Source organism: Paracoccus salsus (genome assembly GCF_021556615.1).
GTDB lineage: Bacteria > Pseudomonadota > Alphaproteobacteria > Rhodobacterales > Rhodobacteraceae > Paracoccus > Paracoccus salsus.
In genome coordinates, this window is the sequence record NZ_JAKGGD010000003.1 from 1 (window position 1) to 56605 (window position 56605).

55 protein-coding genes, 1 tRNA gene and 1 pseudogene (1 of these 57 cut by a window edge) are annotated in these 56605 nt (G+C 66.8%); 37 read left to right on the forward strand and 20 right to left on the reverse strand.

Annotated elements, in window-relative coordinates; all coding sequences use genetic code 11:
• Nucleotides 1-448: 448 nt before the first annotated feature.
• The 3 genes and pseudogenes from L1965_RS06490 to L1965_RS06500 form a co-directional block, all read left to right on the forward strand.
• Nucleotides 449-598, forward strand: a pseudogene (locus L1965_RS06490) (IS1380 family transposase); the annotation flags it as partial.
• Nucleotides 599-946: 348 nt separating this feature from the next.
• Nucleotides 947-1162: a hypothetical protein gene (locus tag L1965_RS06495; protein WP_235755623.1), complete on the forward strand. Its 216-nt coding sequence runs from the start codon at nucleotides 947-949 to the stop codon at nucleotides 1160-1162.
• Nucleotides 1159-2043: a hypothetical protein gene (locus L1965_RS06500; protein ID WP_235755624.1), complete on the forward strand. Its 885-nt coding sequence runs from the start codon at nucleotides 1159-1161 to the stop codon at nucleotides 2041-2043. Before L1965_RS06495 ends, L1965_RS06500 begins: the two co-directional genes overlap by 4 nt.
• A gap of 274 nt (nucleotides 2044-2317) precedes the next feature.
• On the opposite strand, the gene L1965_RS06505 is transcribed toward L1965_RS06500, so the two are convergent.
• Nucleotides 2318-2402: transfer RNA gene (locus L1965_RS06505), tRNA-Leu, on the reverse strand.
• A gap of 406 nt (nucleotides 2403-2808) precedes the next feature.
• Between L1965_RS06505 and L1965_RS06510 the strand changes: the two genes are divergently transcribed.
• The 9 genes from L1965_RS06510 (at nucleotide 2809) to queG (ending at nucleotide 15108) form a co-directional block, all read left to right on the forward strand.
• The gene (locus L1965_RS06510; protein WP_235755625.1) at nucleotides 2809-3795 is read left to right on the forward strand and encodes a complex I NDUFA9 subunit family protein; all 987 of its coding nucleotides are present in this window, start codon (nucleotides 2809-2811) and stop codon (nucleotides 3793-3795) included.
• Complete coding sequence (locus L1965_RS06515; protein ID WP_235756117.1) at nucleotides 3792-4598, forward strand: undecaprenyl-diphosphate phosphatase; 807 nt, start codon at nucleotides 3792-3794, stop codon at nucleotides 4596-4598. The genes L1965_RS06510 and L1965_RS06515 overlap by 4 nt, the downstream gene beginning before the upstream one ends.
• A 152-nt stretch (nucleotides 4599-4750) precedes the next feature.
• Complete coding sequence (locus tag L1965_RS06520; RefSeq protein WP_235755626.1) at nucleotides 4751-6235, forward strand: NAD(P)-dependent oxidoreductase; 1485 nt, start codon at nucleotides 4751-4753, stop codon at nucleotides 6233-6235.
• A gap of 64 nt (nucleotides 6236-6299) precedes the next feature.
• Nucleotides 6300-7061, forward strand: coding sequence for a hypothetical protein (locus tag L1965_RS06525; RefSeq protein WP_235755627.1), 762 nt, complete (start codon nucleotides 6300-6302; stop codon nucleotides 7059-7061).
• A gap of 94 nt (nucleotides 7062-7155) precedes the next feature.
• Nucleotides 7156-11703, forward strand: a complete 4548-nt coding sequence (gene gltB, locus L1965_RS06530; RefSeq protein ID WP_235755628.1) for a glutamate synthase large subunit — start codon at nucleotides 7156-7158, stop codon at nucleotides 11701-11703.
• 230 nt (nucleotides 11704-11933) lie between these two features.
• Nucleotides 11934-12452 carry a DUF1269 domain-containing protein gene (locus tag L1965_RS06535; protein WP_235755629.1) on the forward strand — a complete coding sequence of 173 codons (519 nt, stop codon included), beginning with the start codon at nucleotides 11934-11936 and terminating at the stop codon, nucleotides 12450-12452.
• 72 nt (nucleotides 12453-12524) lie between these two features.
• A complete protein-coding gene (gene mtgA, locus L1965_RS06540; RefSeq protein WP_277882945.1) occupies nucleotides 12525-13250 on the forward strand; it encodes a monofunctional biosynthetic peptidoglycan transglycosylase in 726 nt (241 codons plus the stop codon).
• Nucleotides 13251-13328: 78 nt separating this feature from the next.
• Nucleotides 13329-14015: an FtsZ-binding protein FzlA gene (fzlA, locus tag L1965_RS06545; RefSeq protein ID WP_235755630.1), complete on the forward strand. Its 687-nt coding sequence runs from the start codon at nucleotides 13329-13331 to the stop codon at nucleotides 14013-14015.
• Between the two features lie 64 nt (nucleotides 14016-14079).
• The gene (gene queG, locus L1965_RS06550; protein ID WP_235755631.1) at nucleotides 14080-15108 is read left to right on the forward strand and encodes a tRNA epoxyqueuosine(34) reductase QueG; all 1029 of its coding nucleotides are present in this window, start codon (nucleotides 14080-14082) and stop codon (nucleotides 15106-15108) included.
• Here queG and L1965_RS06555 read toward each other — a convergent pair.
• On the reverse strand, nucleotides 15105-18542 hold the full coding sequence (locus L1965_RS06555) for a M10 family metallopeptidase C-terminal domain-containing protein (protein ID WP_235755632.1): 3438 nt from the start codon (nucleotides 18540-18542) through the stop codon (nucleotides 15105-15107). The two genes, queG and L1965_RS06555, sit on opposite strands and share 4 nt — an antisense overlap.
• A 103-nt stretch (nucleotides 18543-18645) precedes the next feature.
• Nucleotides 18646-19425 carry a uroporphyrinogen-III C-methyltransferase gene (gene cobA / locus L1965_RS06560; protein WP_235755633.1) on the reverse strand — a complete coding sequence of 260 codons (780 nt, stop codon included), beginning with the start codon at nucleotides 19423-19425 and terminating at the stop codon, nucleotides 18646-18648.
• A 155-nt stretch (nucleotides 19426-19580) separates the two neighbouring features.
• Between cobA and L1965_RS06565 the strand changes: the two genes are divergently transcribed.
• Genes L1965_RS06565 through L1965_RS06575 form a run of 3 tightly spaced genes read left to right on the forward strand, consistent with a single transcriptional unit; the run spans nucleotide 19581 to nucleotide 22026 of the window.
• Nucleotides 19581-20963, forward strand: a complete 1383-nt coding sequence (locus L1965_RS06565; protein WP_235755634.1) for a cryptochrome/photolyase family protein — start codon at nucleotides 19581-19583, stop codon at nucleotides 20961-20963.
• Nucleotides 20963-21361, forward strand: a complete 399-nt coding sequence (locus tag L1965_RS06570; protein ID WP_235756119.1) for a DUF2177 family protein — start codon at nucleotides 20963-20965, stop codon at nucleotides 21359-21361. The genes L1965_RS06565 and L1965_RS06570 overlap by 1 nt, the downstream gene beginning before the upstream one ends.
• Nucleotides 21361-22026, forward strand: coding sequence for an SDR family NAD(P)-dependent oxidoreductase (locus L1965_RS06575; RefSeq protein ID WP_235755635.1), 666 nt, complete (start codon nucleotides 21361-21363; stop codon nucleotides 22024-22026). Before L1965_RS06570 ends, L1965_RS06575 begins: the two co-directional genes overlap by 1 nt.
• Before the next feature lie 7 nt (nucleotides 22027-22033).
• Here L1965_RS06575 and L1965_RS06580 read toward each other — a convergent pair whose 3' ends face one another.
• The 7 genes from L1965_RS06580 to L1965_RS06610 are packed head-to-tail and all read right to left on the reverse strand — an operon-like array spanning nucleotide 22034 to nucleotide 28553.
• Entirely contained in the window at nucleotides 22034-22585 is a 552-nt protein-coding gene (locus L1965_RS06580) for a glutathione peroxidase (protein ID WP_235755636.1), read from the reverse strand.
• 14 nt (nucleotides 22586-22599) lie between these two features.
• Entirely contained in the window at nucleotides 22600-23307 is a 708-nt protein-coding gene (locus L1965_RS06585) for a TspO-related membrane protein (protein ID WP_235755637.1), read from the reverse strand.
• Entirely contained in the window at nucleotides 23304-24047 is a 744-nt protein-coding gene (locus L1965_RS06590; protein ID WP_235755638.1) for an SDR family NAD(P)-dependent oxidoreductase, read from the reverse strand. Before L1965_RS06590 ends, L1965_RS06585 begins: the two co-directional genes overlap by 4 nt.
• Nucleotides 24044-25318 (reverse strand): MFS transporter, encoded by a 1275-nt coding sequence (locus L1965_RS06595; RefSeq protein ID WP_235755639.1) that lies wholly within the window; start codon nucleotides 25316-25318, stop codon nucleotides 24044-24046. Before L1965_RS06595 ends, L1965_RS06590 begins: the two co-directional genes overlap by 4 nt.
• Nucleotides 25287-26444 carry an SAM-dependent methyltransferase gene (locus L1965_RS06600; RefSeq protein ID WP_235755640.1) on the reverse strand — a complete coding sequence of 386 codons (1158 nt, stop codon included), beginning with the start codon at nucleotides 26442-26444 and terminating at the stop codon, nucleotides 25287-25289. Before L1965_RS06600 ends, L1965_RS06595 begins: the two co-directional genes overlap by 32 nt.
• 4 nt (nucleotides 26445-26448) lie before the next feature.
• Nucleotides 26449-27243 (reverse strand): DUF1365 domain-containing protein, encoded by a 795-nt coding sequence (locus tag L1965_RS06605; RefSeq protein WP_235755641.1) that lies wholly within the window; start codon nucleotides 27241-27243, stop codon nucleotides 26449-26451.
• Nucleotides 27240-28553, reverse strand: a complete 1314-nt coding sequence (locus L1965_RS06610; RefSeq protein ID WP_235755642.1) for an NAD(P)/FAD-dependent oxidoreductase — start codon at nucleotides 28551-28553, stop codon at nucleotides 27240-27242. The genes L1965_RS06605 and L1965_RS06610 overlap by 4 nt, the downstream gene beginning before the upstream one ends.
• A 236-nt stretch (nucleotides 28554-28789) precedes the next feature.
• Between L1965_RS06610 and L1965_RS06615 the strand changes: the two genes are divergently transcribed.
• Nucleotides 28790-29821 carry a LacI family DNA-binding transcriptional regulator gene (locus tag L1965_RS06615; RefSeq protein ID WP_235755643.1) on the forward strand — a complete coding sequence of 344 codons (1032 nt, stop codon included), beginning with the start codon at nucleotides 28790-28792 and terminating at the stop codon, nucleotides 29819-29821.
• On the opposite strand, the gene mobA is transcribed toward L1965_RS06615, so the two are convergent.
• Nucleotides 29818-30429, reverse strand: a complete 612-nt coding sequence (mobA, locus tag L1965_RS06620) for a molybdenum cofactor guanylyltransferase MobA (RefSeq protein WP_235755644.1) — start codon at nucleotides 30427-30429, stop codon at nucleotides 29818-29820. The two genes, L1965_RS06615 and mobA, sit on opposite strands and share 4 nt — an antisense overlap.
• Nucleotides 30430-30860: 431 nt before the next feature.
• Here mobA and L1965_RS06625 point away from each other — a divergent pair, with 431 nt between their 5' ends.
• From L1965_RS06625 to L1965_RS06640, 4 genes are read left to right on the forward strand one after another with little or no spacing between them, the layout of a single operon-like run.
• Complete coding sequence (locus L1965_RS06625; protein WP_235755645.1) at nucleotides 30861-31547, forward strand: MotA/TolQ/ExbB proton channel family protein; 687 nt, start codon at nucleotides 30861-30863, stop codon at nucleotides 31545-31547.
• The gene (locus tag L1965_RS06630; protein ID WP_235755646.1) at nucleotides 31544-31939 is read left to right on the forward strand and encodes an ExbD/TolR family protein; all 396 of its coding nucleotides are present in this window, start codon (nucleotides 31544-31546) and stop codon (nucleotides 31937-31939) included. Before L1965_RS06625 ends, L1965_RS06630 begins: the two co-directional genes overlap by 4 nt.
• Before the next feature lie 3 nt (nucleotides 31940-31942).
• The gene (locus L1965_RS06635; protein ID WP_235755647.1) at nucleotides 31943-32323 is read left to right on the forward strand and encodes a biopolymer transporter ExbD; all 381 of its coding nucleotides are present in this window, start codon (nucleotides 31943-31945) and stop codon (nucleotides 32321-32323) included.
• 3 nt (nucleotides 32324-32326) lie between these two features.
• A complete protein-coding gene (locus L1965_RS06640; protein ID WP_235755648.1) occupies nucleotides 32327-33217 on the forward strand; it encodes a hypothetical protein in 891 nt (296 codons plus the stop codon).
• 7 nt (nucleotides 33218-33224) lie between these two features.
• Here the strand turns inward: L1965_RS06640 and L1965_RS06645 are convergent, their stop codons facing one another.
• The 6 genes from L1965_RS06645 to L1965_RS06670 form a co-directional block, all read right to left on the reverse strand.
• A complete protein-coding gene (locus tag L1965_RS06645) occupies nucleotides 33225-34223 on the reverse strand; it encodes an ABC transporter ATP-binding protein (RefSeq protein WP_235755649.1) in 999 nt (332 codons plus the stop codon).
• Nucleotides 34224-34234: 11 nt separating this feature from the next.
• The gene (locus L1965_RS06650) at nucleotides 34235-35257 is read right to left on the reverse strand and encodes a Gfo/Idh/MocA family protein (RefSeq protein WP_235755650.1); all 1023 of its coding nucleotides are present in this window, start codon (nucleotides 35255-35257) and stop codon (nucleotides 34235-34237) included.
• On the reverse strand, nucleotides 35254-36093 hold the full coding sequence (locus L1965_RS06655) for a carbohydrate ABC transporter permease (protein ID WP_235755651.1): 840 nt from the start codon (nucleotides 36091-36093) through the stop codon (nucleotides 35254-35256). The genes L1965_RS06650 and L1965_RS06655 overlap by 4 nt, the downstream gene beginning before the upstream one ends.
• A gap of 9 nt (nucleotides 36094-36102) precedes the next feature.
• Nucleotides 36103-37020: a carbohydrate ABC transporter permease gene (locus tag L1965_RS06660; protein WP_235755652.1), complete on the reverse strand. Its 918-nt coding sequence runs from the start codon at nucleotides 37018-37020 to the stop codon at nucleotides 36103-36105.
• A 102-nt stretch (nucleotides 37021-37122) separates the two neighbouring features.
• A complete protein-coding gene (locus tag L1965_RS06665) occupies nucleotides 37123-38382 on the reverse strand; it encodes an ABC transporter substrate-binding protein (protein WP_235755653.1) in 1260 nt (419 codons plus the stop codon).
• A 55-nt stretch (nucleotides 38383-38437) separates the two neighbouring features.
• Nucleotides 38438-39319, reverse strand: a complete 882-nt coding sequence (locus L1965_RS06670) for an N-acetylmuramic acid 6-phosphate etherase (protein WP_235755654.1) — start codon at nucleotides 39317-39319, stop codon at nucleotides 38438-38440.
• Nucleotides 39320-39495: 176 nt separating this feature from the next.
• Between L1965_RS06670 and L1965_RS06675 the strand changes: the two genes are divergently transcribed.
• From L1965_RS06675 to L1965_RS06750, 16 genes are all read left to right on the forward strand, one after another.
• A complete protein-coding gene (locus L1965_RS06675) occupies nucleotides 39496-40335 on the forward strand; it encodes a glucosamine kinase nucleotide-binding domain-containing protein (protein WP_235755655.1) in 840 nt (279 codons plus the stop codon).
• Nucleotides 40332-41102, forward strand: a complete 771-nt coding sequence (locus L1965_RS06680) for a GntR family transcriptional regulator (RefSeq protein ID WP_235755656.1) — start codon at nucleotides 40332-40334, stop codon at nucleotides 41100-41102. The genes L1965_RS06675 and L1965_RS06680 overlap by 4 nt, the downstream gene beginning before the upstream one ends.
• Entirely contained in the window at nucleotides 41099-42124 is a 1026-nt protein-coding gene (locus tag L1965_RS06685) for an SIS domain-containing protein (RefSeq protein WP_235755657.1), read from the forward strand. Before L1965_RS06680 ends, L1965_RS06685 begins: the two co-directional genes overlap by 4 nt.
• Entirely contained in the window at nucleotides 42124-43266 is a 1143-nt protein-coding gene (gene nagA / locus L1965_RS06690; protein WP_235755658.1) for an N-acetylglucosamine-6-phosphate deacetylase, read from the forward strand. The genes L1965_RS06685 and nagA overlap by 1 nt, the downstream gene beginning before the upstream one ends.
• A 62-nt stretch (nucleotides 43267-43328) precedes the next feature.
• A complete protein-coding gene (locus L1965_RS06695) occupies nucleotides 43329-44555 on the forward strand; it encodes a glutathionylspermidine synthase family protein (protein WP_235755659.1) in 1227 nt (408 codons plus the stop codon).
• A 20-nt stretch (nucleotides 44556-44575) separates the two neighbouring features.
• Nucleotides 44576-45160, forward strand: coding sequence for a DUF1190 domain-containing protein (locus tag L1965_RS06700; RefSeq protein ID WP_235755660.1), 585 nt, complete (start codon nucleotides 44576-44578; stop codon nucleotides 45158-45160).
• Between the two features lie 11 nt (nucleotides 45161-45171).
• Nucleotides 45172-46089, forward strand: coding sequence for a LysR family transcriptional regulator (locus tag L1965_RS06705; RefSeq protein WP_235755661.1), 918 nt, complete (start codon nucleotides 45172-45174; stop codon nucleotides 46087-46089).
• Nucleotides 46090-46180: 91 nt separating this feature from the next.
• Nucleotides 46181-47014, forward strand: a complete 834-nt coding sequence (locus tag L1965_RS06710) for a putative hydro-lyase (RefSeq protein ID WP_338421471.1) — start codon at nucleotides 46181-46183, stop codon at nucleotides 47012-47014.
• A 22-nt stretch (nucleotides 47015-47036) separates the two neighbouring features.
• On the forward strand, nucleotides 47037-48071 hold the full coding sequence (locus tag L1965_RS06715; RefSeq protein WP_235755662.1) for a TRAP transporter substrate-binding protein: 1035 nt from the start codon (nucleotides 47037-47039) through the stop codon (nucleotides 48069-48071).
• A 20-nt stretch (nucleotides 48072-48091) separates the two neighbouring features.
• Nucleotides 48092-48637, forward strand: a complete 546-nt coding sequence (locus tag L1965_RS06720; RefSeq protein WP_235755663.1) for a TRAP transporter small permease subunit — start codon at nucleotides 48092-48094, stop codon at nucleotides 48635-48637.
• On the forward strand, nucleotides 48634-49917 hold the full coding sequence (locus L1965_RS06725; protein ID WP_235755664.1) for a TRAP transporter large permease: 1284 nt from the start codon (nucleotides 48634-48636) through the stop codon (nucleotides 49915-49917). Before L1965_RS06720 ends, L1965_RS06725 begins: the two co-directional genes overlap by 4 nt.
• Before the next feature lie 11 nt (nucleotides 49918-49928).
• Nucleotides 49929-50597, forward strand: coding sequence for a DUF2848 domain-containing protein (locus tag L1965_RS06730; RefSeq protein WP_338421472.1), 669 nt, complete (start codon nucleotides 49929-49931; stop codon nucleotides 50595-50597).
• Nucleotides 50594-51340, forward strand: coding sequence for a 5-oxoprolinase subunit B family protein (locus L1965_RS06735; protein ID WP_235755666.1), 747 nt, complete (start codon nucleotides 50594-50596; stop codon nucleotides 51338-51340). The genes L1965_RS06730 and L1965_RS06735 overlap by 4 nt, the downstream gene beginning before the upstream one ends.
• A complete protein-coding gene (locus L1965_RS06740; RefSeq protein ID WP_235755667.1) occupies nucleotides 51337-52350 on the forward strand; it encodes a 5-oxoprolinase subunit C family protein in 1014 nt (337 codons plus the stop codon). Before L1965_RS06735 ends, L1965_RS06740 begins: the two co-directional genes overlap by 4 nt.
• Nucleotides 52347-53108 (forward strand): LamB/YcsF family protein, encoded by a 762-nt coding sequence (locus L1965_RS06745; protein WP_235755668.1) that lies wholly within the window; start codon nucleotides 52347-52349, stop codon nucleotides 53106-53108. The genes L1965_RS06740 and L1965_RS06745 overlap by 4 nt, the downstream gene beginning before the upstream one ends.
• 188 nt (nucleotides 53109-53296) lie before the next feature.
• Nucleotides 53297-53656, forward strand: a complete 360-nt coding sequence (locus L1965_RS06750; RefSeq protein ID WP_235755669.1) for a hypothetical protein — start codon at nucleotides 53297-53299, stop codon at nucleotides 53654-53656.
• A gap of 77 nt (nucleotides 53657-53733) precedes the next feature.
• Here the strand turns inward: L1965_RS06750 and L1965_RS06755 are convergent, their stop codons facing one another.
• The 3 genes from L1965_RS06755 to smpB all read right to left on the reverse strand — a co-directional run bounded on the left by L1965_RS06755 (nucleotide 53734) and on the right by smpB (nucleotide 56327).
• Nucleotides 53734-54915: an amino acid aminotransferase gene (locus tag L1965_RS06755; protein ID WP_235755670.1), complete on the reverse strand. Its 1182-nt coding sequence runs from the start codon at nucleotides 54913-54915 to the stop codon at nucleotides 53734-53736.
• A gap of 1 nt (nucleotide 54916) precedes the next feature.
• On the reverse strand, nucleotides 54917-55771 hold the full coding sequence (sseA, locus tag L1965_RS06760) for a 3-mercaptopyruvate sulfurtransferase (protein WP_235755671.1): 855 nt from the start codon (nucleotides 55769-55771) through the stop codon (nucleotides 54917-54919).
• Between the two features lie 82 nt (nucleotides 55772-55853).
• Nucleotides 55854-56327, reverse strand: coding sequence for an SsrA-binding protein SmpB (smpB, locus tag L1965_RS06765; RefSeq protein WP_235755672.1), 474 nt, complete (start codon nucleotides 56325-56327; stop codon nucleotides 55854-55856).
• Nucleotides 56328-56471: 144 nt separating this feature from the next.
• Here smpB and L1965_RS06770 point away from each other — a divergent pair, with 144 nt between their 5' ends.
• A protein-coding gene (locus L1965_RS06770) for an ion channel (protein WP_235755673.1) crosses the window boundary here: on the forward strand, nucleotides 56472-56605 show its 5' portion. 304 nt of this gene lie beyond the right edge of the window; only the first 134 of its 438 coding nucleotides appear in the window; its start codon is at nucleotides 56472-56474; the stop codon falls past the right edge of the window.

The window sequence follows — 56605 nt, forward strand, 5'->3', positions numbered from 1 at the left end:
CGACAAGGAGGAGATCGACCCCATTCTCAGCATAACTACGAAAGCCGCCTGATCATGACCTCAGGCCATCTGGAAATTTACACCACCTTGACGGACGTGACCCGCTGTTCCGCATCAGTCGCCGAGATTCCACGGCAAGGCCGCGGCGAACCATCGTAACTGTAAGCAGGGTTCTGGCGTCGGCCCGGTGCCTGATCGGCAACTGCCCTTTCACAGCCGACGATAATGGCGCCCAAGATAGGCACCAACGCCATGTTTTTGCTTGTTTGTTTATGTCAATCTGTGCCCCTATTCACCTTTGAAACTGGGCGCAACCTGTCCTGACTTGTCTTGCCCTGTTCATCCCCATCCCCTGAGCTAAGGGGGATATTTGGGTGGATACAGAATGCGGGCAAAAAACAGGCTTTCAGCGCAGTTCGTGAAATCTGCGGCGGTGGGCACCATCCCGCAACTCAAGCTGATCAAGATCGGCGCCCGCGTCGTCCGCCACGCCCGCGCCATTGCCTTTCAGTTCGACGAGGTGGCCGTCACCGGCGCGATGGTGCGCGCCATCCTCGCGGCCATCCGCCGCCGGCCAGCGCCACCGCTATGTGCATGACCGCGATTCGAATTCAAACTGAGCGAAAGCCGCAGGACAGGTCCGTCCGCCGAGCTGAAAAACGTCGCCGCCGAGCCTGGGCGATGCGGGTTCGCGGCCCGATCCGCCAAGCGCCGGCCGTCTGCGCGACCACAGACACCGCTCAGGGCCAAGAACACTTGTTCGACTGGCAAAATCAGCCGATCTTGACGCCAGACGGCAAGCCACTTGGGGAATGCCGGTCAAGACCAATCGCGATGCGAAGACGGGGCAGGACGGGTTCGATTTCGGCACCGGGCAAGCATCTCTGCCCGCAAGAAACCCTTCGCGCTGGACCTCTTTGGCTTTCGCGATCTGCCCGAGGATACGGTGGAGCAGATCGGCGCCAAGGCCGCGCGGTTCAAGGAATTGCGCAAGCGGCAGGCTTTTGTCCGGGCAACGGCGGCGGCGAACCGTTCTGTCGCGGCCTTCCTGCTGCCCAAGGTGGGTGGCGCACCGGCGGGGCATCCGCCTTATATGCAATATTGGACCGGACTAATGCCGTGGTCGATAAATTCAAACTGCACTGAGGCTGAGAACAAATGAAAATCACAGCGGTTGCAGGCGCAATTCTTATCGGGCTTCTGACCCTCGGGGGCATCGCCTTTTGGTATCTGGTGCCGGTCCAGCTGGAGTTTGTTGAAGACCCCGCAGCAACGGCGATCTCGGGAGGGGCAGCGACCGAAACACCGACATCCGAAAGCCGGGTGGAAATGGAAGGGATCATGACAGAGGACGAGTGGCCGGGCTTCGAGCTTCGCTGGGCAAACGCGCCCGAAGAGGTTGTCGCCATTGCCCGCACCATCGCCGAAGGCGGTGTGCCGGATGCAGGCACTCTGGAGCCCCTCGGTGCCGAGGCGCTATCAATGGGCTATCCGGTCCCTGAACTGGATTTCACCCGAAATGACAGGCCTGTCGCCTATCTTGCCACCCTGCTGCAAGAGGCCGCCTTAGCCTACAATGTCACAGCGGCGCAGGCCCTGCTGGATGCCGGTGCAGATCCCTGGCTTGACCTGCCGGGCGCGAAGGGCGTCAGGATCGGGCGCCTTATTGAGCGTATGGCCTCTTCCAGCGGGTCCGCTCCGATGACTGAGATGCTCTTTCGCATAGCCCGTTCCGGGCATCTGCCACAAGGACCGGACTCGGCGGTTGATGCCGTGTTCTCAGGGCTTTCCAGCGTGGCCGAAAAATTTGCCAGCGGCACCGGCCCTGACGCGCGCCACACGGCCTGGCGTCTTGACCAAGTCTTTCAGGTGCTTGGCACGGCGCTTGGCCGCGAAGAGCAGGCCAATGACATTCGCGCGCAGTTGAATGCCTTTGACGACGCGGCTGACGGCGGTTGGTTTCTTGCCGCAGACGAAATTCACTCACGCTACGATGCTCCGCTGTCAGCTCCGGACAAGGGCACCGAGATTTGGGGGCCGTAAGCCTTACAGGTACAACGGTTGTTCAGGGTGACGGGGCAGTGTCGCCCTGCTTTTGATACAAGGTCAACGCCAAGCGGCAAGCTGTGGGACTTGGCACCCGTTCGCCCGAAGACCGCCCGCAAATGGCGTGAAACCACGCTGGGCTGCGGGCAAGTGTGCAAACCTATCACGCGGCATAAGGTGGATATTTTTGCTGGGGGGGGGGGGGGGGGGGGGATACTCAAAAGGAGCCCCCACCATTCTTGGAAATATTCAACGCTTGAGCGCGAATTTATGGTGCCCAGGAGAGGACTCGAACCTCCACGCCTTGCGGCACACGGACCTGAACCGTGCGCGTCTACCAATTCCGCCACCTGGGCAGGTGGTATGAGCGGGGTCTCTAAAGCCAGTCGGAATCGCCGTCAATGGGGCGTGGACATATTTTTCCCGGCTCGGGTCACATTCTTCGAGCGCGGCGGCAGGCCCCGTCGATATGGCCCTGAACGGCGGATGCGCCTCCCTGCAGCCCGGGTGTTCATGGTGACGGCCGCCGTGTCGTGGGCGGGCCGGGACGGCGTATCGTGCTGGAGGCGTGCCCGGAACGCGAATGCGCGCGCATCGTCATCGGAACGGGACTCGGCGCGGGCAGCGCGGTGCTGCGCCTGGCCGGGCGGCGAAGGGCGTGATTGACCGCAAGCGGCGACCGCCATGATCCGTGTGCCTTGTCGCGCGGCCCCGGCTTGAGTATTGAGACTTGGGACGCGGCACGAAGGAGGCGAGAAGCCCATGGCGAAACTGGTCACGATCTTTGGCGGGTCAGGCTTTGTCGGCCGGCAGGTAGCCCGGCTGATGGCCAAGCGCGGCTGGCGGGTGCGGGTCGCCGTGCGCCGCCCCGACGAGGCGCTGTTCACCCGCACCTATGGTGCCGTGGGCCAGGTGGTGCCGGTGCTGTGCAACATCCGCGACGAGATGTCGGTGCGCGCTGCCATGTCTGACGCCGATGCGGTCGTGAACTGCGTCAACATCGAACGCCCCGAGGGCAAGAGCACGTTCAAGACCGTCTTCGAGGAAGGCGCCGAAAACATCGCGCGCCTGTCGCACGAGATGGGCGTGGCGCGGATCGTCCACCTCTCGGGGCTGGGCGTCGATCCCGATTCGCCCAGCCGCTATGTCGCCTCGAAGGCGCGTGGCGAGGCCGCGGTGCTGCGCCACCGCCCGGACGCAATGGTGCTGCGCCCGTCCGTGGTGTTTGGAACCGACGACCATTTCTACAACCGCTTCGCCAGCATGGCGCGGCTGGGCCCGGTCATGCCGATTGCGGGCGGCAAGACCCGCATGCAGCCTGTCTTCGTCGATGACGTGGCGCGCGCCGCCGAAATGGGTGTGACCGGAGAGGCCGAGCCGGGCATCTACGAGCTGGGCGGGCCGGACATCCTGACCATGCGTGAAATCGTGGGTCAGGTGCTGAGCGTGACCCATCGTCGCCGGCTGGTGCTGAACATGCCTTTCTGGATGGCGCGCATCGGAGCATCCGTGCTGGATGGCGTTCAACTCGTGACCGCGGGGCTCTTCACCAACACGATTCTGGGTCGCGATCAGCTGGCCTTGCTGCAAAGCGACAACGTGGTCAGCAAGGACGCGAAGGGCTTTGCCGATCTGGGCATCCAGCCGACGGCAGCAGGCGCCGTACTGGAGGACTATCTGTGGCGCTTCCGGCCTTCCGGCCAGTATGACGCCATCAAGAACTCGGCAAAGAACCTGCGAAACCACTGATGGATTCGAATACGATCGTTGTTGTGGTCCTGGGACTTCTCGAGGGCCTGACCGAGTTCATTCCCGTGTCCTCGACCGGTCATGTGTTGTTGGCCGGGCATTTCCTCGGCTTCAATTCGCCGGGTCGCGCCTTCGAGGTGGTGATCCAGTTGGGCGCGGTGCTGGCGATCCTGGGCGTCTACGCGTCGCGGATCTGGCATATTCTGTCCACGGCCCCGCACGATCCGGCCTCGCGCCGCTTCGTGCTGGCGATCCTGCTGGCGTTCCTGCCTGCGGTCGTGGTGGGCGTCATGGCCCATGACATCATCAAGACGGTCCTGTTCGAGACCCCGATGCTGATCGCGGTCATGTTGATTCTGGGCGGAATCGTGCTGCTTTTCGTGGATCGGTGGGCAACTCGCCCGCGCGTGTTCCGGGCCGAGGATTTCCCACTGCCCATGGCCTTCAAGGTCGGCGTCATCCAGTGCCTAGCGATGATCCCCGGCGTGTCTCGCTCGGGTGCGACCATCGTGGGCGCGCTGCTGCTTGGCGCCGACAAGCGATCGGCTGCCGAGTTCTCGTTCTTCCTGTCGATGCCAACCATGCTTGGCGCGTTCGTCTATGACCTCTACAAGAATCGCGATGTTCTGGACGCGGCCGCCATGGGCGACATCGCGATCGGCTTTGCCTGTGCCTTTCTGACAGCCATACTGGTGGTGCGCTGGCTGCTGGGCTACGTCTCTCAGAAGGGATACCGCCTGTTTGCCTGGTGGCGGATCATCGTGGGAAGCCTTGTTTTGCTGGCGCTGACGGCAGGAATGTAACGCATACTGACCTAAATCAGCTTTTTTTTCCGATTTTTCGGCGCCGTCCCTGAAAAAACCGCCATTCAGGTCAGCATTGCTTACTTTTCATTGGCAGCCCCTTGGTTTATTCCCTTTGCGGGAGTTCCTGACAGTCGGAAGGTTGCGCAGCCATGGCCACGCAGAAGATGCTGAAATTCGTTTCGACTCCGCGCGAGATGCCCGAAAAGCGCAGCGCGTCCGAGCGCAGCGACGATTTTCACGAGATCTATCGCGAGTTCGCTGCCCAGAAGGCGGCCGAGCAGGCCGGACGGTGCAGCCAATGCGGCGTGCCCTATTGCCAGAGCCACTGCCCCCTGCACAACAACATCCCCGACTGGCTGCGCCTGACCGCCGAAGGTCGGCTGGAGGAAGCCTATCGCGTCAGTCAGGCCACCAACACCTTCCCGGAAATCTGCGGCAGGATCTGCCCTCAGGACCGTCTTTGCGAAGGCAATTGCGTGATCGAACTTTCGGGACACGGCACCGTCACGATCGGTGCGGTCGAGAAATACATCACCGACACCGCGTGGGAAGAAGGCTGGGTCACGGCCCCTGAACCCCGCCAGGAACGCGCCGAAAGCGTCGGCATCATCGGTGCCGGCCCGGGCGGACTGGCCGCCGCGGACATGCTGCGCCGGCAGGGCTTTCAGGTCACGATCTACGACCGCCACGATCGCGCCGGCGGGCTGATGACCTATGGCATTCCCGGCTTCAAGCTGGAGAAGGACGTCGTCATGCGGCGCAACAAGCTGCTGGAGGACGGCGGCGTCGAGTTCGTGCTGAACTGCAATGTCGGCGAAGACATCAGCTTCGACGCGATCCGGGGCAAGCACGACGCGGTGCTGATCGCCACGGGGGTCTACAAGACCCGCGATCTGGACATCGACAACGCCGACGCCGGCGGGGTGGTGGCTGCGCTCGACTATCTGACGGCGTCGAACAGGATCGACTTCGGAGACGACGTGCCCGACTTCGAGGATGGCGAGCTGAACGCCAGTGGCAAGCGCGTCGTGGTGATCGGCGGCGGCGATACCGCGATGGATTGCGTCCGCACCGCCATCCGGCAAGGTGCGCAATCGGTCAAGTGCCTGTATCGCCGCGACCGTGCCAACATGCCCGGGTCGCAGCGCGAGGTCCAGAACGCCGAGGAAGAAGGCGTTGAATTCGTGTGGCTTTCTGCCCCCGGCGCATTTTCGGGCCATGTCACCGGCATTGCTGCCGAGGCGCAAGAGCGTGACGTTGATGATGTCGGCCAGATCGCCGCGGTCCGGGTGCGGAAGATGCGCCTGGGCACCCCCGATGTCAGCGGCCGCCAGAGCCCCGAACTGATCGAGGGCGCCGACTACGACGAACCGGCCGAACTGGTCATCAAGGCGCTGGGTTTCGAGCCCGAGGATCTGCCCCGTCTGTGGGGCGTGGACGGGCTGGAGGTGACGCGCTGGGGCACCATCAAGGCGAACTTCCAGACACACCGGACCTCGATCCCGGGCGTCTATGCGGTCGGCGACATCGTGCGCGGCGCCAGTCTCGTGGTCTGGGCGATCCGGGACGGTCGTGAAGCCGCCGAGTCGATTGCCGAGTTTCTTGTCGGCGAGGCCCGCGTGGCCGCGGAATGAGGCTGCACACATGATGCACAGGACAGACACAGGGCGTGCACAGCCTGTACACCGGCAACGCACGGTGACTGTTGCGCGCGCCGCCGACCGCGACGCCGGCCGGTCAGCATTGCTGCCGCGTCTGGCGGCGCTGGCCGCCCTTGGCGCGGCGCTGCTGGCCATAACCCCCCTGCCCGGCCGGGCCGCGACCTTCACCCCGCCGCAAGGCTGCACGCTGGAGGTGACGGTGCAGAATCGCGGCTGCTCGGTCAGCCAGTATTACCGTTGTGGCAGCGACCCTGACGGTCACCAGCGCAGCGCGATCTTTGGCCAGGACGGGATGACGCATCTGTCCCGGATCGATGCCGAAACCCGATGGATCGAAAGCGCCGACCCGCAAAGCGGGCTGGAGGACCGGCTGGTCGAGGACTCGCAGGATCACGCCAGCTTCACCACGCTGCTGGAAACCGGCCGGGACGATTTCGATTTCTGGACCGAATCGAATACCGGCGAAAGGCTGCGCCATATCGGACGCGACGAACTGACCGGCGAGACGGTCACCGTGGACGGGGTCGAGCTGGAGCGCACCCGCTTCGAGCTGGTGACCCGGGACGCTGGCGGCGAGGTCCTGATTACCCGCAAGGGCCAGCAATTCGTCAGCCGCGCCATGCGGCGCTTCTACGGCGGGGTCGAGCACCAGTCCGACTGGACCGGCGAGTCCCGCCGCACCGATGACAGCCCGGTGCTGTTCAGCTTCCCGGGCGAGATCGGCTTTGGCGAGACGACACCGCAATTCGACTGCGATCAGCTGATGACCGGCCTGCCCGTTCCGGGGGGCGGGGCGTGATCGCCGCGCATCACGTTGCATCCTGCGCGGGCGACCATCCCGGGGTCATCCGCGCCGAACATGAATCCCACCCGCTTCACGTGGAGGCCGACAGATGACCAAGCTTTCGCCCGACTGGCAGGACCAGGAACAATCCCGCCGCGACTGGATGGCCGAGAACAGCCTGTATCGGCACGATGACGAGCATGCCTCATGCGGGGTCGGCTTCGTCGTCGATCTGGCCGGCAAGCCCAGCCGGCAGGTGGTCCAGAACGGCATCGACGCGCTGAAGGCGATCTGGCATCGCGGCGCGGTGGACGCGGACGGCAAGACCGGCGACGGCGCGGGCATCCATGTTCAGATCCCGGTGCCGTTCTTCTATGACCAGGTGCGCCGCACCGGCCACGAGCCGGACCAGGACAAGCTGATCGCCGTGGGTCAGGTGTTTCTGCCGCGCACCAATTTCGCCCAGCAGGAAACCTGCCGGACGATCGTCGAATCCGAAGTGCTGCGGATGGGCCACTATATCTATGGCTGGCGGCATGTGCCGGTGAACACCGCCGTCCTGGGCGAAAAGGCCAATGCCACCCGCCCCGAGATCGAGCAGATCCTGATCCGCTGCGACAAGGACATCGACCATGTCCAGTTCGAACGCGAACTTTACATCATCCGCCGCCGGATCGAAAAGGCAGCCATCGCCGCGCAGGTCACGCAGCTGTATTTCTGTTCGCTGTCCTGCCGGTCGATCATCTACAAGGGCATGATGCTGGCCGAGCAGGTGGCGGAATTCTATCCCGACCTGAAGGACGAGCGGTTCGAATCCGCCTTCGCGATCTATCACCAGCGCTATTCGACCAACACCTTCCCGCAATGGTGGCTGGCCCAGCCCTTCCGGATGCTGGCCCATAACGGCGAGATCAACACGCTGAAGGGCAACCTCAACTGGCTGCGCAGCCACGAGATCCGCATGGCCTCGAACGCGTTCGGCGACATGGCCGAGGATATCAAGCCGATCGTGCCGGGCGGCAGTTCGGATTCGGCGGCGCTGGACGCGGTCTTCGAGGTGCTGGTGCGCTCGGGCCGTTCGGCGCCGATGACCAAGACGATGCTGGTGCCGGAAAGCTGGTCCAAGGCCACCACCGACATGCCCAAGGCCTGGGCCGACATGTATGCCTATTGCAACGCCGTGATGGAGCCGTGGGACGGTCCCGCCGCCCTGGCCATGACCGACGGGCGCTGGGTCTGCGGCGGCCTTGACCGCAACGGGCTGCGGCCGATGCGCTATGTCGTCACCGGCGACAACCTTCTGATCGCGGGATCCGAGGTCGGCATGGTGCCGATCGACGAATCCGATGTCCGCGAAAAGGGCGCGTTGGGTCCGGGCCAGATGATCGCGGTCGATATGTGGGACGGCAAGCTTTACCACGACACCGAGATCAAGGACCGGCTTGCCGGCAGCCAGCCCTTTGGCGAATGGATCGAGAAGGTCGTCGATCTGAACGACATGATGCGCGAACTGCCCGAGGAGCATCGCTTCGAGGGCGACGATTTGCGCCGCCGCCAGACCGCCGCCGGTTACACGATGGAAGAGTTGGAGCATGTGCTGTCGCCGATGGCCGAGGACGGCAAGGAAGCGCTGGCCTCGATGGGCGACGACACGCCCCCGGCGGTGCTGTCCAACCAGTACCGGCCGCTGAGCCACTTCTTCCGGCAGAATTTCAGCCAGGTGACCAACCCGCCCATCGACAGCCTGCGCGAGACGCGGGTGATGTCGCTGAAGACGCGCTTCGGCAACCTCAAGAACGTGCTGGACGAATCGAGCGTGCAGACCGAGATCCTGCTTCTGGAAAGCCCGTTCATCGCCAATGGCGAATACGCCGAGATGTGCCGGATGTTCGGCGAAGCCGTCACCTTCATCGACTGCACCTTCCCCGCCGGCGCCGATCAGGATGCGCTGGCCGAGGGGCTGGCCCGCATCCGCGCCGAGGCCGAGGACGCCGTGCGCTCGGGCGCGGGTCACCTGGTGCTGACCGACGAACACCAGGGCCCCGACCGGGTGGCGATGCCGATGATCCTGGCGACCAGCGCGGTCCATTCCTGGCTGACGCGCAAGGGCCTGCGGACGTTCTGTTCGGTCAATGTGCGGTCGGCGGAATGCATCGACCCGCATTATTTCGCCGTGCTGATCGGCTGCGGCGCCACCACGGTGAACCCCTACCTGGCGCAGGATTCGATCAATGACCGGATCGGACGCGGCCTGCTGGAAGGCAGCCTGATCGACAACATGCGCCGCTATCGCGACGCCGTCGACGCGGGCCTGCTGAAGATCATGGCCAAGATGGGCATCTCGGTCCTGTCATCCTATCGCGGCGGGCTTAACTTCGAGGCGGTCGGGCTGTCGCGCGCGCTGGTCGCGGAATATTTCCCCGGCATGCACAGCCGGATGAGCGGCATCGGCCTGCACGGGTTGCAGACCAAGATCGTGAACCTGCACCGCAAGGCCTTTGGCGCCGACAATGTCGAGCTGCTGCCGGTCGGCGGCTTCTACAAGCTGCGCCGCTCGGGCGAGAAACATGCCTGGGAAGCCAACACGATGAAGCTGTTGCAGATGGCCTGCGACAAGGCCAGCTATGACATCTGGAAACAGTTCAGCGCCACGATGCGGGCCAATCCGCCGATCCATATCCGCGACCTTCTGGACATCAAGCCGCTTGGAAAGCCGGTGCCGCTGGAAGAGGTCGAAAGCATCACCTCGATCCGAAAGCGGTTCGTGACGCCGGGCATGTCGCTGGGGGCGCTGTCGCCCGAGGCGCATATGACACTGAACATCGCGATGAACCGGATCGGGGCGAAATCCGACAGCGGCGAGGGCGGCGAGGACCCGGCCCACAGCTCGCCCCTGTCCAATGGCGACAACCCCTGCGCCAAGATCAAGCAGGTGGCCAGCGGCCGCTTCGGCGTCACCGCCGAATACCTGAACGCCTGCGAGGAGCTGGAGATCAAGGTGGCCCAGGGCGCCAAGCCCGGCGAGGGCGGGCAGCTGCCCGGGATGAAGGTGACCAAGCTGATCGCGCGGCTGCGCCACTCGACGCCGGGGGTCATGCTGATCAGCCCGCCGCCGCATCACGACATCTACTCGATCGAGGATCTGGCGCAGCTGATCTATGACCTCAAGCAGATCAACCCGCGCGCCAAGATCACCGTCAAGCTGGTGGCGTCCTCGGGCGTGGGCACGATCGCCGCGGGCGTCGCCAAGGCGAAGGCCGACGTGATCCTGATTTCCGGGCACAACGGCGGCACCGGGGCCAGCCCCGCGACCTCGATCAAGTTCGCGGGCCTGCCGTGGGAAATGGGCCTGACCGAGGCGCATCAGGTCCTGGCGATGAACCGGCTGCGCGAACGCGTGACGCTGCGGACCGATGGCGGGCTGCGGACCGGCCGCGACATCGTGATGGCGGCGATGATGGGGGCCGAGGAGTACGGCATCGGCACCGCCGCGCTGATCGCCATGGGCTGCATCATGGTCCGCCAGTGCCAGTCGAACACCTGCCCCGTCGGCGTCTGCACGCAGGACGAGAAGCTGCGCGCGATGTTCACCGGCAGCGCCGACAAGGTGGTGAACCTGATCACCTTCTACGCCCAGGAGGTGCGCGAGATCATGGCCAGCATCGGCGCCCGCAGCCTGGACGAGATCATCGGCCGCGCCGATCTGCTGACCCAGGTCAGCCGGGGCGCCGCGCATCTGGACGATCTGGACCTGAACCCGCTGCTGATCACCGTCGATGGCGCCGAAAAGATCGTCTACGACCGCACCAGGCCTCGCAACGCGGTTCTGGACACGCTGGACGCCGAGATCGTCAAGGACGCCGCCCGGTTCTTCGAGGAAGGCGAGAAGATGCAGTTGTCCTATGCCGTCCGCAACACGCTGCGGACGATCGGGACGCGCACCAGTTCCATGATCGTGCAGAAATTCGGGATGCGGAACAACCTGCAGCCCGATCACCTGACGATCCGGCTGACCGGCAGCGCGGGACAGTCGCTGGGTGCCTTCGCGGCGCCCGGGCTGAAGCTGGAAGTGTCGGGCGACGCCAACGACTATGTGGGCAAGGGCCTGTCGGGCGGCACGATCGTCGTGCGCCCGCCGATGGCCAGCCCGCTGGTCGCCGCCGAGAACACCATCATCGGCAATACCGTGCTCTACGGCGCGACCGAGGGCTATCTGTTCGCCGCCGGACGCGCGGGCGAGCGTTTCGCGGTCCGCAATTCGGGCGCCAAGGTGGTGATCGAGGGCTGCGGCACCAATGGCTGCGAATACATGACCGGCGGGGTCGCCGTCATCCTGGGTCGCATCGGCACCAATTTCGGGGCCGGCATGACCGGCGGGATGGCCTATCTGTATGACCCCGAAGGCGTGGCGCGCGATTATATCAACGCCGAGACGCTGGTGATGTGCCCGGTCACGCAGGACCACTGGGAATCCGAGCTGAAGCAGCTGATCGAGCGGCATCACCGCGAGACCATGTCACGCCGGGCCGAGGACATCATCCAGAACTGGGACCGCGAAAAGGCGCATTTCCTGCAGGTCTGCCCCAAGGAGATGCTGGCCCATCTGCCGCATCCGATCGAGGCGGTCGAGGCGCAAAGCGCGGTGCCCGCCGAATAGGCCGGGCGAAGCGTCCCGCAAACGAAAGAACGCGGTCTTCCGGGCCGCGTTCTGCCGGGCCCCCGCCGGCACGAAAGCGGCCATCCGACCGCTTGACCCCGGGCTGCCGGGCGGGCGTTCACGGCTTGACGCGCGTTGCCAAAGCCGCCAGCCTGCCCGCGAAGTTCCGGAGCCCGACGCGGCTGGACCGGAGGATCGGTGCCCCGCCGATGCAGCCAGGAGATAGCGCCATGTCAGAACTGATCGTCATCGCCTTCAGCGACGAGACCACCGGCTTCGAGATGCGGACCGAGTTGGTGAAGATGCAGAAGGACTATCTGATCGAGATGGAGGACGCGGTGGTCGTCACCCGCGCCTCCGAGGACGACATCCAGTTGCATCAGGCGGTGAACCTGACAGCCGCGGGTGCGGTCGGCGGCGGATTCTGGGGCGCGCTGATCGGACTGGTGTTTCTCAATCCGCTTCTTGGCGCGGCGGTCGGGGCCGGGGCGGGGGCGCTGGCGGGGCGCTTCACCGATATCGGCATCAACGACAACTTCATGCGCGAGGTCGGGCACTCGCTGCAACCGGGCGGCTCGGCCGTGTTCATTCTGGTCCGCAAGATGACCGCCGACAAGGTTCTGGCGCGGCTGGAACACTTCCACCATCGCGGACGGGTCTTGCAGACCTCGCTGTCGACCGAGGATGAAGAAAAACTGCGCGAGGCCCTGTCGGGCGACCATCAGCGGGCGATACCGCCCGCCTCGTAGCGCGGTGCCGGTGCCGCGCGCCGCTTGACGCGGCGCTGTTGCGCGTGACAAAGGCAGGGCATGATCCTGCGCATGCTGTTCCGCCCCCCGGCATCCCAACCACCAAAGCCCGAAACGGGCGCTCGGGCCGGCGCGGCACGCTGGCGGCCCTTGCGCCGCGTGCTGATCTGGGTGCGCTGGTTCGCGCTGCGCGTGCTGTTGCTGATGGCCGTGCTGGTCGGGTTTTATGCCCTGGTCAATCCGCCGACCACCTGGACCATCCTGTCGGAATCGCGCAGCCATGCGATCAGCCCGCGCGAATGGGTCGATATCGGGGATGTCGCGCCGGTGATGCGGCGATCAGTGGTCGCGGCCGAGGATGCCAATTTCTGTCTGCACTGGGGCTTCGACATGACCGAGATCCGCAAGGTGGTGGCGTCGGGGTCAAGCCGCGGCGCCTCGACCATCACCCAGCAGACCGCCAAGAACGTGTTCCTGTGGCAGGGCCGCAGCTGGCCGCGCAAGCTGCTGGAGACGATCTACACGCCGATGATCGAGGCGTTCTGGTCCAAGCAGCGCATCCTCGAGGTCTATCTGAACCTGGCCGAATTCGGTCCCGGCATCTTTGGCGTCGGTGCCGCCTCGCGCGAGTATTTCGGCGTCTCGCCCGCGCAGCTGACGCCGGTTCAGGCCGCGCGGCTGGCCGCCGTGCTGCCGGCACCGAAAAGCCGCAGCCCCCAGCGCGCCTCGGCCCGGTCGCGATCCATTGCCGACGGAGCGGCCACGATTGCGCGGGATGGCCGCGCCAGCTGCCTGTAGCTGCGCGTTCCGGTTGAATCACCGCCTGCGCCGCCTTATCAAGGCGCCGTTGCGCATGAAGGGGGTCTCGAGCAGTCGATGAACAACAATACGCAGACCACGCGACTATATCATTCCATGCTGTCGCCGTTTTGCCGCAAGGTTCGGCTGGTTCTGGCCGAAAAGAAGATCGAGGTCGAACTGGTCGAGGAACGCTACTGGGAAAATCCGCCCGATCTGAAGCGTCGGAACCCGGCCGGAAAGCTGCCGGTGCTGCGCCACCGCGGCAACATGCTGGCCGAGAGCCAGGCGATCGTCGAATATCTGGACGAGACCGTGCCCGAACCGGCGCTGATGCCAAAGGCGCCGCTGGAACGCCATGAGGTGCGGCGCCTGTGCGCGTGGTTCGACGACAAGTTCAACGACGAGGTCACCCAGCCGATCCTGGGCGAGCGGGTGTGGAAGAAGATCATGCGCTCTGGCTATCCCGACAGCCGCGCGGTCAAGGGCGGGCTGCGCGCGATCAAGGAGCATATCGACTATCTCAGCATGCTTCTGGACAGCCGTCGCTGGCTTGCAGGCAACGCGATCTCGCTGGCGGATTTCACCGCTGCCGCGCATTTTTCCTGTCTGGACTACATCTCGGACGTGGACTGGGACCGCTCGGAGGCGCTGCGCGACTGGTATGCAACGATCAAGTCGCGTCCGGCCTTCCGCAGCGTCCTGGCCGATCAGGTGCCGGGGATCCACCCCGCCCCGCATTATGCCGAACTCGACTTCGGATAGGCATGGGGGGCGCCGTCCCCCATCGCCCCAGGCCGGGCCGCAGGCCGACATCCCGGCACAGGCGATGAAACGCGCCCTGGACGCGACGGCGCAAGAGATGGGCTTTGCCCGGATGCGGGTCACGACGCCAGACGCGGTGCCGCAGGTTGCCGGCAGGCTGCAGGGCTTCCTGGACGCCGGCCGGCATGGGCAGATGGGCTGGATGGCCGAACGCAGCCACTGGCGGGGCGATCCGGCGGCACTGTGGCCCGAGGCACGTTCGGTGGTCATGCTGGCCGAGCTTTACACCCCCGACCATGATCCGCTGGCCGTTCTGGACGCACGCGACCGGGCCGCGATCAGCGTCTATGCCCATGGGCGCGACTATCATGACATCGTCAAGAAACGGCTCAAGCGTCTGGGGCGCTGGCTGCTGGAGCAGGCCCCGGGCGAGGCGATCAAGGTCTTCGTGGACACCGCACCGGTCATGGAAAAGCCGCTGGCGCAGGCGGCGGGGCTGGGCTGGCAGGGCAAGCATACCAATCTGCTGTCGCGTGAACTGGGCAGCTGGTTCTTTCTGGGCGCCATCTTCACCACCCTCGCCTTGCCGCCCGACGCCCCCGAGAGCGAACATTGCGGCAGTTGCACGGCCTGTCTGGACATCTGTCCGACCGATGCCTTTCCGGCGCCCTTCCAGCTGGATGCAAGGCGCTGCATCTCGTATCTGACGATCGAGCATGCCGGACCGGTGGACCCCGGCCTGCGGGCGCTGATGGGCAACCGGATCTATGGCTGCGACGACTGCCTGGCGGTCTGTCCCTGGAACAAGTTCGCCCAGGCCGGGTCCGAGATGCGCTATCGCGGGACGGTCGGCGCCCCGCCGCTGGAGGAGCTGGCCCGGCTGGACGATGCCGGCTTTCGGGCGCGGTTTTCGGGCAGCCCGATCAAGCGGATCGGGCGCGACCGGTTTGTCCGCAACGTCCTCTATGCGATCGGCAATTCCGGCGAGGCCCGACTGCGCCCCGTCGCACAGGATCTGGCCGGGGACGCGGACGCCACAGTCGCGGATGCGGCACGATGGGCCGCGCAGCGCCTGGCCGACCCCGCCCGCTAAAGCAGGAAATCGTCGCCGTCCAGCCACAGACGACCGGACAGGCGGATCAGCATCTCGGCGCTACCATCACCGTCGATATCCACGATGACCCGAGTCTCGCCACGAAAGTGATACCAGCGCAGCTGGTGATCGTCGGAAAAGCCGCCACGACCAATATAGGTCAGGTCCAGTGCCGAAAGATCGAGGTGATCCTGGCCCGGCGTGAAGTCGACGATCAGATCGGCCCCACGCCCGGTGCGACTGTCCGCGACCGAATCATAGCGAAACACGTCCGCCCCGCCCCCGCCGCTGAGGCGGTCGGCGCCACCACCGCCGACCAGCGTATCCGAGCCTGGCCCACCCCACAGCCGGTCGGCCCCGCTCTGTCCGAACAGGAGGTCGTTTCCGCTGCCGCCATAGAGCTTGTCATTTCCGCTGCCGCCGAAAAGCGTGTCGCGCCCTGCATTGCCGAAGGCAACATCGTTCCCTCCGCCCAGCTTGGCCAGATCATTGCCACCACCGGCCTCGTGCAGGATATCGCGATGCCGGCCGCCGATGATCGTGTCGTTTCCGGACCCGGTGCGGATCTGGTTGAAACCGCTGCCGGCGAAGATGCGGTTATGGCCGCCATGTCCGTGCAGGATGTCGTCGCCCGATCCGCCCTTCAGCACGTCGTCGCCATGGCCACCCAGAAGGATGTCGCTGCCGCTGCCGCCGATCAGCAGGTCGGCGCCCCTTCCCCCGACCAGGTAGTCGTTGCCGCCGCCCCCGACCAGCGTGTCGTTGCCCCAGCCTCCGTCAAGCCGGTCGTTGCCGCCGCCGCCGCGCAGCAGGTCGTTGCCGCTGTTGCCATAAAGACTGTCGGCACCGCTGCCGCCGTCAAGACGGTCATGGCCACCCCCCCCGACGATGCGGTCGTTACCGGACTCGCCGTATATCCTGTCATTCCCGCCGCCGCCGTAAAGTCGGTCATGGCCCCCGCCGCCAGCGATGAGGTCATTGCCGCTTTGCCCGTAGATCGTGTCGCTGCCCGGTCCGCCTTTCAGCGTATCCCGGCCCCACCCACCCAGCATCCGGTCATTGCCCCAGCCGCCATAGAGGGCGTCCGAACCCCGCCCCGAGATCAGCGTGTCGTTGCCCCCTCCGCCGATCAGGCGATTATGGCCCGACTTGTCCTCGATGTAGTCGTCGCCCGCGTCACCCAGCAGCGTGTCGTTGCCCGACTCGCCATACAGCGTGTCGTCGCCCGTGCCCCCGGATATGCGGTCGGCCCCTCTTCCTCCCCTGAGCAGATCATTGCCGTCGCCCCCGAAGATGAAATCATCGCCGTCCTCGCCGAAGATGATGTCGCTGTCCCATTCGCCATGCAGCGTGTCCGCACCCGAGCCGCCCTGAATGAGGTCGGCGCCCCTGCCGCCATAGATGAGGTCGTTTCCGCCTCCGGCGATCAGCGTGTCGTCGCCATCGCCGCCGAGAAGCCGGTTATGACCCCACAGATCCTCGAGGTAATCGTTGCCCGCCTCACCGGACAGCGTGTCGTTGCCCGCCTCGCCATAGATGCGATCATGGCCGTCCCCGCCGTAAAGCAGGTCGGCGCCGGGCCCGCCATAGATCAGGTCGTCGCCATCCCCGCCATAGATCAGGTCGTCGCCGTCCTCGCCGAAAAGCCAGTCGTTGCCCGCGTCCCCGAACAGCGTGTCGCGATCCGTGCCGCCCAGCATCGAATCGTCGCCATCGCCGCCCCGCAGCAGGTCGGAGCCGGCATCGCCGCGGACGGTGTCATTGCCTGCACCTGCCGAGACCGTGTCATCGCCCGCCCCGGCGACGATGTAGTCGTTGCCTTGCCCGCCGAGAAGCTGATCGGGGCCATCACTGCCGAACAGCCAGCGCCCCATGGTCGAGGGCGCGTCATCGGGGGTGATGGCCTGGGGGTCCAGCTCAGGCAGCAGGTAATGCGCGATGGGGAACATCGCGTTCGAGAAATCCTCGGCCGTCAGCGACCGCCCGTCGCTGGTGCGGATGTCGATGATGGAATTGCCATACGTGATCCGCATGCCGTAGCTTTGCGGCTGGAAACCCAGCTGCCACGTGCTGCGGATCATGCCAAGCATCGACAGGTCCAGGCGATCCACGCCCATTTCGAAGTCATGCAGGATGACCCGTCCGTCGAAGCGGCGGACAACGAAGATGTCGGCGCCCTCTCCGCCGATCATCATGATGTCCTGATTTCCGGAAACGAGGATGTCGTCGCCCGCCCCCCCCTCCAGCCGCGTGGTGCCGTCCTGCGCGACAAGCAGGTCGTTGCCCGCGCCGCCGACGGCGGTGCCGGTCGATGCGGTCCCGGTCACACCCAGATTGCCCGGGTCGAAGACCAGCTGCGTCAGCCCGGTCTCGGTCGCGCTGCTGACAAAGACCGCGATCTTGCGGCCGATCACCTGGGTCTCGATCGCACTGACATCGGCAAGCGTCATGCCGTTGGTGTCGGCGATGGTGGTCAGATGCAGAAGCCGGCCCTCGGGCAGCAGCGTGAACACGCTGATGCCGTCATCGACGCCGCCGACGAACACGAAGCCGCGCCCGTCCACCGTGGCTGTCGAAAGCGCGGTCGCCGACTGGAACCGGGTCGTCAGTTCGTCGATGATGTGATCGGTGGTGGTCAGGCCGCCATTCGCGCCGAGCCTGAAGACCGTCAGCGACGATGACGACGAGCCGGCCATCACCAGAAAGGTCTTGCCATCGACCTTCAGGACCGCGGCGTCGGTCGGAATGTCATAGCCGGTCCCCTGCCCGGCGACATGCATGCTGCCTGCCCCCAGGACGCCATCTTCGCTGATCTGATGGGTCGAAATGAAGTTCCCGCCCGACGACAGCGCGACCAGTATCCGCTGACCGCCGACGGTGACATCAAGGATCTTGTCCAGCCCCGCCCCCTCGATCGGGTTGCTGGCGGGCAGTGGCAGCGCCGAGCGGATCGACAGGCTGCCATCCGACATCACCCGATGGACGGTCAGCGTCAGGTCGTTGCCGAAGCCGGAATAGACGAAGGTGCCGGCACTGGTGGAAAACTGCCCAAGCGCGGTGACCGGGTTCCCGACCTGCATGGCGGGCAGCAGCGTGGCAAAGCCTGACAGCACCCCGTTCGGATCCGTCGCAACCCCCATCGCCTCGGCGCCGCCAAGCTGACCCAGATGCAGATAGGCGCCGTCCGCCAGTTGCAGAACGGTCAGTTCCGGATTTCGCTGGTAGCCGAAGCCGGGCAGGAAAGGCAGGCTGTCGACCATCGTCAGGGGCTGATCGGGGTCGCTGAACGCGAAACTCGCCACGCCGCCATCGATATGGGTGGTGCTGAACAACAGCAGCTGACCGCCGATCCGCGCGATGGCCAGATCGGTTATGTTCGCAAGCCAGCGTGTCTCCGTGGTCCCGTATGTGGCCACGTGGCGATAGCCAAGCATGTCCTGTCCACGCGCAAGATCGTTCAGTCCCTTGAAGTTAAGGGTGTGCGTTTAACAAGCCATGCAGGAGGGGGGGTCGCGCAATGCCGAAATGACCGACATTTTAGGGTCTTTCCGGAAATCCGGCACCGCTTGGCCCGGGCTCGACGGGAAATGCCAGCGGGCCGTAGAGGATCAGCCCCGGCTGGGTCACCTCGGCCGATCGCATCATCTCGGCAAGCCCGTCCACGGTGGTCCTGACCAGGCGCTGATGCGGGTGGCCGACCGCTTCGGCAAACAGCGCGGGTGTATCTCCGGGCAGGCCGTGCTTTCGCAGGCCGGCCGCCATCACGGGAAAGCTGCGCTGGCCCATGAAGACGACGGTGGTGACGGCCGGATCGGCGAGGGCGGCCCAGTTGATGTCCTCGGGCAGATGCCCGGTGACGTCGGCGCCGGTCACGAACTGCACGCGCCGGGCGGTCAGCCGCCGTGTCAGCGGGAGGCCGGCCGCCGCGGCCGCAGCGCTGGCCGATGTCACGCCGGGCACGATCTCGAACGCGATGCCAGCGCCGGTGAGGGCGATCAGCTCTTCTTCGAGCCGCCCGAAAATCCCCGCATCGCCCGATTTCAGGCGCACCACGCGCCGTCCAGCCTGAGCGTGGCCGATCAGCAGCGCGTTGACATGTTCCTGCCTGGCCGAGGGACGGCCCGCGCGCTTGCCCACGGCGATCAGTTCCGCGCCCGGTCCCGCATGGTCCAGCACCGATCCCGAGGCGAGATCGTCGAACAGCACGACATCCGCCTGGGCCAGACGCCGCGCGGCCTTCAGTGTCAGCAATTCGGGGTCGCCCGGACCGGCCGAGACCAGAGAGACAAATCCGGATGGTTGGGCGGGATCGGGCACGGAACAGCGCTTTCAGGTCGGCGACACCGTGTCTGCTATACCACCCCCGTCCTCGCAGACAATGCCGGCGCATGCCACCAGCGCGAAAGCGGTGGCACGGATGAAACTTTCGGCGTTCTCATGCGTGTGTGTCGAGTAGAAGGCTGGAGAGGACAATGGCGGTTATTTGCTGGTTCCGGCGTGTGTTGCGCCTGGACGACCATCCGGCGCTTGTCGCCGCGAGCGGCGCGGGGCCGGTGATCCCGCTGGTGATCCTTGATCCCGCCGAGGCTCGGGCGCATCCCGCCAGCGCACAGCGGCAGGCCATGTCCCTGCCCCGGCTTGAAGCCAGGCTGCGACAGCGCCACAGCCGCCTGATCGTCCGGCGCGGAGATCCGGCCGAGATGCTTGAAGCCATCGCCCGCGAAACCGGCGCGACGGAGATTCACACCACAGAGGGATTTCCCTTCGCAAGCGACCATGGGCTGAAGGCGGCGTGCGAGCGTGGTGGGGCGAGGTTGCAGCTGCATCCCGCGGCCGATCTGGTGCCGCGCGGGTCCGTGCGGACCCAGCAAGACGGCATCTACAAGGTTTTCACGCCGTTCTGGCGCGCGCTGCGCGGTGTCGATATCCTGCGTCCGGTGGACCCGCCCGGCCTGAGCCTTCCCGATGCCTGGCCAGACAGCGATGGCACCGACTGGCCCGAGGCACGTTCGGCGATGAACCGGGGCTGGGACGTGGTCGCGGATCATGTCCAGGCGGGCGAGGACGAGGCCCGGGACAGGCTGGATGCGTTTCTGGCCGGCCCGATCGCGGATTACGCCGACCATCGCGACCAGCCTTGGCGCGAGGCCGGCACTTCGGGGCTGTCCGATGCGCTGGCAGTCGGCGAGATCAGTGCAAGGCGCATCTGGCATGTCGGATTGGCCGCGCGCGAGGACGGCCGCCAGGGCGTCGAGGATTTCCTGCGCGAGGTAGCGTGGCGCGAATTTGCACGCGAGCTGTTGCACGACAGCCCCGACATGGCGGAACGCTGCTGGCGCAAGGAATGGAATGATTTTCCGTGGAGACGGGACAACAGCGACGCCGAAGCCTGGCGACGCGCCCGCACCGGCGTGCCGATGGTCGATGCCGGGCTGCGCGAACTGCTTGTGACCGGCCGGATGCATAACCGCGTCCGCATGGTCGTCGGCAGCTACCTGACGAAACATCTGCTGACCGACTGGCGCGTCGGGCTGGACTGGTTCGCGCGCACGCTGACCGACTGGGACGCGGCATCCAACGCAATGAACTGGCAGTGGGTGGCGGGCTGCGGGCCGGACGCCTCGCCCTATTTCCGGGTCTTCAACCCCGATACGCAAGCCGGGAAGTTCGACGCGAAATCACGCTATCGCGACCACTGGCTGAAACCCGATGCACCCGGCGCACAAGCCTTCGCCAACGCCGCGCCCAGGTCATGGGGCATTGACCTGAACCGCGCGCCGGCCCCCGGCCTATCACTGTCGCAGGGCCGGTCCCGGGCCCTGACCGCCTACGAGGATTTCAAGGAGCAAGCATGATGAAACTGGTCGTACTCTATGTCTCGACACTGGTGATTTTCCTGGCGGTCGATGTGGTCGGCATCAGGACCCTGATCCGCCCGATCTTCGAGCGGCATATCGGCGATCTGCTGGCCGATCCGTTCCGACTGGGACCGGCGGCGGCATTCTATGCCTTCTACATCGTCGGCGTGCTTTACTTCGTTTCGGTGCCGGCGCTGCGCGATGGCGCGCCGGTCCAGGCATTGCTGGCCGGCGCGCTGCTTGGGCTGATGTGCTATGGCACCTATGAATTCACCAGCCTGGCGATCATGCGCGACTGGTCGTGGCAGCAGGTGATCGTGGACACGCTGTGGGGTGGCTTCCTGACCGGGGTATCGGCCTGGGCGGGTGTGACGATCGCGCGGATGGTCGGCTGATGCGGGCCCTGATCCTGGGGACATCCGGCGGGATCGGCGGCGCGATCCGTGACACTCTGCTGGCCCGCGGCGGCGAGGTGATCGGCCTGTCGCGCAGCGGGGACGGGCTGGATTTGACGGATGACGCGACGCTGGCCGGTCACGCCGCCCGGCTTGAAGCGCAGCCGTTCGATCTGATCCTCAATGCGACAGGCGCGCTGGTGATCGACGGCGTCGAGCCCGAGAAATCCCTTGACGCGGTGGACCCGCAGGCCATGGCGCGACAATTCGCGCTGAACGCGACCGGCGTGGCGCTTGCGATCCGGCATTTTGCGCCACTGCTGGCGCGGGACCGGCACGCGGTCTTTGCCTCGCTTTCGGCGCGGGTCGGCTCGATCGGCGACAACCGGCTGGGCGGCTGGGTCGCCTACCGCGCGGCGAAGGCGGCCCAGAACCAGATCATCCGGACGGCAGCCATCGAATGGAAGCGCCGCAACAGGCACAGCATCGTCGTCGCGCTGCATCCGGGCACGGTCGAGACGCCGCTGACCGCGAAATATGCCGCGCGCCATCCGACGATAACGCCCGAGCGCAGCGCCGAGGCGCTGCTGTCGGTGATCGAAGGGCTGACCCCCGAGGATACCGGCAGCTTCTGGGACTGGAAGGGTGAGCGCGTGCCGTGGTGATCGGGGTTCAGGATGCCAGATAGGGCGCGAAGGTTGCGTGGATAGCCTTGCCGTCGGGCTTGGTGAACGACCCCCAGGTGCCGAGGATCCGGCCCTGCGGGTCGAGCAGCACCTTGGAAAAGTTCCATTTCGGGACGAAGCCGGTCTGCTCGCGAACCCAGGCGTAGAAGGGATGCACGTCGCCCTTGGCGACCGACAGGATATCGGTCATCGGCAGCGTGATGCCGTATTCCAGCGTGCAGTATTCCTTGACCTTTTCGGCATCCTCCAACTCCTGGTTGAAGTCGTCCGACGGAACGGCCAGCACCACCAGCCCGGCCGGGCCATACTGCTCATGCATGCTCTGCATGTCGCGCAACTGGCCCGCGAAGCCGCATAGCGAGGCGGTGTTGACGACCAGCACGGGCTTGCCGCGCCACCCGGCGCTGTCGATAACGTCCCCGTCGATCGAGGGAAAGGTAAAGCGCGGCGCAGGCTCGGCGCTGGCGCGGCGGGCACCAAGGCCGGTCAGGGCGGCGGAAACAGAGGTGGCAAGCGTCAGGAACAGTCGGCGATGCATGGCGAGGGCCTTTCTCAGCGTCGAGTTACGGAAAGAATAGCACGGCCATTCAGCAATGCGATTCCCAATGCCGCGATCAGGACGATCAGGGCGTTGAAAGGCACGAGATTGGCCGCGATCACGCCAAGCAACGCCCACATCACCGCTGCGGGATAGGCCCATTCTCGCGGCCGCATCGCCTGCACGGCCAGCGCGGCGGCCGACACGCCCAGCAGGCACAGCACCGCCGCAGCCTGCGCCGACATCAGCTCGTGACCCGCCAGCACGATGCCGATCGAGACCCCCGAAGCGGCCGTCAGCCAGCCCGCGTAAAGCCCGATCGGGCGGACCTGCCAGACCGGATCGCGACGCCCGGCCCGCAGGAACGCGACCAGAGCGAAGGCAAGCATCAGCAGGATCATCACTGTCGCCCAGCCCGGCGCGCGATTGGCGACCGGAATCCAGAAGAATCCGATTCCGAGGCTGGCCAGCAGTGCGGGGCGCATCGGGCGCCAGTCCGGATCATCCGCCCTGCGCCACAGCCCGTAGCCTGCGCCGGCCACCAGCCAGGCATAGATCAGTCCCCATATCGCGAAGGCCCAGCCGGCGGGCTGGACCGGAGGATCGTCCTGCGGGACAGCGAACAGGTCCGGCGGATAGCCTCCGAAGCTGTCGAAAACGATCGGCGATGCGGCGAAGGCCACCGCGGCGATCACGACCGGCAGTGCCAGGTTGCGGATCATGTGTCATCCTCGCGGCTGAGGCGCCGGGTCAGGCGCATGGACAGGGCATAGGGCAGCGCCCGGACCAGCTTGAGACTGCGGGTCAGGCGATGTGGAAAATGGATCTCGAAGCGGCGCCCGGCAAGACCCTTGCGGATCGCGGTCGCGGCCTCTTCGGGCTTGATGAGCGCGGGCATCTTGAAATCGTTCTTTTCGGTCAGCCGGGTCTCCACGAAGCCGGGGCAGATCAGCCGCACATCCAGATCGGCGCGTTCGGCCCGCAGGCTTTCGGCCAGGTTGATGACCCCCGCCTTGGTCGCGGAATAGATCTGGCCCTGCGGCAGGCCGATATAGCCCGCGACCGATCCGCACAGCGCGATCTGGCCACCCGCGCGCAGCACCCGCGGACCGATCTGCGCAATATGGAAACTGCCGGTCAGGTTGACCGTGATGATCTGCGCGGCCTTGTCGGGATCCAGGTCCGCGATCCGGCCGGGATCGTAAAGCGCGGCCAGATGCACGATCCGGTCCACCGGCCCGGTCGCGGCGATGGCGCGGGCGGCTTCCTCGATGCTGGCGCGGTCGGCCACGTCCAGAGGGCGGATCTCTGCCCCGCCGATCCGGGTTGCCAGTTCCTCAAGCGCGGCCATGCGGCGGGCGGACAGGATCAACCGCGCGCCTTCCTGCGCGTATTGCCGGGCCAGTTCGCGGCCGATGCCGTCGCTGGCGCCGATGATCCAGATGCGGGGAGTTTCGGTCACAGGCTTCCCTTCCGGTGCAGATGGACAAGCAGCCCGATCGCCAGCAGGCGCAGGGCCAGCGGCAGGCCGCCGTAAAGCCAACGCAGCGCGTCGAGCGCGGTTTCCGGATTGGGCATCGCCGGGCGAAACCCCGCCTGCGCCAGCAGCGGCAGCGCGACGGCCCCCGCCAGAGCCAGCGCGGCCTTGGTGAGAAAAGCCAGCCCGGCATGGGCACGCGTCGCCGCGCCCGCAGCATTCGCCGCGCCGATCCGTTCGGACAGGATCGCGGGCGGCAGGACCAGGTCGGCCCCGAAGGTCAGACCGGTCAGCACGCAGATGACAAGGAACAGGCCGACCGTGCCGGGCCCCAGCGCCAAGGCGCCGGCAAAGCCCAGCACCGACAGGATCAGCGCGCCGGTCCAGACCCTGACCGCGCCGTGCCGCTCGGCCAGGCGGGTGGCCAGCGCGGCACCCGGCAGGGCGGCCACGAAATAGGTCAGCAGGAATGCCCCCGCCAACGGCTCGGCCCCGATCAGGTCGCGCACCAGCATCAGGATCAGCGCGGCCGGAAACGCCGCCGAAAGCAGAACCAGCGCCGCCACGGCGAAGAACCCGCGAAGCTGGCGCAGGCTCACGGGCAGGCCGGGAACCGCGCGCAGCTCCAGCCGCACCGATTGCTGCCAGCGCAGGAACAGCGGCAACGCCACCGCCAGGCCCAGCAGCAGCACCGCGGACAAGGCCAGCAGAGCGCCCGCCCGGCCGATGCTGGGCGCGAGCGCCGCCGGCAGGGTCACGGCCACGATCAGTCCCGCCAGGCCCATCGCCTCGCGCGTGCCGCTGATCCTGGCCTTGGCGGCAGGATCGCGCCGCCAAAGCCCGCCGAATGTCATCAGGTTCACGGAGATCAGGCTGTGTCCCAGGCTGGCCAGCGTCATCATCGCGGCGAACCAGACCAGGACCGGCAGCGCCGGCGGCAGGAACAGCCCCGTTACCCCTAGCGACAGTGCGATCGCTCCGGCGACCATCATGGCGGGCCGACGCGCGGGCCAGCGGTCACCGGCCCAGCCGACCAGCGGGTCCTGCACCGCATCCAGCAGCCGCAGAATGGCCAGAACCGCGCCCAGAAGACCCAGCGAAACGCCCAGATCGGCGGCGTAGAAATCGGGCGCGTGGATATAGAGCGGCAGTCCGCCCACGGCCAGCGGCGCGGCCAGTGCGCCATAGCTCAGGCAATCCGAGCGCGCCGGTCCGTGCCGGATCTCAGGCGTGGGCAAGGCGATACTGGACGACATCCGTGCGACCGACCTCGAATGATGCCGCGCAGGCGGCAAGATAGAAGCGCCAGACGCGAATGAAGGCGTCATCGAAACCAAGCTGTCTGATCTGGGGCAGCGTGGCGTCGAACCGCTCCAGCCACTCGCGCAGCGTCCGCGCGTAGTCGAGGCGGAACCCGAAGGCATCCTGCACCGCCAGTCCCGCGCGCCGGGCCTCGTGCTCGAACCGCGCGGGCGAGGGCAGCATGCCGCCGGGAAAGATGAAGCTGCGGATCATGTCGCCGCTTTTGCGATAGCGCGCGAAATATCGGTCGGCCACGGTGATCGTCTGCACCATCGCGCGGCCGCGGTCGGCCAGCACATGCGCCAGCTTGCCGAAATAGGCCGGCCAGTAGCGCTCGCCGACCGCCTCGAACATCTCGATCGAGACGACATGGTCGAAGCGGCCGGTTTCGTCACGATAATCCTGCAGCGCGATTTCGGCGTCCGGGCCAAGCCGCTGGCGCGCGTACTCGGCCTGTTCCGTCGACAGCGTCAGACCCTTGGGTGCGAAATCGCCGCGCGAAAGCGCGCGTTCGGCAAAGCCCCCCCAGCCGCAGCCGATTTCCAGCAACCGCCCCGACTGGCCCGACAGGTTGTCGATGATGCGGTCGTATTTGCGGCCCTGCGCCGCCGCCAGATCGTCCCCTGCCCCATAAAGGGCCGAGGAATAGGTCATGCTGGGGTCCAGCCACAGTCGATAGAATTCGTTGCCCAGATCGTAATGCGCCGAGATGTTGCGCCGCGCGCGCGCGCGGGTGTTGCTGTTCATGAAATACAGCGCCCGCGCGGCCAGCGAGTTCAGCCGGCGGCCATAGATATAGCGGTCCAGCACATCCTCGTTCAAAAGCGCCACCCGCAGCAGCGCCTCGAGATCGGGGCTGTCGCACCAGCCGTCGCGATAGGCCTCGGTCAGGCCGATATCGCCCTTGGCCGCAAGCGCCGGAATGACACGCCAGTCATGGATCACCAGCACCGAATCCGGTCCCGGCTGCCGGCCCCCGAAGCCATGCGCCTGGCCCTCGGGCGTCAGGACGGTCAGGGTGCCGTGCTCGACCCCCTCGGCGGTCTTCAGGAACTCGCGGGCAAATCTGCGCTGCAGCATCGGCTTATCCCCCCATGCCGTCATGCCGGTCCGCATGCGAGGTGCGGCGCGGCATTTGCGGCGGCTTGCGCAGGTAACGAACTCCGCGCGCAAAAAGTTTCGCGGCCTGCAAGTGTATCAATCCAATCACTTTCTGCGATTGAAGCGGATGGCGCAAGGCCGCGCGGCGCAGCGAAGCCCGTGTCAACGCTCGCGCCTTTCCGGTCATCGCCGTCCCAAGCCGCCTGCTGCCATCCTCGGCGACCCAGTCGATCCAGGCGCCGAACCGCCCCGGCCCCACGTCAAAGCGAAACAGATAGCGCCCCGAACGCGGCAGAAACGGCGAGACATGGAACAGTTTATCGGCCTCCAGCCGGTCGCTGGCGGTGATCGCGGCCCGGTCTGGCCGGTGGCACAGATACAGATGCCGCTCGCCGAAGGTGTTCGACACCTCGGCCAGCACCGCGCGCAGATCGCCCGACACGTCGCGGCACAGCCAGAAGCTGACCGGATTGAAGCCGAAGCCCACGCTGCGCGGCAGCGTCACCAGCGTGACCTCGCTTGCCTCGCCCAGGCCGACGGGCTTGAGCAATCCGGCGATGAAGTCGCGCAGCGACCGACCGTCACGATGGCCGTAATCACTGCGACGCAAGGACCACAGCGCGGCGCGATCCACGGGCAACACGGCGTCGCCCCGGTCGATCGCGTCCAGCGGCAGCGCGACATAGGTCGCGCGATAGCGGAAATCACGGTTCTTGTCGCCGCGGCGCCCATGCCAGATGCGCGCGTCGATCAGCGCGCCGTCCCACAGATCGGTCATGCGGCAACAGCCTCGTCGGCCCAGGGGTCCTGACCCAGCGGCCATTCGATTCCCATCGTCTGCGCCACCCGCAAGGCCGACAGCACCCCGTCCTCGTGAAACCCGTGTCGTGTCCAGGCCCCGGCATAATACACGCCTCCGCGGCCCTGGATCGAGGGAAGGCGCGACTGGGCACGGATCGAGGCCTCGTCGAACACCGGATGATCCATCATCGCCTGGTCATGGATGTCGTGCGGCTCGATCTCTGGATTGAGGGTCACGATCAGCGGCTGCGGCGTCGTCAGGTTCTGCAGGCGGTTCATCCAGTAGGACAGGCTGATCGGCGCGGCGGGATCCGGCCGGCGCCGATGGGTGATATAGTTCCACGCCGCCCAGGCTGCCTGTCGGCGCGGCATCAGCCTTGTGTCGGAATGCAGCACCATCCGGTTCGGCTGGGTGCGGAACCGCGACAGGATCGCGCGTTCCTCGGCGTCGGGGTGATCCAGCATATGCAGGGCCTGCGGTGCATGGGTCGCGATCACGACCCGATCGAAGCGCTCGGGCCCGTGCGGGCTGACGACCGTGACGCCCGCCGGATCGCGAATCACCTTGAAGACCGGCGCCGCCACCCGCAGATCCCCCCGCAGCCGCGACAGGATCGCCTGCACATAGGCCCGCGATCCGCCGGTGATGGTTTCCCACCGGGGTTGGCCATTGACCGAGAGCAGTCCGTGATTGTCGAAGAACCGAACGAAGCTGGCGGCCGGGAAATCCAGCATCTCGCCCGGCGGAGTCGACCAGATCGCGCCCGAGATCGGCAACAGGAACAGATCACGGAAATCGGCGCCCAGGCGCATCTCGTCCAGCATCTGGCCCAGGCTGTGCCCGGAGGCGGAATATTCGGTCGCCCGGCGAAAGAACCGCAGGATGTCGCGCAGCATCAGCAGATGGCGCGGGTCCATCGCCCGGCGGCGTTGCGCGAACAGGGCCGCGGTGTTGCCGGTGCCGTATTCGTAGCGGCCGGTACCGAAACTGGCCGAAAAGCTCATGTCCGAGGCTTCGGTCGCAACGCCCAGATGTTCCAGCAGCGGCATGAACAACGGATAGGTGCGGCGGTTGCAGACGATGAAGCCGGTATCCACCGCCGTATCGAAGGCCTGCACGGTTCGCGCATGGCCGCCGGGACGCGGCTCGGCCTCGAACAGGGTCACGTGATGATGCGGGTCCAGCAGCCACGCGGCCGCCAGGCCAGCGATGCCGCTGCCGATGACGGCGACGCGGCTGGACGGGGATGCGGGCCTGATCGGACGATGACTGGCGTGAACGGACACGGCTTATACTCCTTCTACCGTGACCATGCACGGGGCGGGCGGGCAAAATGGTGCAGCGGAATCGTCGGCTCCTCTCGAATCTGCCGCGCCTTGGCGGATCAGACCGTTGATCGCGGTTCTGCTGCGCGTTCAACGAGCAACCTGCGGTCCGGCATTGCACGCCGGGGCCGGGTTGGGCAAGCTGTGATGGTTGAAAAGCAGATTGGTGGCCAGCCCATGGCGGGACAAGACGACGCATGAACCTCAAGACATTCGCGCGGCTGGTCGGCATGTCGCAAACCACCGTCAGCCGGGCGATGAACGGCCATCCCGAAGTCAGCGCCCGCACCCGCGACCGGCTGATCGAGGCTGCAAGGCTGCACGGCTACGCGCCGAACGCCCATGCGCGCTCCCTGGCGATCGGACATGCTGCAACGCTTGGCTGCGTGATCCCCCTGTCGGGCAGAAACGAGATCGTCAATCCGATCTACACGGATTTCCTGGCGGGCCTGGGTGAGGAATGCGCGCAGCGCCGCTTCGAGATCAACCTGACGGTCGTGGCCGACGCCGAGCAGGACGACGCCTATCGCGCACTGAAATCCAAGGGCCTGATCGGCGGCGTGGTGGTGCAGTTTCCGCGCCGCGACGATTCCCGCCCGACGCTTTTGAACCAGATCGGCCTGCCCTTCGTCGTCCACGGCCGGGTCACCGGTCATCAGGGCCCGTATTCCTGGGTCGACGTGAACAACCGGCACGCCTTTCACCGGGCGACCTGTTTTCTTCTGCAACTGGGTCATCGCCGGATCGCCCTTCTGAACGGCGATCAGCAACTGGATTTCGCCGCCCGCCGTCGCGACGGCTATCTGAACGCGCTCGCCGAGGCCGGCATCACGCCCCAGCCGGCTCTGATGCTCAGCGACGAGATGACCACCGCCTATGGCTATGCGGGAACGCTGCGGCTGCTGGAACAGGACAATCCGCCGACCGCAATCCTCTGCGCCTCTACCATGATCGCGCAGGGGGTCAATCAGGCGCTGGATGAACGCGGGCTGCGGCTTGGGGCAGACATGTCGGTGATCACCTTCGACGATGACCTGTCCTATTCACGCAACCCCGCTGCGGTGCCGGTCTTCACCGCGATGCGCTCACCGGTGCGGCAGGCTGGCAGGCGCATCGCCGCGATGCTGATTTCCAAGATCGAGAACGCCGACGACAGCGCCATGCACGAGCTGATGGAGGCCGAGCTTGTCGTCGGCCGCTCGACCGCGCCCCCGCGGGACAAGCCCTAAAAGGCGGAGCAAAGGACCTGGGCACGGGCCAGGTCGCCGGGCGTGTTGACGTTGAAGAAGGGATCGACCGGCGCGCCGGGCCAGATGGCGAAGCCTGGGTCATGGAGCCGCGCGAAATCGCGGACACGCCGATGACCCGTCCTCAGCGCGAGGCGCAGATCCTCGCGAAGAGAGGTCGGCCAGCGGCCGAATGTCGGGTGTTGGGTCACATGCCCACCATCGTCCCGCGTGGCGGCAAGCGCCAGGCCAGAGGGTCCGGCATGGGCAGTCAGCTTTCGGGCAAGATCGGCGGGAAAGAACGGCGTGTCGGCCGCGACACTGATGACGGCGGGGGCACCCAACCCGGCGGCCCAGTCCAGGCCGGCCAGGATCCCGGCCAGCGGTCCGGGCTGATCCGGCAGGCTGTCGGAATAGACCGAGAGCCCGAACTGCGCGAAGCGAGCGACATCGCCGTTGGCGCTGAGCGCCAGCGGCGCGCATTGTCTTTCGAGCCGCGCGATGACGCGTTCCAGCAGCACCCGCCCGCCAACCGGCAGAAGCCCCTTGTCGCCGCCGCCCATACGGGACGCGCGGCCGCCGGCAAGGATGATGGCGGGCAGCTCGGTCATGATCGGGACTGTCGCGCGGCGCTGTCCGCGATGCAAGGCACCGGCCCGCCCGGGCGCCCGCGCCGCGGAGCCGGGTCGCACAACCGGCCGCCTCCATTCTTGCCATACGGGGTCGAATTCTCTAGCGGAGGCCTTGATCCCGAACGGTTCGCGGGCCGCCCGAATGACGGCAATCACATCAGGAGATCATCTCATGCAGGACCCGACCGGAAGCTCGCCATGGTTGTTGTCTCGTTCCCTCGCGGACCGGGCCTGCGCGACGATGCTGTTGCCGCCGCCGGCCCGGCAGATTACGCCATGGGAGATGTCTGCACGGCGATCTGCGATTGCCGCGCCGAACCCACGTCATGAGGCCTTGGCATGATGCAAGCAGATAGCGCCGCACCGCCTTGCGTGGCCCGCAACCCCGATCCTGCCAGCGGAGATGACGCGTGACCCAGCCGGCACCCAGCATCGCCGACCTGCCGCTGATCGGTCTGATCGCCGGTGGCGGCTGGACCATGTGGGCGATCGCCGCGCTGTCGGTGGCGACGCTGGCGGTGGTCCTGTGGAAGATCTGGACGCTGTCGCGGCTGGGCGTGTGGGGGGGCAGCCATTCGCGCCGCGCGCTGGCATTGTGGGCCGAGGGGCGCAGGTCCGAGGCGCTGGCCGAGGTCAAGGGCCGCCCCTCGGCGCGTGCGCGCGTCGCTCAGGCCGCGATCGGCACCTCACTGGACCCGGCCATCGACGCCCAGTCCGCGCGCGAGGAAACCGGACGGATCGCGCGGCAGACGCTGTACCGCGCCCGCGAAGGTCTGCGCGCGCTGGAGCTGATCGCGACCATCGCACCGCTTCTGGGTCTTCTGGGCACCGTGCTGGGGATGATATCGGCATTCCAGGTGCTGCAGGATTCGGGTAACCGCGCCGACCCCTCCGCCCTGGCCGGCGGCATCTGGGAGGCGCTGCTGACCACCGCTGCGGGCATGGCGGTGGCGATTCCGGCGGGAATCGCGCTGAGCTGGTTCGAATCGATTGCCGACAGGCTTCAGGCCGATCTGGAGGATCTTGCCACGCGGATCTTCGTCAGGGCCCCGGTCACGAAGGCAGCCCGGCCCCCTCTCCCCGAGGCCGCGGAATGAGCGGCGACAGCTTCGATTTCGGTCCGAGACGCCATCCGCGCCGGATGTCGCTGACGCCGATGATCGACGTGGTCTTCCTGCTGCTGATCTTCTTCATGCTGTCCTCGCGCTTCGGCATGGACGCCACCCTGCCGATCGCGGGGGGCGCTGAAGGCGCTGGCCGCGAATGGCAGGGTGCGCCCCGGCTGATCGACATCACCCCGGATGTCCTGATGCTGAACGGCGTCGCGACCGGCGAAGACGCGCTGATCGCGGCGCTGGGGCCGCTGATGCCATCGGACGATGCCGCCGTCGTGCTGCGCCCGCGCGCGGGCGCCGACTTGCAGCGACTGGTCGACGTGATGGACCGGTTGCGCGCGGGCGGGATCGGCAACCTGATCCTGATCGAGTAGCCCATGCAGATCGACATGCCCCCCCGCAAACCGCGCGGCGAGACGATCATCCCGATGATCAATGTGGTCTTCCTGCTGCTGATCTTCTTTCTGCTGACCGCCCGGATCAGCCCCCCCGCGCCGTTCGACCTGACACCGCCCGACAGCGCATCCGACATCCCCGCGCGGGACCGCGACGTGCTGTATGTTTCGGTGCTGGGCGAACTCGCCTTCGACGATGCGCGCGGCGAGGATGTCTGGCCGCTGATCGCGGCGCGCGAGGCCGCGCAATCCCTCGAGATCCGGGCCGACGCCAGGACCGACGCGGCCCGCATCGCCGGTCTCCTGCGGCGGCTGAGCACCCTCAGCGAGGCCGGGTCGCGACTGATCGTCGGCGGGGGATGATCCATGTCGCGCCGCAGCCTGGAGATCGCCGGTTTCGTCACCATCGCCGCAGCACTGCACGTGTCGGCGGCGGCGATGATGCTGCCCTTCACGCCCGCAGCGGGCCCGCCGCTTGACGAACCGCCCGCCGCGCTGTCCGCCGGTTCGGGTGATCTTGCCGATCTGGTCGAACGGTGGGAAACCCCACCCGAGGCACAAACCGCCACCGCAATCCCCGCGCCCGCGCAGGCCGCCGAGCCGGCGCCCGCCAGGCCCGCGTCCCAGGATCCTCCGACCCTGGCCACGATGCGACCGCCAGACCCGATCGCGCAGGATCCCGGCCCGACGCGGCCGCGCGTGCCCCAGCCTCGGGCCCGGCCGCAGCCCGAATTGCCCGCATTCGCCCCGCCCCGGATCGAGCCGCAGCCTTCGCTGACGCTGGACGCCTCGGCCCGACCCGAGCGCCGGCCTGACCAGCCCGCGCCCCAATCCCGGCGCGCGGGCAGGCGTGACACGCAGGCCCCAAAGCCGCAGGCCGCGCCCCTGGCCGACCAGCCAGAGCCGGTCCGCCAGGGCAGCGGCGATGCAGGACCCTCGGCCCGACGTCCTGCCGGCGGCGGCGGGATCAGCACCGACCAGCGCGCCGGCCTGATGGCGCGTTGGCAGGCTCAGTTGTCGTCGTGTCTGCTGCGCAGCATCGCCCGGACCTCGGGCGCGTCCGGCGCGCGCGGGTCCATCGCCTTCACCATCAGCCGCAACGGCCGGGTGCAGGGCGCGCGCATCGACGGCTCGACCGGCAATCGCCGCGTGGACGGCGAGATCGCGCGCGGCGCGCGGCGCGCACGCTGCCCGGCTGCCCCCGCCGGGCTGACAGAGCCCAGCTACAGCTTCGTCCAGCCTTTCAGCATCCGATGAGCCGGCATCAGCGCATGCGCTGGCCCGCCGCGTCGAAATGGAAGGCCCGGGACTGGTCCGGCGACAGCCAGACCGTGCCATCGACAGGATGATCGTATTCGCCGAACTGGCGCACCGTCAGCATGCCGTGATCCTCGGTCTGGACATAGGTCAGGGTCTCGCCACCCAGTTTTTCCAGATGGCTGACCCGCCCCTCGATCCGGCCCGCGCGGTCCGAGACCTCGATATGCTCGGGGCGCACGCCCACGGTGGCCGACCGCAGCCCTAATGTCCCTGCCTTGAGGAAGTTCATCGCCGGAGAGCCGATGAAGCCGGCGACGAACATGTTGTCAGGATCGTTGTAAAGCGTCATCGGGTGGCCGACCTGCTCGACCCGGCCGGCATGAAGGACCACGATCTTGTCGGCCAGTGTCATCGCCTCGACCTGGTCATGGGTGACATAGATCATCGTCGCGCCCAGTTCGCGATGCAGGCGCGCGATCTCGATCCGCGTCGCCACGCGCAAGGCGGCGTCCAGGTTTGACAGCGGTTCGTCGAACAGGAACAGCTTGGGCGTGCGGACGATGGCGCGACCGATGGCCACGCGCTGGCGCTGACCGCCCGACAGTTCCGAGGGGCGCCGGTCCATCAACGGCTCCAGCGCCAGCATGCCGGCCGCCTTGTCCGCGGCGGCGATGATCTCGGCCCTGGGCTTGCCAAGCTGCTTCAGTGCCAGGCTCATGTTCTGGCGCACGGTCAGATGCGGGTAAAGCGCGTAGGACTGGAAGACCATCGCGATTTCCCGCCGCGCCGGAGCCAGTTCGTTGATGCGCTCGCCGTCGATCGCGACATCGCCCGAGGTCACGTCCTCAAGTCCGGCGATCATCCGCAGCAGCGTGGACTTGCCGCAGCCCGAGGGGCCGACAAAGACGCAGAACTCGCCGTCGTTGACGGTCAGGTCCACGCCCCTGATGACCTCGGTCTTGCCGAATGCCTTGGTGACGCTGGACAGGGTCAGGGCTCCCATCGGGGTCTCCTTCAAAGTTTGACGGCTTTGCCGCTTCGGACGCTTTCATCCGCCGCAAGGCAGACGGCCAGCGAGCGTACGGCGTCGGTCAGGTGTCGGGTCAGGTCCACATTCTCGGCAATGGCGCGCGCCATGAAGCCCTGTTCGGCATCGCAAAGCTGCTGGTGTCCCGGCTCTTGCTGCATGTTCAGGTCCTCGTCGCCCTCGCCCACCCGGTGGACGCGCAGCGTCGCGGTCCTGGTATGCGTGTCGATATCGTCCGACCGCGCCGTGTCGGGCATGCGGATCGAGACCGCGCCGTTGGGCGACACGACATCCTTCACGAAGAACGCCGTATCCGACATCATCGGCCCCCAGCCCGCCTCGTACCAGCCGCAGGACCCGTCGGCGAACAGGACCTGGAAATGGCCGTAATTGTACATGTCGGCCGCGATCTCGTCCGAAAGCCGCAGGCCCATGCCGCGCACCTCGACCGGCGCGGCATCGGTGATCTGGCACATCACATCCACATAATGCACGCCGCAATCGACAATAGGCGATGTGGTCCGCATCAATGCCCTGTGCACCGCCCAGGTCGGGCCGCTGCTTTGCTGGTTCAGATTCAGCCGGAACACATAGGGCCCGCCAAGCGCGCGCGCCTCGGCGATCAGACGCTGCCAGCCGGGGTGATGGCGCAGGATATAGCCCACCACCAGCTTGCGTCCCGTCGCCGTGGCGCAGTCGACCACCCGCCGCGCATCGGCAACCGTCGTTGCCAGCGGCTTTTCGACGAAGACATGTGCCCCGGCCTGCATCGCCGCCACCGCGAAATCCGCATGGCTGTCCGAATAGGTGGCGATGCAGACCAGGTCCGGACGCAGACGCGCCAGCGCCTCGGCATAGTCATGGCTGAGCGGATAGTCCCGCAAGGCCTCGGGCAAGCCGGGCTTGCTGCGATTGACCAGACCGACGATCCGGAAGTCCGGATTGGCGTCATAGGCAAGCGCGTGGCTGATACCCATGGTTCCCAGGCCGACAATCATGACGCGGATCATTTCACCGCCCCCGCAGTGATGCCGCGGATCAGTTGGCGCGAGAAGATCAGATACAGGACCAGCACCGGCACGATCGCCAGACCCAGCGCCGCCAGCACCGCGTTCCAGTTGGTGACGAACTGGCCGATGAAGACCTGCGACCCCAGAGTGATCGTCTTGGTGGCCTCGGACGGCGCCAGGATCAGCGGAAACCACAGGTCGTTCCAGATCGGGATCATGGTGAAGACTGCAACCGTCGCCATCGCCGGACGCACCAGCGGCAGCACCAGCCGGAAGAAGATCGTGTATTCCGACAGCCCGTCGATGCGGCCGGCGCTCTTCAGGTCGTCGGACACGCCGCGCATGAACTCGGACAGGATGAACACCGCCAGCGGCAGGCCCTGCGCCGTATAGACCAGGATCAGTGCGGTCAGTGTGTTGACCAGCCCCGACGCCACCATCAACTGCAGGATCGCCACGGTTCCCAGCCGGATCGGGATCATGATCCCCAGCGCAAGATACAGCGCCATCAGGCTGTTGCCCCGGAACCGGTATTCCGACAGCGCGAATGCCGCCATCGCGCCGAACAGCAGCACCAGGAACAGGCTGCCCACGGTGACGATCATCGAATTCTGGAAATACAGCAGGAAGTCGCCCTGCTTCAGCACGGTCTGATAGCCGACCAGATCAAACGTCTCGGCCGTCGGCAGGGCCAGCGGATCGGCAAAGATCGCGCGGCGCGACTTGAAGCTGTTGACGATGATCACGAAGACCGGAAACAGCGCGATGATCGTATAGGCGATCAGAACGGCATGCGCGGCGATGCTGCGGGCGGGAGAATGACGAGCGGTGCTCATGGTCTCGCCTCAGAACTGATAGCGGCGCAGCCGCGTCTGGATCAGGAACAGGTAGAGGCAGACCCCCACCAGGATGATCCCGAACATGGCGGTGGCGATGGTCGCCCCCATATGCGGATCGCCCAGTTGCAGTTGAAAGCCGAAGAAGGTGCGATAAAGGAACGTTCCCAGGATATCGGTTGCATAATTCGGCCCCGCCAACGCGCCCTGACTGACATAGATCAGGTCGAAGGCGTTGAAGTTTCCCACGAATGTCAGGATCGAGATGATCCCGATCGCGGGCAGGATGAGCGGCAGCTTGATCTTCCAGAACTGCGCCCAGCCGGTCACGCCGTCCAGTTCGGCCGCCTCGATCACCTCGTCGGGGATCGACAGCAGGGCCGCATAGATCAGCATCATCGGAATGCCCACGAACTGCCAGACGGAAATCAGCGCCAGCGTCGTCAGCGCGGTTCCCTCGCGTCCCAGCCATGGCGCGAACAGCGACTTCAGCCCGACCGCATCCAGCATCCCCGGCGCGATACCCCAGATCGGCGACAGGATCAGCTTCCAGACGAAGCCGACGATGACGAAGCTGAGGATCGTGGGAATGAAGATCGCGGTGCGATAGAAGGCCGCCATCCGCAGCCGGGGCGATGACAGCAGCGCCGCCAGCATCACCCCGACCGGATTCTGGACCAGCATGTGGACCGCGAAGAACCAGGCGTTGTTGGCCAGAGCATTCCAGAACGCGCCCGACCAGCGGGGATCGCCGAACAGGGTGGCGAAGTTTCGCAGCCCGACGAAGACGCGCCCGCTTTCGTCAAAGTTGAACAGCGACAGGTTCAGCGTGCCGAAAAGTGGCACGATCATGATTGCGGTATAGACCAGCACCGCTGGCGCCAGAAATACCACGACATGCCAGCGAATCGGCTTCCGCTGCGCCATGACAGCTTCCTTCCTGATTGTGAGATCCGGCCGGGGGGTCCGGGGGGCGGACAGCCCCCCGGCCACCGCCGGGTCGTCAGGCCCGGCAGGCCCGGTGGGCGATCAGTTCTGCTGCGGCTCGTACCACGAGGCCAGGCCTTCCTGCAGGCGCGCCGCCGCATCCTCGGGCGTCTCGGCGCCGGTGATGACATTGGCGCTGGCGTTCCAGGTTTCGTTTTCCAGGTTCGGCGTGCCGCGCGACAGGATCTGGTAGGTGGACCGGATCGTCGGCTCGCAGGTCTCGCGCCAGCTCACGAACTCCCGCGCCAGCGGATCCTGCATCTCGACCGCCGTCGCGTTCAGCGCGAAGAATCCCGGCAGGGCGTTCGCATACAGGCTGGCAAACTCGGGCGAGCCCACCCATTCGAGGAATTTCTTCGCCTCTTCCGGATGCGCGCTGCTGGCATTCAGCCCCAGCGCGATGTCGGTATGATCGCTGATATAGCAGGTATCGCCCTCGGCCGCGACGGGCGGTGCAAAGGCGCCCATCTCGAACGCGCCCTCGATCTGGGGTGTAAACACGCCGATTTCCCAGCTGCCCGCGGGATAGATCGCCGCGCGACCCAGCGTGAACAGGTTCTGGCTGTCGGGATAGGTCTGCGCCTCGAACCCGTCGCCCAGGTAATCCTTCCAGCGCGCCAGTTGCCGGAGCGGTTCCACCCAGCCGTCATCGGTCAGCGTCTGCGACCCCTCGATCAGCGCCTTGCGGCCCTCCTCGCCCTTCCAGTAGGTCGGGCCGATATTCTGATAGCCCATGGTCGCGGCTTCCCACTGGTCCGCGGTGCCCATCGCCATCGGAATATAGCTGGCGTCCTCCTTGATCCTGTCCAGCACCGCGTAGAACTCGTCCACCGTCCTGGGTGGCGTCAGGTCCAGCTCGTCGAAGGCGGTCTTGTTGTAGATGAAGCCATGGATGACCGAGGCCATCGGCACGCAGAAACTGGCCGAACCGTCATCGGTCTGCCATGCCGACTTCGCCACCTCCGAGAAATTCGCCATCGCGGCAAGTCCGGTCAGATCGGCCAGCTTGCCCTTGTTGAACAGCTCCAGCGAGGCATCGAAGGGCCGGCAGGTGATCAGGTCACCCGCAGAGCCGGCGTCCAGCTTGGAATTCAGGACGGCGTTGTATTCGGCCGGCGCGGTCGGGGCGAAGTTCACCTTGATGCCGGGATGGGCTTCCTCGAAGGCGGGGATGATCCTGTCCTGCCAGATCTGCAGGTCGTCATTGCGCCAGCTTTCGATGGTCAGCGTCACATCCTGGGCAGCGGCGGCGCCGCCCAGGACGGTGCTGGCCAGCAGCGCGAGGCGAAGCGTTCGTGTCATGGTCGTCTCCCTGTGTTCGGGCCTTGTCCCGGCCCGCGTTTGCAATCGGTGAATGTCAGTTCATCAGCGGGCTCAGTTGCCCGCCCGTCTCTTGCAGCGCCAGTCGCGCCCGATCCGGATCCATCCCGCGCGCCACCAGGATCGCGGGCTTGACCGCGCCCGTTGTGGCATCCAGCGCGGCCCGCGCCGCGTCGGCGGGAACCCCGGCGACATCGGCCACGATCCTCGCGGCGCGCGCGACCAGCTTGGCATTGTCGGCCACGACATTGACCATATGCCCGTCATGGACATGGCCCAGCCTGATCGCGACCAGCACGGACAGCAGGTTCAGCGCCACCTTCTGGGCGGTCGCCGCAGCCATCCGGGTCGAGCCCGTGATGACCTCGGCGCCCGTCTCGATCAGCACCGCGATATCGGCGGCATGCAGCAGCGCCGATCCCGCGACATTGGCGAATCCCGCGACCGTCACCCCGCGCGCCCGCGCGGCCTCGGCCGCAGCCAGTGCGTAGGGCGTCGTCCCCGACGCCGACAGGACCAGGAGGACATCGCCCGCCGACAGTCGGGCACGATCCAGGTCGCGCCGCGCAAGGTCGGGATCATCCTCGACGCCGCCCATCATGTGCAGCAGCGCATCGGCGCCGCCGGCGAACAGCATCGGCGTGCGCTCGGGCGCAAGGCCGAACGTGCCCGACAGCTCAAGGCAGTCGGCCATCGCCATCAAACCGGAACTGCCGGCCCCGGCATAGCCCATCCGACCGCCCGCCAACAACGCCTGCGCGCCGGATTCAGCGGCACGCTCGATGGCCGGCAGGGCCGGGCGCAGGGCGGACAGCGCCGCGACCTGCGCGTTCATCAGCACCGCAAGCACACGATCCGCCGGCTGCCTGTGCAGACCGGCCGAACCCGGATGCCGTGCCTCTGTTGCGTCGCCAGCCATGTGATTCCCCCCGTTGCTCAGATGATGCCAAAACAATACCAATTGTAAACCCCCTTCGCGATCCCGCCGATAATGCCGCCCATACCCCGATCCATACCCCGATCCATACCCCGATCTTGAAGTTTCCTCTTTCCATTTGGTATTGCTTTGGTATTATTTCTGCGAAGGAGGCCCGCATGGCGTTTTTTCTGGGAATCGATGGCGGGGGCACGGGCTGCCGCGCGGCCGTGGCGGATGCCGGCGGGCATGTTCTGGGCCGCGGCACCGGCGGGCCGGCCAATATCAACACCGATGTCGAACGCGCCGCCGCCAATATCATGACCGCCGTGGAGACGGCCCTGCATGGCACCGGCGTCGATGCCGCAAGCCTTGTCGCGACGCTGGGTCTGGCCGGTGGCACGATGCGCGCGGCCTCGGAAAGACTGGCCGGGATGCTGCCCTTTGCACGGATCCGGATCGTCAATGACGGCATCACCACCGCCCGCGGCGCGCTGGGGTCCCGCGACGGCATCCTGGCCGCGATCGGCACAGGCTCGGTTTTTGCGGTTCAGCGCGGCGACCAGGTGCGGCAGGTCGGCGGGCGCGGTTTCCTGCTGGGCGACGAGGGCAGCGGCGCGGTGCTGGGCCGGACGCTGATGGCCGATGCGATGCGGGCCGAGGACGGCTTTCTGCCGATGACGCCGTTGCTGCGCGAGATCCTTGATGAGCACGGCGGGGTCGAGGGCATCATCGCATTCGGCAATCGCGCCCGACCGGTCGACTTCGCCAATCTCGCCCCGCGCATCCTGTCGTCGCACGACCCGGCGGCCCGCCGCATCTTCGAGGCGGCCGTCGAGCAGATCCGCCAGATCCTGACCACGCTCCAGGCAGGCGACATGCTGCCGGTGGTCTTCGTGGGCGGGCTTGGACGGCACTACGCGTCCCGGCTGAATGGTCCCTGGCCGCTGCACGACGCACTTGGCAGCAGCGTTGACGGCGCCCTGGCGATGGCGCGGCAGATGGCGCCCCTCGCATGAGCGATCTTTTCTCGCCAGCGGCCTTCAGCGATCCCGGCGCCGGCCCGCTTTACGTCCAGCTTCACCGCCGCATCGCCGAGGCGATCGCCACCGGACGACTGAAACCCGGCGACAGCCTGCCACCAGAACGCGAGCTGGCCGCGATGACCGGCTTGTCGCGCGTGACCGTCCGCAAGGGCGTCGAGGCGCTGGTCGCATCGGGACAGCTGGTCCAGAAGCGCGGATCCGGCACATTCGTCGCCCTCAGGGTCGAGCGACTGGAACAGGCGCTTTCGCTGCTGACCTCGTTCACCGAGGACATGGAGCGGCGCGGCCGGCAGGTCGAAAGCCGCTGGATCTCGCGCGCGCTGCACGCGCCTGCCCCCGAGGAGGTGATGGCGCTGGGGCTGGGGGCGAACGACCGGGTGGCCCGGCTGGAGCGGGTTCGCAGCTCCGACGGCGTGCCGCTGGCGATCGAACGCGCGTCGCTGCCCGCCGCGATGCTGCCCGATCCGGAAACGGTCGGCAGCAGCCTCTATGCGGTGCTCGAGGCGCGCGACCTGCGGCCGGTGCGTGCGGTGCAGCGCATCTCGGCGGCCAATCTGGGCCCAAAGGACGCCGATCTTCTGGGCGTGCCGCCCGGCGCGGCGGGCCTGCGGATCGAACGCGTTTCCTATCTGCCGTCCGGGCAGGTGGTCGAATTCACCCGTTCGCTCTATCGCGGCGATGCCTACGATTTCGCGGTAGAGCTGAAACTGGCCCCGAAGGCCGAAAGGACATCACCATGAGCCAAAGCAACATGGCCCGAGAGGTCGCCGAGATCCCCGAGGCCGCGGCGCGCTTTCTGGCCGCCTCGCACGCTGCGGTCGTCGACGCCGCCACCGCCTTGCGCGCCCGCGATCCGGCGCTTGTCGCCACCGTGGCGCGCGGCTCCTCGGACCACGCGGCAACCTATCTGAAATACGCCATAGAATTGCAGGCGGGCATCCCCGTCGCATCGGTTGGCCCGTCGGTCGCCTCGATCTATCACCGGCCGCTGCGGCTGGCGGGCGGGGCCTGTATCGGCATCTCGCAATCGGGCCGCAGCCCGGACATCGTCGACCTGATGCGGGCCGCCAGCGACGGAGGCGCGTTGTCGATCGCGATCACCAATCATGCCGACAGCCCGATGGCGGACGCCTCGGCCCACTGCCTTGCGTTGCAGGCCGGCGAGGAGAAGAGCGTCGCCGCCACCAAGACCTTCGTGAACTCGGTGCTGGCCGGGCTGGCGCTGGTGGCCGAATGGCGCCAGGACGACGACCTGCGCACGGCCGTCGCGGGGCTTCCGGACGCCCTGGCCCAGGCGGTCGGCATGGACTGGTCGCCCCTGTCCTCGCGGCTTGCGCGCGCCGCGTCAGCCTTTGTCCTGGGCCGCGGGCCGGGCTATGCGATTGCCTGCGAATCGGCGCTGAAGCTGAAGGAAACCTCGGGCATCCACGCCGAGGCCTACAGCGCCGCCGAGGTCCTGCACGGTCCGGCGGCCATCGTGCAGGCCAGTTTCCCGGTTCTGGCACTGGGGGTCGAGGATGCCGCCCTGCCGCATGTCGTCGGCACGGCGGAACGGCTGGCGGCGCAGGGCGCCGAGGTGTTCGTGACCGGCGCCGACGCGAAGGGCGCGACCAGGCTGCCATCGGTGCCGGATCTGCACCCGATGGTCGCGCCTCTGGTCCTGATCGCCAGCTTCTACGCCTGCGTCGAGGGCCTGGCACGCCGGCGCGGCTTCGACCCCGACACGCCGCCCTATCTTCGCAAGGTCACGGAGACAGTCTGATGCGGCACATCCTGGCCGGCGCGCGCATTTTCGACGGTGCGCAACTGCTGGACGATCATGTTCTGGTGCTGGAGGACGAGCTGGTCGCGGCAATCCTGCCCGTGTCGCAGGCCGCAGAGCCGACAATGATCGTGGACGGCGTGATCGCGCCCGGCTTTCTCGACCTTCAGGTGAATGGCGGCGGCGGGCTGATGGTCGATGGGCACAGCGATCTGGCGGCGCTGCGGGTGATCTGCGAAACCCATCGGCGCCTTGGCTGTGCCGGCGTGCTGCCGACGCTGATCACCGACACGCCACAGGCCACCGCCCGTGTCATCGCGGCCGGCGTCGAGGCCGCCGGGGCGGCGGTGCCGGGATTTCTCGGCCTGCATCTCGAGGGCCCGCATCTGGACCCGCGCCGCAAGGGCGCGCACGACCCGGCTCTGGTCAGGCCGATGGGCGCGGAAGACCTTGCCCGTCTGTGCGAGGCCGCGCGGGCACTGCCGGTCCTGATGGTGACGCTGGCGCCGGAATCGGCCAGTCCGCAGCAGATCGCGGCCCTGGCGGGCGCCGGTGCCATCGTCAGCCTGGGCCACAGCGATTGCGACTTCGAGACCGCCCGCGCGGCTTACGCGGCCGGCGCACGCTGCGCCACGCATCTGTTCAACGCGATGAGCCAGATGGGACACCGCAGCCCCGGGATGGTCGGCGCGGTCCTGGCGGGGGACGCCTTCGCGGGCCTGATCGCCGACGCGATTCATGTCCATCCGGCGGCGATGAAGGCCGCGCTGGCCGCGCGCCCCCATGGCATCTTCCTGGTCAGCGACTGCATGGCCTTCGCGGGCACCGACCTGACGCAGATGACCCTGAATGGCCGCCCCGTCCTGCGCCGCGACGCCCGGCTGACCCTGCCCGACGGCACGCTGGCCGGTGCCGATCTGCGATTGGACCAGGCCATCGCCACGCTGATCGGGCAGGTCGGGATCGCGCCCGAACGCGCCCTTGCGATGGCGATGTCGGAACCGGCGCGCGCCGTTGGCCTGTCCGACCGTTTCGGCCTGCTTGCCCCGGGACGTGCCGCCGAGCTGATCCTGCTGGATCATGACTTCGCCCTGCGCGGGGTGTGGACGCGCGACGGATGGGCACCGCCCCTGCCCGGCTGACAGCCCGGCCGGTTTCGCGCTTGTGTCTGGCGCAGCCCGCCGATGCAGGCTAGGGATTCGGAATGGACAAGATCAGCCTTCCCGAACGCCCCGACTGGCGCGAAACGGCCAGGGATGCCGGCTTCACCTTCGCCGACATGCATGGCGAACCCTATTGGGATGAAAGCTCGGCCTATCGCTTCAGCCTCCGTCAGGTCGAGGACGACATCGAGGACCCCGCCACCGAACTGCACGCGATGTGCCGCGAGGCGGCGGCGCAGATCGTCGCCAGCCAGCGGCTGATGGAGCGGCTTGGCATCCCGGCCCAGCATCACGATCTGGTGGCCGACAGCTGGCGGCGGAACGAGCCCGAGATCTATGGGCGCTTCGATCTGGCCTATGACGGGCGCGGTCCTGCGAAGCTGCTGGAATACAACGCCGATACCCCGACCTCGCTTTACGAAAGCGCGTCCTTTCAGTGGCAGTGGCTGGAAGACCAGCTTGAACACGGTGTGCTGCCCCGGGGCGCGGACCAGTTCAACGGCATCCACGAGGCGCTGGTCGAGCGGTTCCGCGCGTTGTTCGATCCCGGCACCGATCTGCATTTCAGCGCCACCGCCGGAAATCCCGAGGATTACGCGACCGTCGAGGCGATGGGCTGGGCCGCGCGCGAGGCCGGGATGGGGGCGCATTACAGCGATCTGGACAAGATCGGCGTGACGCCTGACGGTCAGTTCATCGACGCCGAGGATCGCGTCATCGGCACGCTGTTCAAGCTGTATCCGTGGGAGGATCTGCTGAACGACGACTACGCGGCCCGGATTGCCGGATCGGGCTGCATGTTCCTGGAACCCGCATGGAAGGCGCTTCTGTCGAACAAGGGCTTGCTTCCGGTTCTGTGGCAGATGTTCGAAGGACACCCCAATCTGCTGCCTGCCTTCTTTGCCGATGACGTGGCCGACGCGCTGGTCGAGAACGGCCGCCCGGCCCGCGAGGTCGCCGACCGTTTTGCCCGCGCGGCGGACGTCCTGCAAAGCGGCCATGTCGTCAAGCCGATCTTCTCGCGCGAGGGCGCCGGAATCCGTATCGTCGAGGCCGGAACCGAGACCGAAATCTCGGCCAACACCGATTACGACCGCCACCCGCGCATCGTCCAGGCCTATCACCCCTTGCCGGTGTTCGACGGCTTCCGGCCGGTGATCGGGGCATGGATCATCGGACAGGAATGCGCGGGCATGGGCCTGCGCGAGGACCGCGCGCGAATCACCCAGGACCTGTCGCGCTTCAAGCCGCATTTCATCGCGGGCTGACATGCAATAAGAAGGGCACCATGAGAAAACGTTCCAGAACCGTTGCATTGACGATCCTCGGCGCCGCCTCTTTCGCGGTCGCGGGCTGCCGCGAGGAACAGGTGGACGCGCAAGCCTTTCCCGATCTGGCCAGCTGCCAGGCCGCCGCGACCGATGGCGGATTGTTCACGATGGATCAATGCCAGCAGGCTTTCGCCGAGGCCGAGACCCTGCATGTCGAGGCCGCGCCCCGGTATGAAAGCCTGGAGGTCTGCGAAGAACAGCATGGCGCCGGAAATTGCGGCTCCGAGGCCGAGCAGGTCAGCAATGGCGGGTCGGGCAGCATCTTCATGCCGTTGCTTGCCGGCTATCTGATCGGCAGCATGCTGGGCCGCGCCGGCGGCGGCATGGCCGCGTCCCAGCCGATGTATCGCAACGCCTCGGGCGGCTACACCAACGCGGCACGGACCAGTTCCTTCTCGGCCAATAGCGGGCGGGCGACGATGAGCGCGCAGCAGTTCACCCGTCCCGCCGCCACCGCCGGGCGGGCGCCGATGACCCGCGCCACCGCTGCCTCGCGCGGCGGCTTTGGCGGAACCGCCGGATCGCGCAGCTTCGGCGGCTAGGCGATGAATGCTTGACCGGCCGGCAGGTCGGGCGCACCGTCCGGGCCATGTTCGGTTTCCGCGACATCGAGATCATACGGGCCGTCCTGCGTCATGGCGGCTTTCGCGCGGCGTCGGACGCGACCGGGCTGGCGCAGTCGGCAATCTCGCGCCGGGTGCGGCATCTGGAAGACCGCATGAAGATCACCATCTTCGAACGCGACGGGCGCGGCGTGCGCCTGACCGCGACCGGCCGCCGCCTGATCGATGAAACCGAGGTTCTGATCGCTCAACGCGACCGTATCCTGGGCGAGTTGACGCAAGGGATGATGGCCGGCGTGGTGCGGCTTGGCGTGGCCGAGACGATGACTCACACCCTGCTGCCCCGCATGCTGACCGACCTGCGCAACCGACACCCGCAGCTGAGATTCGAGATCTCTGTCGATACATCGGAACAGATGGGCCAGTTGCTGTGCGACGACGGCCTGGACGTGGCGATCATGATGCGCGATCAGGCCCCGCGCGGCGTGAACCTGACGCCTCTGCCACCGGTCACGCTGGGGTGGTACGGGGCACCTGCGCATTTCGCGCTGCCCCGGCCCGCGGATATCGACGATCTGGCCGCGCTGCCGATCGTGTCCTTTCCAAAGACCACCCTGCCGCATCGCCGGGTCGTGGAGCTGCTGTCGCCGGGGCGCAGGCAGGCGGCTGCGGTTCATGGCTCGGCCTCGCTGGCGACGGTGCTGCACCTGGTCGGTCAGGGATTCGGGATCGGCACGATTCCGCATGACATTGTCGCCGCCTGGCCCCATGCCGGGCTCGAGGAAATCGAGGTCACGCCAGAGGCACGCCTGCCCGACCTGGAGTTCGCGATCTGCTACATGCCGGAACGCAATGAGGAAATCGGCCGCGAGGTCACCCGCGCAGCGGTAGGATCCGGCACTGAATGAAGCCAGAAAAAGATCATTAATGGGCACAATTGAACTGTTGATTGCATAGGTCCTGTTGCGGAATGCTAGGCGGAACGCAAGGAGGACCGCCGTGACCCCTGCCATGACTGCCGCCACGCTTCAGGCCCGCCTGTCGGATCCGCGCCTCTTGCGCGCCGAGATCCGCGCCGCGCGCTTCGACGGCCCGACGGCCGGTGTCGGCGGCGACGCATTGCAGGCCAACCTGGTCATCCTCGCCGGGTCGGATGCCGCGGATTTCCTGCGCTACTGCCAGGCCAACCCCCGCCCATGCCCGCTGCTGGCGGTGGGTGAACCGGGCGACCCGTCGCTGCCGACGCTGGCGGACGGGATCGACCTGCGCCATGACGTGCCGCGCTATCGCGTGTGGCGAGCGGGCGAACTGGTCGATGAACCCGCCGATATCGCCGATCTGTGGCGCGGCGACCTGATCTCCTTTGCGCTTGGCTGTTCCTTCAGCTTCGAGGATGCGCTGCGCCGCGCGGGTATCCCGGTCCGTCATCAGGACGCCGGCCGCAACGTCCCGATGTATCGCACCACCCTGCCCACGCGCCCGGCGGGACGGTTTTCGGGACCCGTGGTCGTTTCGATGCGCGCCATGCCCGCGCGCGACGCCATCGAGGCCGTGCAGATCTGCGCGCGCTTTCCGCTGGCCCATGGGGCACCGGTGCATCTGGGCGATCCTTCGCAGATCGGCATCGCCGACATCATGCGTCCCGATTACGGCGATGCGCCCGATATCCGCGACGGCGACATTCCGGTGTTCTGGGCCTGCGGCGTCACCCCTCAGGCCGCCATCACCGCCGCCCGTCCCGAACTGGCCATCACCCATGCCCCCGGACACATGCTGGTCACCGACATCCCCGCCAGCCGCGCCGACGCGTTGCTGACCGGGGTTCATCAATAACGAACCCGACAGGAGAAAGATCATGAAGAACACGACACTCGCCCTGCTTGCCAGCACCGCGCTGATGACGGCACCCGCCCTTGCCGAAGAGCTGGCGGTCGTCGGCAGCTGGTCGAACCTGCCACTGTATCAGGATTTCGAGGCGCCGTTCTGGACCGAGAAACTGCCCGAGATGACGGACGGAGAGTTCACCGCGCAACTGACCAGCTTCGACCAGATGGGAATCGCCGGGTCGGACGTCTACCGGATGCTGGGCGACGGGGTCTTCGATGTCGGCGCGACCGTCGCCGACTATACCGTCGGCGATGCACCCGAACTCGAGGGGCTGGACGTGCCGCTGGTCGCCACGACACCGGCCGAGGCCCGCGCCATGGTCGAGGCCGCCCGGCCGATGGTCGACGACATCATGCGCGACCGGTTCGACGCGCAGGTGCTGGGCATCGCGCCCTATCCGCCGCAGGTCGTGTTCTGCAAGGGCGATGTCGGATCGCTGGCCGATCTGAAGGGCAAGAAGGTCCGCGGCTCGGGCCGGATGACGACGAAGCTGCTGGAAGCACTTGGCGCCGAGGGCATCAACATCGCCTTTTCCGAGGTGCCGGGATCGCTGGAGCGCGGCGTGATCGACTGCGCGGTGACCGGTGCAGGCTCGGGCTATTCGGCCGGCTGGTGGGAGGTGTCCGACAGCCTGATGACGCTGCCTCTGGGCGGATGGGATTCGGTCGTCATCGCGATGAACGGCGATCGCTATGACGGGCTCAGCGCCGAGCAGCAGCAGATGCTGGACAAGGCCGTGGCCGAGGGGCTGGAAGGTCCGGCATGGGACGCCGCCGAGGGCGGGCTTGAAAACGACATCGCCTGCCTGACCGGGAATGGCGAATGCGCCTCGGGCGAGGCGGCGTCGATGACGCTGGTCGAGGCATCACCCGAGGATACCGAAACCGCGCGCAAGATCCTGACCGAAGAGGTTCTGCCCGAATGGGCCGAGCGCGCGGGCGGCGACTGGGCGGCCCGCTGGAATGACAGTGTCGGCCAGGCGGTCGGCGTGACCATCCAGTAACGCCGCGAAAGGCCACCGCCATGACAGACCTGCTGCAGGGCGCGCTTGCACGCGCCAACCGTATCGTCGCGCTGATCCTCGGGTTCGCCTTGCTGCTGACCGTCGCCTTCATCATGACGGATGTGGTGCTTCGCAAGTTCGGCTGGGGCTCGCTGGGGGGCTCGGACGAGATCTCGGGCTATGTCATGGCGGCTGTGGCCAGCTGGGGGCTGGCCTGCGCGCTGGTCCAGCGCGCGCATGTCCGCATCGACGTGATCCGGTCGAAACTGGCGCGACCCGGCCAGGCCGCCATGGACATCTTTGCGATGATCGTCACCAACGGCGTCGTGCTGCTGATCGCATGGCATTGCTGGCCGGTGTTGCAGAAGACACTGGAACGCGGCTCGCGCGCCAACACCCCGCTGGAAACGCCGCTGTGGATCCCGCAAGGCATCTGGTTTTCCGGCTGGCTGTGGTTCGCGCTGACCGCAACGGCGCTGAGCCTGATCGGCATAGCGCATCTGGCCGCGGGCCGACATGCCGCCCTTGAGGCAAGCGTCGGCGTCGGATCGGAGATCGAGACATGATCTGGAGTGTCGCGATTTCCCTGCTTGGCCTGATGGCGCTGTCGATCCCGGTGGGTATCGTGCTGTTCCTGTTGGGCATTGGCGTTGGCGAGTTCTATTCCGCCTTTCCGCTGCTGCGCGGGCTCGGGCAGGTGATCTGGTCGTCTTCGGCCCATTCCACACTGATCGCAATCCCGCTCTTCGTGCTCTTGGGCGAGATCCTGGTGCGTGGCGGGGTGGCGGAACGCACCTATGCCGCCCTGAACACATGGCTGGGCTGGCTGCCTGGCGGGCTGGTGCACGCCAATATCGCCACCGCCACGATGTTCTCGGCCACCTCCGGGTCGTCGGTGGCCACCGCCGCGACAGTTGCGACCGTTGCGATGCCGCAGGCCGAACGGCTGAATTACGACCCACGGCTTTTTTCAGGCGCCATCGCGGCGGGTGGCACGCTTGGCATCCTCATCCCGCCCTCGATCAACCTGATCGTCTACGGCTTTCTGACCGAGACATCGATTCCGCAACTGTTCTCGGCGGGTCTGCTGCCGGGCTTGCTGATGGCGCTGGCCTTCATCGTCGTGACGGCGGTCATCTGTGCGATCCGACCCTCGCTAGGCGGGCCCTCGCACGGCTTCTCGTGGGGTCAGCGGGCGCGCGGGCTGATCCAGCTTGTGCCGATCTTCATCCTGTTCGCGGTCGTCATCGGGTCGATCTACGCGGGCTGGGCAACGCCGACGGAAAGCGCCGCGATCGGGGTCACCATGGCGGCGCTGATCGCAATCTTTCTGGGCGACGGTCTTGGCCCGCGCGCCCTGTCGGAGGCGCTGCACGGCACGATCCGCATCACGGCCATGATCATGCTGGTGGTCGCGGGCGCGTCGTTCCTGAACTTCGCCATGACATCGGCCGGGCTTGGACGCGAACTGACGCAGCTGATCGAAGGGTCGGGCCTGTCGCCCTTCGGCACGCTGCTCCTGGTGATCGCGCTGTATCTGGTGCTGGGCTTTTTCATCGAGACGCTGTCACTGATGGTCGCGACCATTCCGATCGTCGTGCCGATCATTGCAGGGCTGGGCTATGACAAGGTCTGGTTCGGCGTGCTGATGATCGTGCTGATCGAGATGGCGCTGATCACACCGCCAGTGGGGCTGAACCTGTTCGTCGTGCAGGGGGCGCGCAAATCGGGGTCGATCAACGAGGTCATCGTGGGCGCGATTCCCTATGTGCTGGTGATGATCTGCATGGTTGCCGCGCTGATCGCCGTGCCGGGGCTGGCGCTGTGGCTGCCCTCGATTCTCTGAAAGGGATGAACATGCAATTCTTCGTCGAGGGCGATCCGCTGAACCTGGACCCGGCCCATCTGGTGATCGCCGGATGGACCGCGCGCGACGCCGCCGCCATAAAGCACCATATCGACGAGCTGGCCGCGATCGGGGTTGCGCCGCCCTCGGCCACGCCGCTCTACTATCGCGCCTCGGCCAGCCTGCTGACGACCGCGCCCGCCATCCAGGTGGTGGGCCGCGCATCATCGGGCGAGGTCGAGCCGCTGATCGTGCAGCAGGGCGGGCGGCGCTGGCTGGGGCTTGGCTCGGACCATACCGACCGGGCGCTCGAGGCGCATTCGGTCGCACTGTCCAAGCAGGTCTGCGCCAAGCCATGCGCGCCGGAATTGTGGCCGTGGGACGAAGTGGCCGGCCGACTGGAGCAGATCGAGCTTGAAAGCTGGATCGAGGAAGATGGCGCCTGGGTGCCGTATCAGGGCGGCACGCTGGCCGCGATCCGCCCGCTGGCCGACATGATCGAGGGCGCGGCGCTGGACCACCTGGCCCGGGATGGCGCGGCGGCGATGCTGTGCGGGACCTTCGGAGCGAAAGGCGGGGTGCGGGCGGCCGCGCGTTTCCGTATGGCGATGACCGATCCGGCGACCGGCAGCCGCATCAGCCATGACTACGCGACAACCTTTCTGCCTGAAATCGCATGACCGGCGAACCAACCCTGGCGCCCGAAATCCTGCCCGCCGGGCCCGATGGTGTTCTGCTGCGTTTCGGCCTGAAGCCTCAACCGCTGGCCATGGCGGCAGCGCAGGTTCTGGCCGGCGAACTGGATTCCGACTTGCCGCACGGCGTGGTCGAGATCGCCCCGGCGCTGGTCTCGGTGCTGTTGCGCTTTGATCCCGCCGCGACCAGCCGCGCGGTTCTGGCACGCGACGTCCTGGCCCGCGCCGAACGCATCGCCGGCAGCCGGCCCGCCCCCCCCGCTCCGCTGCGCCGCTGGACGATCCCGGCCTCGTTCGGCGGCGATGACGGCCCGCAACTGGCCGAAGTGGCGGAGCTGCTGGGCGTGTCGCAAGATGCCGCGACCCGTCAGCTATGCACGGCCGATCTGCGCGTCCTGACGATCGGTTTCGCGCCCGGTCAACCCTATATCGGCCTGCTGCCGCCCGCGTGGAACCTGCCTCGCATGCCGGATTTGAACCCGAATGTTCCTGCCGGCGCCGTGGTGGTCGCGGTGCGCCAGATCGTGATGTTCGGGGCCGAGTCCGCGACCGGCTGGCGCCAGATCGCCCGCGCCGCATTTCGAACGTTCCGGCCGGAACGCGACGAACCGATGCCGCTGCGGGCGGGCGACGCCATCCGCTACACGCCCGCCAGCGCGGCAGAAATCGCGACGCTGGCGCGTGAGGCCGACGGGATGGGCGGCGCGACGGTCGAGATGCTGCGATGACCTGCCTGCGGATCATCCGCGCCGATGGCATCCTGACGGTGCAGGACATGGGCCGGCCCGGCCATCTGGCGCAAGGGCTGTCGCGCGGGGGCGCGATGGACCGGCAGGCATTGATCGAGGCCGCCGCGCTGCTGGGAAGCGTCCGTCCGCTGGCCGCGATCGAGATGGCCGGGGCCGGAGGCGCGTTCGGGGTCAGCGAACCGACCCGCGTCGCGCTGACCGGCGCGCCGATGGTCGCGACGCTCGATGACGCTCCGCTGCGCTGGCATGCAAGCCATCGGCTTCAGCCGGGTCAGACATTGCGGATCGGTGGCGCGCAGGCCGGGGTCCATGGCTATCTGACGCCCGCCGGCGGGATCGCCACGCCGGAATGGCTCGGCAGCCGCGCAGCGCATCTGACCATCGGCATCGGCGAGGCGCTGGAGGGCGGCAGCGCCCTGCCCTGCCATCCGGACCCAGATCCTGACCGCCCCGACCGCGTCATCGACGCCGCGGCCCGGTTCAACGGCGGCACCGTCCGGGTCATGGACGGGCCACAGACCGGGCTGTTCGACGAGGCCATGCTTGACGCCTTCTTCGGAACCGATTTCACCCGCGGCCCGCGTGGCAACCGGCAAGGGGTGCAGTTGCAGGCCGATGCGCGGTTCACCTCGGACCAGGCGGCGGGGCTGGCCTCTGACGTGATCGGCCCCGGCGACGTGCAGATGACCGGGGATGGCGTGCCCTATGTCCTTATGGCGGAATGCCAGACGATCGGAGGCTATCCGCGCATCGGGCAGGTGATCCCGGCAGATCTGCCCGTCATCGCACAGGCTGTGCCGGGTGCGGTGCTGCGATTCCAGCGCTTGACCGCCGTGCAGGCGGATGCGCTGTATCGCTCGGATGCCGTGGCGCTGCGCGAGGCGGCGGGGCGATGCCGCAACCTGGTCCGCGATCCCGCGACGATTCCGGACCTGCTGTCCTATCAGCTGGTCGGCGGCGTCACGGCGGGTCGTGAACTGGAGGAGTGATGATGCGGGTCGATCTGAATTCCGACATGGGCGAGGGTTTCGGACCCTGGCAGATGGGCGACGACGCGGCGCTGCTGCAGATCGTGACCTCGGCCAATATCGCCTGCGGCTTTCACGCGGGCGATCCGGACGTGATGGCGCGAACGATGCGGCGCGCGGCCCGGGCAGGCGTGGGGATCGGCGCGCATCCGGGATTTGCGGACCTGCAGGGCTTCGGCCGGCGACGGCTGAAGATGTCGGCCGAGGACCTTGGCAACATGGTCGCCTATCAGCTTGGCGCGGCGCAGGGCATGGCCCGGCTGGCAGGCGCAGAGCTGCGGCATCTGAAGCTGCACGGGGCGCTGTCGAACATGGCCAGCGAGGACGCCGAGATCGCGCGGGCCTGCTATCGCGCCGCGCTGCAGGTCGATCCCGCGATCATTCTCGTGGTGATGGCCGCAACGCCGATGCAGGCGGTCGCCGAGGAGCTGGGCGCGTCCTGGGCCGGCGAGATCTTCGCGGACCGGGCCTATGACGAAAACGCGCGCTTGCTGGATCGCGGCCGGCCTGGCGCCGTGCTGCATGACGCGGCCGAGGCCGGAAGACGGATCGAGGCGATGATCCGCGCCGGTGCGATCATCACCGCGGGCGGGCAGCATATCCCGGCGCGGATCGACACGGTCTGCGTGCATGGCGACAATCCCGACGCGGTGTCCATGGCAGCGGCGCTGCGCGATCATCTGAACCGGGCGGGCATCGCGCTGCAACGTTTCGACTGACACGCAACGGCGGCGCGCAGCAGGCAACGCGCACGGCCAGTGCCGGGATCATCCACCGGTCGAACGGGTCACCAGGAAATCGCCTGTCTGTGCCGCGTGGCACAGAACGGTTCGGCTCTCCCTGAGATGGTGAAAGAGCCGCGAGTCGTTGTCGCGGCGAGCCAACATCCAGCGGGAGGAAACCGGAAATGGCGGACTATCACAGCTTTGACGAAAAGGAAGTCCAGGACCTGATCGATACGGCGGCCAACCACTACAGCGCCGACATGCTGAAATCGACGGCGCCGGGCGATCTTGCACTGCATGCCTCACCCATGAAACTGGGCGAGACCTGCATCGCGCTCACGGTCGAGAACGGCAAGGTGTGCCTGAAACTGCCGGTGGTGGACAAGAATATCTGCCTGCCGATCCCATCGTTCATTCCGAACGGGACCGCCGCGCAGGCTTGTCTGAAGATCTGTACGACGCTTGGTTTTCCGACCGGCGTGTGCGTGACGGTCTCTGCCCTTGGCAAGACCGTGGTGCACCAGTGCTTCGGCGCCTGCTGAGCCTGTCGCGATCGGTTGAGGCGCCCGGCCCTTCCGGCCGGGCGTTCCACCTCTGGCGCCGCGCGGTGCCGGTATCCTCAGATCCCGGCGTCGATGATGGCGCGGGCCAGCACCGGCACGGTGTCACGGTTCAGGCCGGCGATGTTCAGACGCGAATCACCGACCATGTAGATGGCCGAATCGGCCTTGACCCTGGCGACCTGCTCGGGCGTGGCACCCAGGCGCGAGAACATGCCGCGATGGCGGGCGATGAAGTCGAACCGGTCGCTGCCCGACAGATCGCGCAACTCGGATGCAAGCTGGTCGCGCAGGCCCAGCATGGTGTTGCGCACGTCCTCCAGCTCGGCCGCCCAATCGGCGCGCAGCGCGTCATCGGTCAGGATGGTCGAGACGATCCGGGCGCCGTGATCGGGCGGGAAGGAATAGGTCTGCCGGTTCAGATAGGCCATCGTCCCCTGCGTCAGATCGCGCGCGCCGGTATCCTGCGCCAGCGCCATCAGGATGCCGGTGCGTTCGCGGTAGATCCCGAAATTCTTCGAGCACGAGGCCGCGATCAGCACTTCGGGCAGGCTTTCGGCGACCAGCCTCGTGGCCTCGGCATCGGCGTCCAGCCCGTCCCCAAAGCCCTGATAGGCCAGGTCGATCAACGGGATCGCGCCGGATTTTTCCAGGATGGCGACGATTTCGCGCCACTGATCGAGGGTCGGGTTTGCGCCGGTCGGGTTGTGGCAGCAGCCGTGCAGCAGCACTATGTCGCCCTTGCCCGCCCTGGCGATGTCGGCCTTCATCCCGTCGAAATCGACGCCACGGGTGTCGCTGTCGAAATAACGGTACTCGACGAAGGGCAGGCCCATGAACTTCATGATCGACAGGTGATTGGGCCAGGTCGGGTCGGACACATGGACGGTCAGATCGGGGTTCGCCATGCGCGCCAGTTCCAGCCCCTGCCGGATCGCGCCGGTGCCGCCGACGGTGGCGACCGAGGCCAGCCGGTCGGATGGCACGTCCTTCAGCACCATCCGCGCCATGGCGTTGCGGTATTCGGGTTCGCCGGCAAGACCGGTATAGGCCTTGGTGGTCTGGCTTTCCCAGATCCGCTGTTCGGCGGCCTTCACGGCGCGCATGACCGGCGTCACGCCCTGCGGATCCTTGTAGACGCCGACGCCAAGATCGATCTTGCCCTGGCGCGTGTCGGCCTTGAACTCCTCGATCAGCATCAGGATCTTGTCGGGAGCTTGCGGTTTCAGGTTCGACAGCATCTCAGGCGTCTCCGGTTGCGATATTCAGGTCGGGGAAGCTGCCCCATTCCGTCCAGCTTCCATCGTAGAGCGAATGGCGGCGATGGCCCAGCCTTTCCAGCGCCAGCGACAGCACGGCGGCGGTCACGCCGCTGCCGCATGTGGTGATGGCGGGCATGGACAGATCGACACCGGCGGCCTCGAATTCGGCGCGCAGCCCGGCTTCGTCCCTCATGGTCCCGTCCGCGTTGAAAAGCCGTCCATGGGGAATGTTCTTCGACCCTGGAATATGGCCCGAACGCAGGCCGGGACGCGGCTCGGGCGCCTCGCCCCGAAACCGTTCGGAGGAACGGGCGTCGATGATCTCGTGGTCGGCCAGCTTGGAGGCGGCCGCGACCTGGGTGACGTCGCGCACCAGCCCGGCCTGCCGCTGGACCGTGATGTGACGATCGCGCAGCATCGGCGGCATGTCCTCGACCGCGCGGCCCTCGGCCTGCCACTTGGCGAACCCGCCATCCAGCACGGCGACATCGGTCTTGCCCATCAGGCGGAAGGTCCACCACACCCGCGCCGCGCTGCGGACATCGGAATTGTCATAGACCACGACCTGGTGGCCGTCGCCGATCCCCATCGCGCGCATCCGGCTGATGAACAGTTCGGTCGGCGGCGCCATGTGCGGCAGTTCGCTGCGGCTGTCCGAGATCGCGTCGATGTCGAAAAACCGCGCCGACGGGACATGCGCGACCATGTATTCGGCGCGGGCGTCGCGCCCGGTCGCGGGCATGTGCCAGCTGGCGTCGATGACCCGCAGATCGGGGTCTTTCAGATGCGCGGCCAACCAGTCGGTCGATACCAGCGTCTTCGGATCGTCCTGCATCGGCATCCCCCTATGTCGGCCCTGTTGTCGGCACGCACCCCGATTTACAGGCGGATCGGCATGGCTGCAATCATGCTTGGCGCTAACCCTGCTTCAGCAGGCGCTGTTTCTGCCGGTTCCAGTCGCGCTTGGCGCTGGTTTCGCGCTTGTCAGAGACGTTCTTGCCCTTGGCGACGCCGATCTTCAGCTTCACCAGCCCGCGATGGTTGAAATACATGACCAGCGGCACCAGCGTCATGCCCTCACGTCCGATCGCCTGCCACAGCCGCGACAATTCGCGCCGGCTGACCAGCAGCTTGCGCTTGCGCCGTTCCTCGTGCCCGAACACGCCGGCATTGCTGAGCGCGGCGATATGGGCGTTGATCAGCCACAACTCGCCGTTCTCGACGCTGGCATAGCTTTCGGCGATGTTCGACTGGCCGGTGCGCAGCGACTTCACCTCGGACCCGGTCAGCACGATGCCGACCTCGAGATCGCTTTCGATGAAATAGTCGAAACGCGCCCGCCGGTTCTCGGCGATCACCTTGTAGTTCTTGCTTTCGGGTTCCTTGGCCATGACAAAACCAGATAGGCGCGGCGCGGGCGGCTGTAAAGGTCGGGCGTCGCGGGGTGAGGGGCGACAGTCCGATCGGACATCGCGATTGCCACGCGCGGGGGCTTCACGCTAATCCGGTCGCACCGGGACGCAGAAAGGTTGGACATGTTCACGCAGATCGCCCTTGGAGGCCTGTTGATGCTGGCGACGGTGCTGCTGGCCGGAGTGTCGGTGTGGGCCATGGAGGCGCTCTTCGCCGTCGCGACGCCGTGGCTGCTGCGCGGGGCCCACCGGCTGAA

Bases quoted from the DNA above. Each gene is read 5' to 3' on its own strand.
- mtgA (WP_277882945.1), top strand. From the start codon at position 12,525: ATGCTGTTCCGCCCCCCGGCATCCCAACCACCAAAGCCCGAAACGGGC.
- queG (WP_235755631.1), top strand. From the start codon at position 14,080: ATGAAACGCGCCCTGGACGCGACGGCGCAAGAGATGGGCTTTGCCCGG.
- L1965_RS06600 (WP_235755640.1), bottom strand. From the start codon at position 26,444: ATGCTGCAGCGCAGATTTGCCCGCGAGTTCCTGAAGACCGCCGAGGGG.
- L1965_RS06740 (WP_235755667.1), top strand. From the start codon at position 51,337: ATGACCTGCCTGCGGATCATCCGCGCCGATGGCATCCTGACGGTGCAG.
- L1965_RS06615 (WP_235755643.1), top strand. From the start codon at position 28,790: ATGAACCTCAAGACATTCGCGCGGCTGGTCGGCATGTCGCAAACCACC.
- L1965_RS06695 (WP_235755659.1), top strand. From the start codon at position 43,329: ATGGACAAGATCAGCCTTCCCGAACGCCCCGACTGGCGCGAAACGGCC.
- L1965_RS06605 (WP_235755641.1), bottom strand. From the start codon at position 27,243: ATGACCGATCTGTGGGACGGCGCGCTGATCGACGCGCGCATCTGGCAT.
- L1965_RS06520 (WP_235755626.1), top strand. From the start codon at position 4,751: ATGGCCACGCAGAAGATGCTGAAATTCGTTTCGACTCCGCGCGAGATG.
- L1965_RS06640 (WP_235755648.1), top strand. From the start codon at position 32,327: ATGTCGCGCCGCAGCCTGGAGATCGCCGGTTTCGTCACCATCGCCGCA.
- L1965_RS06645 (WP_235755649.1), bottom strand. From the start codon at position 34,223: ATGGGAGCCCTGACCCTGTCCAGCGTCACCAAGGCATTCGGCAAGACC.
- L1965_RS06580 (WP_235755636.1), bottom strand. From the start codon at position 22,585: ATGCATCGCCGACTGTTCCTGACGCTTGCCACCTCTGTTTCCGCCGCC.
- L1965_RS06725 (WP_235755664.1), top strand. From the start codon at position 48,634: ATGATCTGGAGTGTCGCGATTTCCCTGCTTGGCCTGATGGCGCTGTCG.
- smpB (WP_235755672.1), bottom strand. From the start codon at position 56,327: ATGGCCAAGGAACCCGAAAGCAAGAACTACAAGGTGATCGCCGAGAAC.
- L1965_RS06660 (WP_235755652.1), bottom strand. From the start codon at position 37,020: ATGGCGCAGCGGAAGCCGATTCGCTGGCATGTCGTGGTATTTCTGGCG.
- fzlA (WP_235755630.1), top strand. From the start codon at position 13,329: ATGAACAACAATACGCAGACCACGCGACTATATCATTCCATGCTGTCG.
- L1965_RS06585 (WP_235755637.1), bottom strand. From the start codon at position 23,307: ATGATCCGCAACCTGGCACTGCCGGTCGTGATCGCCGCGGTGGCCTTC.
- L1965_RS06650 (WP_235755650.1), bottom strand. From the start codon at position 35,257: ATGATCCGCGTCATGATTGTCGGCCTGGGAACCATGGGTATCAGCCAC.
- L1965_RS06655 (WP_235755651.1), bottom strand. From the start codon at position 36,093: ATGAGCACCGCTCGTCATTCTCCCGCCCGCAGCATCGCCGCGCATGCC.
- L1965_RS06635 (WP_235755647.1), top strand. From the start codon at position 31,943: ATGCAGATCGACATGCCCCCCCGCAAACCGCGCGGCGAGACGATCATC.
- L1965_RS06700 (WP_235755660.1), top strand. From the start codon at position 44,576: ATGAGAAAACGTTCCAGAACCGTTGCATTGACGATCCTCGGCGCCGCC.
- mobA (WP_235755644.1), bottom strand. From the start codon at position 30,429: ATGACCGAGCTGCCCGCCATCATCCTTGCCGGCGGCCGCGCGTCCCGT.
- L1965_RS06735 (WP_235755666.1), top strand. From the start codon at position 50,594: ATGACCGGCGAACCAACCCTGGCGCCCGAAATCCTGCCCGCCGGGCCC.
- L1965_RS06675 (WP_235755655.1), top strand. From the start codon at position 39,496: ATGGCGTTTTTTCTGGGAATCGATGGCGGGGGCACGGGCTGCCGCGCG.
- sseA (WP_235755671.1), bottom strand. From the start codon at position 55,771: ATGCAGGACGATCCGAAGACGCTGGTATCGACCGACTGGTTGGCCGCG.
- gltB (WP_235755628.1), top strand. From the start codon at position 7,156: ATGACCAAGCTTTCGCCCGACTGGCAGGACCAGGAACAATCCCGCCGC.
- L1965_RS06500 (WP_235755624.1), top strand. From the start codon at position 1,159: ATGAAAATCACAGCGGTTGCAGGCGCAATTCTTATCGGGCTTCTGACC.
- L1965_RS06510 (WP_235755625.1), top strand. From the start codon at position 2,809: ATGGCGAAACTGGTCACGATCTTTGGCGGGTCAGGCTTTGTCGGCCGG.
- L1965_RS06715 (WP_235755662.1), top strand. From the start codon at position 47,037: ATGAAGAACACGACACTCGCCCTGCTTGCCAGCACCGCGCTGATGACG.
- L1965_RS06685 (WP_235755657.1), top strand. From the start codon at position 41,099: ATGAGCCAAAGCAACATGGCCCGAGAGGTCGCCGAGATCCCCGAGGCC.
- L1965_RS06630 (WP_235755646.1), top strand. From the start codon at position 31,544: ATGAGCGGCGACAGCTTCGATTTCGGTCCGAGACGCCATCCGCGCCGG.
- L1965_RS06755 (WP_235755670.1), bottom strand. From the start codon at position 54,915: ATGCTGTCGAACCTGAAACCGCAAGCTCCCGACAAGATCCTGATGCTG.
- L1965_RS06555 (WP_235755632.1), bottom strand. From the start codon at position 18,542: ATGCTTGGCTATCGCCACGTGGCCACATACGGGACCACGGAGACACGC.
- L1965_RS06535 (WP_235755629.1), top strand. From the start codon at position 11,934: ATGTCAGAACTGATCGTCATCGCCTTCAGCGACGAGACCACCGGCTTC.
- L1965_RS06670 (WP_235755654.1), bottom strand. From the start codon at position 39,319: ATGGCTGGCGACGCAACAGAGGCACGGCATCCGGGTTCGGCCGGTCTG.
- L1965_RS06570 (WP_235756119.1), top strand. From the start codon at position 20,963: ATGAAACTGGTCGTACTCTATGTCTCGACACTGGTGATTTTCCTGGCG.
- L1965_RS06750 (WP_235755669.1), top strand. From the start codon at position 53,297: ATGGCGGACTATCACAGCTTTGACGAAAAGGAAGTCCAGGACCTGATC.
- L1965_RS06595 (WP_235755639.1), bottom strand. From the start codon at position 25,318: ATGTCGTCCAGTATCGCCTTGCCCACGCCTGAGATCCGGCACGGACCG.
- L1965_RS06680 (WP_235755656.1), top strand. From the start codon at position 40,332: ATGAGCGATCTTTTCTCGCCAGCGGCCTTCAGCGATCCCGGCGCCGGC.
- L1965_RS06730 (WP_338421472.1), top strand. From the start codon at position 49,929: ATGCAATTCTTCGTCGAGGGCGATCCGCTGAACCTGGACCCGGCCCAT.
- L1965_RS06575 (WP_235755635.1), top strand. From the start codon at position 21,361: ATGCGGGCCCTGATCCTGGGGACATCCGGCGGGATCGGCGGCGCGATC.
- L1965_RS06720 (WP_235755663.1), top strand. From the start codon at position 48,092: ATGACAGACCTGCTGCAGGGCGCGCTTGCACGCGCCAACCGTATCGTC.
- L1965_RS06565 (WP_235755634.1), top strand. From the start codon at position 19,581: ATGGCGGTTATTTGCTGGTTCCGGCGTGTGTTGCGCCTGGACGACCAT.
- nagA (WP_235755658.1), top strand. From the start codon at position 42,124: ATGCGGCACATCCTGGCCGGCGCGCGCATTTTCGACGGTGCGCAACTG.
- L1965_RS06665 (WP_235755653.1), bottom strand. From the start codon at position 38,382: ATGACACGAACGCTTCGCCTCGCGCTGCTGGCCAGCACCGTCCTGGGC.